Origin of the sequence: Streptomyces sp. NPDC048506 (genome assembly GCF_040651315.1) — a bacterium.
Taxonomy (GTDB): domain Bacteria; phylum Actinomycetota; class Actinomycetes; order Streptomycetales; family Streptomycetaceae; genus Streptomyces.
Genome location: NZ_JBEZIX010000063.1, coordinates 1 through 48,526, shown reverse-complemented (window position 1 = coordinate 48,526; position 48,526 = coordinate 1). Strand labels below are relative to the sequence as shown.

The following is a 48,526-nucleotide window of genomic DNA, read 5'->3' as shown; positions in this document are numbered from 1 at the left end:
GCTGGGCGCGGCCCGCGGGGTGCGCGGCGGCCTCGCCCGGCTGCCGGCGGCCGGGCGGGACCGGGCCGGCGGGCCTGGGTGACCGGCACGACGTGGTCCGGCCCGCCCCGGTGTACGGGGGCTGCTCCGGTCCGTCCCGGAACTGTTCCGCCTGCAAACGGTAGGCCGCCGCGAAGCTGCCCTGCGCGGCCAACAGGCCGTCGTGGTCGCCCTGTTCGATCACCTTGCCCCGGTCGAGGACGTAGATGGTGTCGGCGCAGCGCACCGACGCGAGGCGGTGGGTGATGAGGACGACCGTGCGGCCGCTGTCGGCCAGGGCTCGTATGCGGTGGAAGACCTCGATCTCGGAGGCGGCGTCGAGGGCCGCGGTGGGTTCGTCGACGATGACGACGGACGCGTCGCGGAAGTGGGCCCGGGCCAGGGCGAAGCGCTGCTGTTGGCCGCCGGAGAGGCCCTGGCCGCCGTGGAAGCCGCGTTCGAGGAGGGTGTTCCAGCCGCGGGGCAGCGTTCGGATCAAGCCGTCCACGTCGGCGAACGCTGCGGAGCGCCGCAGGGCGGCCTCGTCGTGGGCGCGTTCGGGACGCCCCAGGGTCACATTGGCGCGGGCCGTGAAGGGCCACTTGAGGAAGTCCTGGTCGACGAGGGCGACGCGGTCGAAGACGGTGTCGCGGTCCAGCTCTCTGATGTCGGTGCCGTCCCAGGTGAGTCGGCCGGAGTCCGGGAGGTAGAGCCCGGCGATCAGCTTCGCCAGCGTCGACTTGCCCGAACCGTTGTCCCCGACCAGGGCGACGACGCTGCCGCGCGGAATGCGCAGACTCACGCCCGTGACCGCGGGGGCGGCCTGCCCCCGGTAGGTGAACGAGACGTCGTCGAGCTCCAGGATGGTCGGCCGTCCGGTCAGCGGAAGGCCACCGGCCGGAATGGCGCGCTCGCGGGCCAGGGGTCCTACGGCGTGGGCGCGGAGTTCACGGGCCGGGTCGGGGGCCAGCAGCAGGTCGGACAGGCGCCTGCGCACCCGTACGTGGTCGAGCCAGCGCTGGATGCTGCGGTAGACCCGGCGGGCCGTGCGGACTGTGCCGTATCCCTTGGGCATGGCGGTGAGCAGGAGCAGGGGCAACAGGAGCGGGTGCAGCACGGTCAGCGCCCACGCGGCCGCGACCAGTGAGATCAGGCCATTGATCACGGCTACGGCGTGCCCGATCAGCCGGCGCGCGGCGTCGGTGCCGAATTCGGCCGTCTCCAGGAGCCGGCGTACCTGGGTGTCCTCCAGGTCGGCGAGCTCCACCCGGATCGCGTGGGAGAGCAACCGGAGCGAGGCGGCCCGCTCCACCTGGGGTTCCAGCCGGCCCACCGCCAGCGCGGACATGGCCGTAAGCAGCGCGACGAGTACTGCCGTACCGGCCACGACCAGCAGGGACGGCAGCGCGGCGCGTACCCGGTCCGGCGTTGGGCCGCCCGCGAACAGGTCGACCAGCACCTCGTTGGTGGCCAGCAGCCCGAAGGCCGTGGCCGCGCCGCGGCCCACCTGCGCGACGGCCACGGTGACGAGGGAGAGGCGGTCCACCGCCCAGGCCATCGCGGCGGACCGCGCCAGCAACGCAGGGACCCGGCCGGCCATCCTGTGGAAGGGGATCTCCAGCGGCACCTGCTCGTGCCGGGCCGATGCCTCATCCATCCGGAGACGGCGCCCGAAGAGTTCCCGTTCCGCGTCGTTCGTCTGCTCCTGATCGGACGTCACTGGCCCAGCGCCTCCCCGTTCCGGTGTCGTTCGTGAGCGTCTGAAAGCCGCTGTCTCAAAGTGAGTGTCCTGTCGTGTGTAGTTCAATGAGACTTATGACTCGGCTGACCACCATGTCCCGGTCCGGACGGCATGTGCTCGGCAAGCGGCTGGGCATTGCCGCGTTCGCCGGGTGGCTGATTTTCGTCACCTTCTCCATCGCCACGGAGGACGACGGCAGCGAATCGAGCCCGCAACGGCTCGCGGAGGCGGTGCAGCGGGAGCTGCGGAAAGGCGACACGGACACCTTGCAGAAACGCTTCACGGACGACACGGCGGGCGAGAAATACGCCGAGAGCCTCCTCGACAAGTTCAAGGACGTCCCCGAGGACCGGATCGCGGTGCGGGTGGTCCGGGACGCGCTGCGCGTCGACGTCGCCGGTACCCCCTCCTGCACGGCGTGGACGCTCGTGGAGGCGGACAAGGGGCACGGGAAGCTGGACGCGGCTCCGCCCGCCCCCGGGTCGGGTTGCTGACCGGCGCCGTCACGCCTGCCGCACCCGGACGTTCCGGGCCCCCGTCTCTCGACCGCCGGCCGGGCCATTCGCGTCCGGCGCCCCCGCTCCGTCGGTCCGGGTGTCCCAGGCCCGGAGCAGGGCGTCCTCCTGCGCCGGGGCGAGCGCGTAGGCACCGGCCGCGTAGTCCCGGCCCGCCGTACCGCCGGCCGTCATCCAGGCCCAGGTGTCCCGCACGGTCTCGGCAACGGGTCGGGTGCGCAGGCCGGTGGCTTGCGCGCGGGAGGTGTCCACGGACCAGGCCCCGCGTCGTCGGCGGCCCACAGCGGTAGGCCGAGCCACGGACGGATGTCGCGGGCCCGTAGGAAGGCCCCGTCGGCCCAGACGGTCTCCGACGCAACACTCGATCTCGACCGCGCACCCGGACTGCACCACCGACGACACCTGGACTGACCAACTCCCAACCACAACGGAATTCGGCCTACGAGCAGCCGCACGTTCGCCCACGATCACGCCTGTGCCTTCCGCACTCCCTCACCCGGCAACCCGTGACCCCGTAGCAGGACACGGTGCCGCGTGGTAGCCGGACTTCGGGGCTCAACCTGACCGTCCCGTGGTTTCGGCGTGCAGTTACTACACAGTTTCCAAGTGAAAGAAATGGGTCACATGAGCCACCAGAACAGCTCCCGCCCTGCGGATGCCTCCGGCGCTTTCGCCCTCGGCGGCGACCTGACCGTCAACCGCCTCGGCTACGGCGCCATGCAACTCACCGGCCCCGGAGTGTGGGGCGAGCCCAAGGATCCGGCCGAAGCGATACGGGTGCTGCGCCGTGCCGTCGAGCTGGGCATCAACTTCATCGACACGGCCGACTCCTATGGCCCCTTCGTCAGCGAGCGGCTCATCCGCGAGGCCCTGCACCCCTACGCCGACGACCTCCTCATCGCTACCAAGGGCGGGGTGACCCGCTCCGGCCCCGACGACTGGCGCCCCGTAGGCCGACCTGAGTACCTGCGCCAGCAGGCCGAACTGAGCCTGCGCCACCTCGGCGTCGAACGTATCGGCCTCTACCAGCTGCACCGTATCGACGAGAAGGTGCCGCTCGCCGACCAGCTGGGCGAGCTCGTCCTGCTCCAGCAGGAAGGCAAGATCCACCACATCGGCGTCTCCGAAGTGACCGTCCAGCAACTCAAGGAGGCCCGCGCGATCACGGAGATCGCCTCCGTGCAGAACCTCTTCAACCTCGCCAACCGCAGCGCCGAAGACGTTCTTGAGTACGCCGAGCGCGAGAACATCGCCTTCATCCCGTGGTTCCCCATGGCTACCGGCGAGCTCGCCCGCCCCGGCGGCCCGCTCGACGCCGCAGCCAAACAACACGGCGTCAGCCCCTCCCAACTCGCCCTCGCCTGGCTACTGCACCGCTCCCCGGTCATGCTCCCCATCCCCGGCACCTCCCGGACAGCCCACCTGGAGGAAAACGCTGAGGCCGCCCGCATCACCCTCACCGACGACGAGTTCGACGCGCTGGCCGCCGCAGCCTGACCCACGCGCCACACCACGGGTCGGCAACGGCGTGCCAAGGTGCACCGTTCGTCGTCGGCACATGCGGCGCCGCCGGGCACCCTCGTCGACGGGTGTCCGGCCGGCGAGGGATACAGCGACGCAGCAGCAGCGGACCTCAAGGGATACGGCCCGTGGTCACTATCCGCACGGCAGCGTCGCAGTACGCCGGGGGCCGCGTCGCGGGGCACGCCGAGGTGGCGGACGTCACGGCCCTCGGCGAGACGGAGGTGTGCCGGCTCGCCGAGGGCTTGGACCCTGTGGGGGTCGTCACGTTCAGCGAGCACCGGCTGCGACTCACCGGGGCGGTGGCTGCACACTGCGGGCTGCGCTTCCACTCCCGCGAGACCGCAGCCGCCTTGACTGACAAGTACCGCCAGCGGCCGGACCTTTGGGAGCGCGGTGTCCAGCGCACCGGGTGCGCCCTGGCCCGGCATCCGGACGAAGCCGCCTCCGCGCTCGCTCTGGTGGGGAAGCCAGCGGCGCTCAAGCCACGGGCAGGGCGCCGGAAGCGCGGACACGTGCCTGGTCGCCTCGGCCGACACCGGAAGGCCACCGCTGGTCCCGCCGTTCCGGGAGGCCGGGCACGTCCCGCTCGCACCCGTCCCGACCGTCCTGGCGGCGGACGTCGTACGGCTGGAGCAAGCGGCGGTACGTGCCCTGGACGCCATCGACGACACCCCCGTCCTCGACATCAAGCCCTACATGACCGAGTTCGGCCCCCAAGGAACCGTCACCCAACCCCCCTGGACCACCGAGATCATGCACCACTACTACTGACCTGCCACGCAGCCACGGGCCATCGCCCATACGTGGGGCGGAAAGCCGTCCCCGGAACCCGTGGCGTCGTGCCGCGACCGCCTGACCTGCCGCCGTCGCCCACCGTTCAGAAGCACCCAAGCGCACTGCTGCACAGGAGCGGCGCGATGCCCCCACCGGCCTCCGCCCGATCCGCGTCGCCAGCCTCGCCTCCACCGAACCGCGCCCGATGCCGCGGAGTTGGACGCGGCGGCGCCGCAGGGACTTTCTTGCGGCTTCGGGTCTTACGGGCTGCCTTAAAACCATCACGAAACGTACCGAAGGAGTGAGGATGCCCATCGCACTGGCCGAGGAAATCATGCTGCTGTCCCTGGACGACGAGTCCGGGGTGCCGGAGCGGCGGCAGGCGGCGGGCTGGGCCGTCGCGGGCGGGATCGTGCTGGAACTGGTTCTCGCCGGGAGGGCGTCCGTCGAAGGCAAGTACCTCACGCTGACGGACCCGACACCGACCGGTGAGCCCTTGCTCGATGGCCGGCTGGCGCTGCTCGACGCCTGGCTGCACGGCCGCGACAAGCGGCGCGTGACGCATTGGCTGACCAGGGACCACGCCAAGGCCACCAGAGCTGCCATGGAAAGCCTGTGTGCCCGGGGCGTGGTCGTCGAGCAGCAGCACATGACCCGCGCAAGGCGGTGGCCGACCGGATGGCGGAAGTCGCGGCCGGCCAGTGGGCGGCCGAGAGCGTACGTGCCGCGATCCGCCATATGCAGACGGCCATAGCGGCTTCCGCTGTTGCTGGTGCCGGAAGCTCATGTGATGCGCCAGAAATCGCGGGCTTGACCAGCTCATGCGAGGGCTGATCGTGCGGTTGCGTGGAACTGCACGTACTCGATGGTCGCGCCTCCGGGGTGCTTCACGGTCAGATTTCGGCCGGTGGGCACCTCGTTGGGACCGTCGAGGATTTCTCCGCCGTGTTGCTCGGTGATGCGCAGGACTTGGTCGAGGGACTCGACGATCGCGGTGGCGTGGGTGCCGCGGTAAGGGGCGAGGGCTTCGTCTGAACCTGCCAGAAGCAGATAGCCGCCGACGCTCGCGAGGTTCAGGTCGCGGTAGGTGAACCGCAGTCGTGGCTGCTCTCCCGTCAGCTCGACGAAGGTCGGCAATGCCACGTCCAGGTCGTCGACGTAGACGCGGGCAAGGGTGGCGAGCACTGTCACGGTCATCTCCTAGATCATTTCGACATTCCCGAAACATCGAAGCGATCTGCATACTACGGGTGTCACACGGGTGAAGACGAGGAGGGTCAGTGGAACAGCGCGGGCACGAGGACCTGGACCTGGCTGTGGTGCTCCATGCCCTGGGCGATCCGGTTCGGCTGGCACTGGTCCGCCGGATGGCCGAGGACGGCGAGAGTGCGTGTAGCCCGGACGGCGTGGACGTGCCCAGATCGACGCTGTCCAACCATTGGCGAATCCTGCGCGAAGCCGGAATCACCCAGACCCGGCGGATCGGAAAGGCCCGTCTGATGGCTCTGCGTCGCGCCGAGCTCGACGCCCGCTTCCCGGGCCTTCTCGTCGCCGTGTTGGCGGAAGGCAGGCGGTGAGCTGAGATTCCGTGCCAGGAGACGTGACGTCTCGCTGTCGGTGCCGTCGAATACGTTCTGTCCGTTCGGCCCGACAGGCGGGCCGCCGAACTGAAGGACTTGTCGCCGTGAGCATCCACCTACACCTTCGCGCCGTCGCGGAGTCCGAGATCCGGGACGACCACACCTGGCTTGCGGTGTTCATGCGGGCGGCTTGGGAGAACCACCCCGACGAGTACGCAGCGGGTATCGCCGACTCGATCGACAAGGTCTGGGACGCCGTCAATGACTTCTACGCCGCTGCCGCTGTCCTCGAAGCAGATGCCGACGAGCTGTGGACGCTGCCGATTTACGGCGGCCGCCCCGTGGCACACAGCGCCGAAGCCGACCCCTCCAACCCGCCCCTGATGATTCTGGAGCCGCCGGGGGTGTCACAGGCCGCAGACTTCCTCGCGCGTGTCTCTTTCGACGAGCTGTGGAACGTCGCCGGTGCCAAGCTTTGCTGCTACGGCCAAGACGAGGCGCAGGCCAGACAGGAGTTCCTCGACCATCACGGGGACCTCCTGGGGTTCTACGGGCGGGCGGCCGAATCAGGCCACGCCGTAGTCAAGGCGGTGTGGGCTTGAGACGTGGTCACGTGCCGGTTACCGGCATGCGTTGACGACTGCGACCTGCACGGTTGCTTCGTAGCGGACGGCGCGTTCGTCGGACCGGGTGGCGACGGCATGGTGGCGTTCGAGCCGGATGATCCCGCACTCGACCGCGTGCCGCTGCTTGTGTTCGCCCTCGTCGAACTTCGGCGGCCGGCCGCCGCGCGATCCGTGCGTGAGCCGGCTGCGGACCCGGACCGCAGGCACCGGAATCGTGGCCGTGATCATCAATGAGCGGACATCCACTTTCGCAACAGGCCCCAGGGCGTCGACGCTCGCCCATGTGATGTCGTCCGATCCGTCTAGTTCCAGTGGCCAAGTCGCTTGCAAACAAGGAGAGTTCACGTTCTAGGAGGTTCACGCGGGGTGCCGTATCTTCTCCAAGCACCGGGATCAACGGAAGCCACTTGGGGGAGTCGCTGTGGGGGACCAACACAGGCAGTCGGGATCCGACGCACAGGAAGGAAGCGACGCACAGACCCGATCCGGCAACCCGGAACCTCCGCCAGGGCAGCAGCCCCCGGGCAACGTCCCGCCGGCACCACAGGCGCCACCCGCTCCGCCGGGCCCGCCCCCGGCGGCCCCGCCCGCCTCCGGTGAATCGGCCCGACCCACCCCCGGGCCACCCGAGCCCCCTGCGGTGCCTCCGCTGCCGGCCCAACCACCCGCCGTGCCCCCCGCCGTGCCTCCGCCGCCTGCTCAGCCGCCTGCGGTGCCTGCGCCGCTCCGGTCGTCGTGGCTGGCCACCGCATGGCGCCGACCAGGGCGTGCCATGCCCCTCATCGCCATGGGCGTCGCCTTGGCGGTGCTCGCGAGCCTCGTGTACGTCCTGTGGCCAGGCGGGTCCGGCGGGTCTCACCGGGATGCCTCGGGCTCTGAAGTGTCACCGGCCCAGCGGGGGGCATCGGCCGCGCGGGCGTTGAGCGCCCTTCGGGGCGTGAACCTGTCGACCGCCTACGCTCCTGCCGAGCACCGGCCCGTGACCCACGCGAACCTGACGGTCACCGCGTCGGGACAGGCGTCGGGAACCCTGAGCGAACCCGTGGCCGGCAAGTCCGCGATCGCGTGGTCCGGTGACCGGCTCTACCTGAAGGGCGACTCGGACTTCTGGGCGCAGCAGGACCCGTTGTACGGCACGGACCTGACCAGCAGCGGCCGCTGGATCGCCCCGAAGAAACGTTCCGGCTACTACCTGCTCGACAGCTTCGCCGTGAACGCGGGCTCCCTGTCCCCGAAGTCACTGGCCGCGCTGGTCACGCAGGTCACCTCCGATCCCGAAGCGGTGCAGGAGGACGCGGGGACGATCGAGGGGCACAAGGCGATCTCGTACACGGCACAGGGCTGGACCGTCGTCCTCGCCAGCGCATCTCCCTACACCGTCCTGGCCATCGGAGGGGAACCCCATCAGGAAGGGCCGGTCAAGTCCGCTGCCTGGCACTCGTCCCGGCGCGCCACGGGCGGGGCGGGGCCGGCGGACCACCGTGGGGTGGCCGCCCCGGCCGACTACTCGGACAGTGACTACAGCTCGTACCTCTTGATGGTTCCGAAGCCTGCCACCAACGAGCAGACGACTGCCGCCCGTTCGACCGCCGCTGCGGCCGCGTCCGCCGCTGTCCCTCCTGCCACCTCGTCCGAGGCCGTCTCCACGTCCATGGGGCCGGACTTCACCATCACCAACAACAGCGCGTACCTCTGCACGAGCAACCCGTGCTCGTACTCCTTCACGGTCACGAACAGCGGGGACGAGGCGGGAGAGGCCACCCTCTATCTCAGCCTCCCGCAAGTGCCGGACCAGCCCCACCCCCTCGGCACCCTGCAACCCAAGCAGTCCAAGAACGTCAGCGGCACCCGCCCCAACATCGCCATCGGCACCGGGCGAACCGTGAAGCACACCGACTACGCCTGGGTGTACTCGTCCGCCGAGTACGGATCGGACCCCAAGGTGGGCAGCCGTCTGCACGCACGGAACCTGCGGCCGGACGACGTCTCCGTCGGGACTCCCCTGAAACCCGACGCGGCGAAGCTGCTCGACCTGATGACGAAGGACACTCCGGCCAGCGACACGGGAACCGGTGAAAAGGCGGTCGATGCGCTCAACGGGGCCAACAACGAGGGCGAGTTGCCCGATCTGGCGGCGATCGCCAACTCCGGCCGCCTGGAGAACCCCGAAGACCTGCGCGAAATCCTCCCCACCACCGACCAAGCCGACAACCGGCGTGTGCTCCAGCAGGTTGCGCAGCTGTTGCAGACCGATCGGCAAGCGAAAGTCACCTGGGCCGGGCCGTACAAGGTCAACGGAAAGACCTATCGGGCCGACTACATCTACACGACCACCCGTCAGGGTCAGCAGATCAAGCGCGCCGTGCGGGCGAAGACCGTGGGGAGCCCGGAGAAACTCGGGTCGCAGATGAGCCTCGGCGCCGAGCAACTCAACGGCGAGAGGCCGGGTTCCGGAAACGCCAAGAGCGAGAAGGCACCGCCCGGCTTCGAACGGGTCCTGCGGATCAACCTCGAGCCGGCTGTCGGCCCGCTCCTCGCGCTGGCCTCCACGGCCGACCTGGAGAAGTTCCTGTCGACGGGAGAGAAGTTCCGGCAGGCGCGGGAGAGCCTGTGCCAGCCGAACGGCCGCGGCCCACGCGTCGACCGCCTCGTCATCGTCAACGACTCGGGCACCCACCAGTGGACGGACCTGCGCAGACTCGGCGTGCGCTGCGCCGGCCCCGGCGGGGCTCCGGCTTCTCCCAGCGCGCCGAGCAGCGACAAGCCCGACCACAAGCCGACCTGCCTGGACCGGCGCCCCCTCGGTGCGGAGGACAACGGCGCTGACGGCTGGACCTATTACTCCCCCATCGGACGGGGTGAACGCGCCCTTGGGGCGGTTGCGTGCCTGGCCGGGGACACCAGCGGCGGCAGCGAAGCGAACCCCAACAGCCCGGGTATGAGCGAGGCGAAGGCGCGCGCCGCACGGCTGTTCCCGCATTCGACCGAGCGCTTCCTGGTAAACAGTTGCCACCTCATCCCGAATGCGCTGGGCGGCAAGGGCATCACCGCCAACCTCTCGCCCTGCTGGGCGAAGCCGGTCAACGTGGGGATCATGACCGGCATCCAGGCATGCGTCACCGGCCTGATGAAGTCGCACGTCGTGCAAATGACGGTCGTACCCGAGTACATGAAGGATGTGGATCTCATACCCTTCGAATTCCGCTTCCAGATCCAGGCATGGGACCACCAGGGCAACGCGATCGACGAGAGCTGTTCCAGGGACGTCCAAAACCTCAAAGAGGGGGAGTACCTCAACGAAGACTAGGGGTGGTGCATGCGCGTGCAGGCCGACATCGAGGAGTTCGCACGGCTCGCCGATATCACGCCCTGCGAAGGGGAGGCGTTGCCCTGGGCAGGGTCCGGCACGGCAGTGGGGGTCGAACTCCCCGCGGACTACCGGGCGTTCGTCGACGCCTTCGGGGGAGGGGACCTGTACGGGCGCCTCGGTGTCAACACGCCGTGGCCGCTGCACGATCCGTCGGCGGGAGTCACCGCACTGCGGGCCATGCTGGACGACGCTGCCGCAACGAGCTCGCTCCTGCGCGAGCTCAGGGGCAGCTATCCCGCGGCGTTCCCCTTCGCGTTCTACCCCGAGCCCGGTGGTCTGCTCGCGTGGGGCGGCGGGATCGGCGGAGAGCTCTGCTTCTGGCTGACCGAAGCCCCGGACCCGGACGCCTGGCCGGTGGTGGTGTGGGACAAGGCTGACTGGCGCCGCTACGACATGGGCATGGTCGCCCTGTTGATCCGCGCCCTCACGAAGGCAGACCCGTTCCTCAGCGCCCTGGTCGCCCCTGAGCACGGGCGCCCCGTGTGGAACCCGAGAGGCTAATGCCGTATCAGGCAACGTTCGCCCTGTCGTGGGCCGGCGGTGTCAGGGCCTTCCGGAGGTGCCTACCGGGGGAGCGTCCGAACTGCCCGTCGAGCACCACAGTGCGAAGGTTCTCGGATGCGCCGACAGCGGCCCAGTGACACTCCCTCAACGTGCTGTCAGCGGTGCGTCAGTTCGGCGTCAGTTGCCCTCGGGAGAATCCGGGACGTCCCGGCGAATGCATTCATCTGGAGGCGATATGACCAACGCGGTCACCATCACCGGCTGACAGCGTGCCCAGATCAAGGAATCGGTCTGCGAGATCATCGAGGCGGCCATACGGCCCCCAGGGCAGTCTGAAGCACTCCCGTCCGGTTCTTGAGCATGTGGCCCCCACCGTCCTGTCCGGGCGCTTGCCCATCCGTGTCGAAGCCCCTCGGCCCGGTACGTCGCAGAGATCGGCCGACAGCCCGGACATCCTGCCTTAGACGAGAGGGAATGACCGTGTCCCAGCAGGCCCTCCAGCATGGCGCAGCACCCGTCGCCATCCGCAGCGCCGCCTGGTATCTGCCCGAGCACACCTTGCCGATCACCGATGTACGGACGCTCGACGAGACCGAGCGCGCCACACGCGACGGTCTGGGCATCGACACGGTCCGGGCGGACGACCGGCTGGACTCCGTCACTCTCGCGGAACGCGCCGCGCGCCGGGCGCTCGAACAGGCGGGACTTGACGCCCGGGACCTGGGCGCCCTGGTGATGGTGGAGTCGCGGGTCCAGGAGACGTTCCTCAGCTCCGAGGTGACCAGGCTCCAGCACCGACTCGGCGCCGACAACGCCACCACCTTCTCGGTGGGCGGGCTCGGCTGTGTCTCGATCACCCCGGCCCTGCTGACGGCCCGCGGACTGCTGGCCGCAGACCCTGCCCTGGACCATGTCCTGGTCGCGCACGGCAGCAAGCCGGCCGCCGCCCTGCGCTACCGCCACCCCGTCACAGTGAACGGCGACGGCGGGCAGGCACTGCTGCTCTCCCGCAGCGGGAGGATACGGGTACTCGACATCGCGCAGCTGACCAACGGGCGCTACTGGGACCTCTTCCACGTCGACTACCGGGACCGCCCCACCGCTCAGTGGCGCGAACAGTGCACGGAGCCCAACACCTACTCCTTCCGCCTGGCCATGGAGACGCGCAACCGCCTCTCCGCGATGTTGGGCGACCTGCTGCGGCGCAACGGAATCGGCCGGGGGGACGTCGCCGGCTTCGTCAGCCAGAATCTGTCCGTCGGGAGCTTCGCCTTCCTCGAGGACTCCCTGGACATCGAACTGCTGCCGGCGTGCCGGGAGAACCTCCGGCAGTACGGACACCTCGGTCCCAATGACGTCTTCCTCAATCTCCGCACAGCACTCGACCGCAAGGAGCTGGCCCCCGGCGACCTTGCGGTCCTGATCAACGTGAGCCCGGTGGCTGCCTGGAGTCTGCTGCTGGTCGAGACAGGTTCACAGGAGGACACGGCATGAACGACATCACCTCGCAGATCACCGGCTTTCTGAGCGCGGCTCTTCGTCGGCAGGTGGAGCCGGACGACGACTACTTCGAACAGGGCCTCGCCGACTCACTGTTCGCCCTGGAGCTGGTGACCTTCGTCGAGAGCCACTTCGGCCTCGCCGTCGAGGTCGAGGACCTGGATCTGGACAGCTTCAGGACCGCCAACCGCATCACGGAGTTCGTCCGGCGCAAGACCGGAGCGCCCGAATTGGGAGAGGCACATGCCGAGGGTTCCTGAAAGCGGCCCCGACGCTGCGACGACGGATCTGCCGCCCGTGGAGCCCGTGGACCTGTCCCGGGTCGCAGCCGATCTGGCGGCCGACGCCCATGACTGCGCCTCTCGTTGGGACCAGGACGGCGGACTGCCCGATTCGGTGCGTAAGGAGGTCGCCGCGTCGGGACTGCTCGCCGCGGACCTGCCCGAGCGGTACGGGGGCGCCGGCCTCCATCCGCTCACGCTCGGGGAGATCACCGCACGGATCGGTGGTGAGTGCAGCGCCCTGCGCGGGCTGCTGACCGTACAAGGCATGATCGCGGCGGCGCTGCTGCGCTGGGGCACCGAGGCACAGCGGGCCGACTGGCTGCCCAGGCTGGCCGGCGGCCAGCTGACCGCCGGCTTCGCGGCGACCGAGCAGGGCGCCGGCAGCGCGCTGGGGTCGGTGGAAACCCGTATCGAGGCGTCGGGCCGGTCGGACCACCAGGAACTGGTCGTGAGCGGCCGCAAGAGGTGGGTCACCTTCGGTGCGGTCGCCGACGTGTTCCTGGTCCTCGGCACGTACGAGGGAAAGCCGGCCGCCGTGCTCGTGGACGCGGACCGCGCCGGTGTCGAGCGGGAGCCGGTGAACGGCCAGCTCGGCATGCGGGGCGCCCGGATCGCCCATCTGTCCTTCGACGGCGTGCGGGTGCCCCGGCATCAGCTCGTCGCCCCTCCCGGCCTGGGACTCTCCCATGTCGCCGGCACCGCGCTCGACCACGGCCGGTTCACGGTCGCCTGGGGATGCGTGGGCATGGCGGAGGCGTGCGTCGAGGACGCCGCCACCCACGCCGCGGCCCGTCGGCAGGGCGACGTCCCCCTGGGGGACCACCAGTTGGTCCGGTCACTGCTGGCCAGGGCCGCGGTGGACGCCGCCGGGGCCCGGCAACTCGCCCGCAGGGCTGCGGAGGCACGGGCCTCGGGCCCGGGTCACGGCGTGTCGGAGACGCTCATGGCCAAGTACGCGGCGGCTTCCGCGGCGGCGGAGGGCAGCCGCGCCGCCGTACAGGTGCTCGGCTCGGCCGGCTGCGCGCCCGACAGCAGGGCGGGCCGTCACTTCCGGGACGCCAAGGTCATGGAGATCATCGAAGGAGCCCAGCAAGTGTCCGAACTTCACATAGCCGAGCGCTTGTTGCGGCGCTTCGGCAATGCGGCGCGCGGCGCGGACCGCCCCGACGGGCCCCGACTTCCCGGAGAGGCGCCGTGACAGCGGCAGCGGGCGCGCCCACCGTCAAGTGCCTGGTGTGGGACTTGGACGACACCCTGTGGGACGGGGTGGTGCTGGAGGGCGACGATCCCGCCCCCTTCCCCTCGGCGCTGGAGACCCTGGCCGAGCTGGACCGTCGCGGCATCCTGCACGCCGCCGCCAGCCGTGGCGAACGCAGCGTCACTCAACGCCATCTGACGGAACGTCGACTGGCCGACTGGTACTGCGCGATAGAGGTGGGCTGGGGTACCAAGTCCGCTGCGGTGCGCCGGATCGCGAAGGCCCTCAACATCGGTCTGGACACCATCGCGTTCGTCGACAACGACCCGGTGGAGCGGGCGGAGGTCGCGAGCGAACTCCCCATGGTCCGCTGCTATGCGGCGACGGAGGTCGAACGGTTGCCGGAATACCAGGAGTTCCGGCCCGACCACATCACCGCGGAGGCCACCGGGCGACGCCGGCTCTACCAGGCCGAGTGGCAACGCCGAGAGGCCGAGGAGGAGTTCACCGAAGGACGCCAGGCGTTCCTCGACTCGCTCGACCTGGTCATGGAGGTGCGCCCGGCCACCGAGGAAGACCTGTCCCGGGCCAGCGAGCTGACCGTCCGTACGCACCAGCTCAACAGCACAGGACTGACCTACGACATCGACGAACTGCGCCGGTTGAGCTCCTCACCGGACCATCAGGTGCTGCTGGCCACGCTCCGCGACCGCTTCGGTGACTACGGGATCATCGGCCTGGCCGTCACCGAACTCATCGGGCCGGACTCGGTCCTGCGGCTGATGCTGATGTCCTGCCGGGTCGCCTCGCGCGGTGCGGGGAGCGTGCTGCTGCACCATCTGATCCAACAGGCCCTGGCGGCCGGCCAGCGCCCCGTCGCGCACTTCATCCCGACCGAGGCCAACCGGAACATGCTGGTCATGATGCGTTTCGCCGGCTACGAGGCGACGGTCACCGACGAGGACCGCCTCGTGCTCACCGTGGACCCGGAGCGCCCACTGCCCAAGGCCCCGGGCCACACGCGCGTGATCGCCGGTGCGGCATGAACGGCAGAGGAAACGAGGCTGCGATGACCCGACACCCCGGTGGCACCGATGAGTTCGCCCCCACACACGCCCCGGCGGAGGTACGGCCGGTGTGGGCCGCCTTCCGAGGCCAGGTGGCAAGGGTGCCCGAGGCGACCGCGCTCATCATCGGCGGGGTCTCGCTGACGTACCGCGAGCTCGACCATGCCTCGGCCGGACTTGCGCGGCTGCTGTGGCAGCACGGGCTGCGGCCGGGGCGGGTCGTCTGCGTCCGGACGCAGCAGAGCGCCCTGTCCGTGGTCGCCATGCTCGCCGCACTGCGCACGGGTGCCACCTGGGCGGTCCTGGAACCTGACCTGCCCGTCGGGAGGTTCGAGGCGCTGTGCCGGGACGTCGACTGCGCGGTGGTGCTGAGCGAGGGCGGCGACGCCGTGCCGGCCTCCGTGCTCTCGGCGATGCCCGCCCCGCCGACGGTCCTGGACGCGGCGGACCTCGACCTGACGCGGCTCGTCGAGGCGGGGCAGGAGCTGCCCACCGACCCGTACCCACCGGTCCCTGAGCAAAGCCCCGCCTACGTCGCCTACACCTCGGGATCCACCGGTGTGCCCAAAGGCGTGATGGTCAGCCGCGGCCAGCTCGCGACGTCCATCGGCTGCCGGGGGCCGGTGTACGGCACCGAGCACTCCGTCTTCCTGATCGCGTTGCGGCTGTCCTTCGACGGGATTCTCGGCGGAATGTTCTGGTCGCTCACCGACGGTCACACGCTGGTGCTCCCCGACGCCCGACAGCTCGTGCAAGTGGCGGAGTTCACCCGGCTGGCCAGGGAACACCGTGTGACACACCTGTTCAATATTCCCTCCTACTACCGGGCGGTGCTCCAGGATCCCGGCGGCCTGCCCGACACACTGCGGGTGGTGGTCGTGGGGGGTGAGGCGTGCACCCCTCCGCTGGTGGGCGCGCACAACGAGCGACTGCCAGGGACCCGGTTCGTCAACGAGTACGGACCCACCGAGACGACCATCGCCTGCACGGTGGAGATCGATCCGGACCCGACCCGGGACCGTGTCCCCATCGGGCGGCCCTGGCCGGGAGCGCGGACCCTGGTACTGGACGAGCGGCTGCGTGAAGTCCCGGCCGGGGAACGGGGCGAGCTCTACGTCGGCGGCTCCCTCGTGGCGCTCGGCTACGCGAACCAGCCGGCCCGTACGGCCGAGCGTTTCGTCGCGGACCCGTACGGGCGGCCGGGCGGGCGCCTCTACCGCACCGGGGACATCGCCAGCGTCGACGAGCGGGGCGCGCTGCACTACCACGGCAGAACGGACGACCAGGCCAAGATCCGCGGTACCAGGATCGAACTCGGCGAGATCGAAAGCGTGCTGGAGCGCCATGCGGGCGTGGAGCAGGCGGTGGTGCTCTGCGAACACGCGGGGCAGGACGAGCCGCAGGTGATCGCCTTTGTCCTACCGACACCCGGCAGCGGGCCGCCGGACGCCTCGAAGCTGCGCGAACACTGTCGAGGCCGACTGATGGAGCAGGCCATACCGACCCTGTTCGTACCGGTCGACCACATGCCGCTGGACCGCAGCACCAAGGTGGACCGGGCCACGCTCCGCACGCTGATCCCGACAGACCGGCAGGCATCCGGGGGCATCCCGGGCGGGGACTGGAGCGGGCACCGGCTCGCCGTCGGCCGGATTTGGGCGGAGGTCCTCGGGCACTCCGGCTCGGGACCGGACGACAACTTCTTCGCCGTCGGCGGGAGTTCGATCAAGGTCATCGACCTGCACGACAGGCTGGACAAGCGATGGCCCGAGGCGCTGCGGGTGGGCGAGCTGTTCGACTACATCACCATCGCCACCCAGGCGCAGCTCATCGCCGACCGCCTGGGCGAGCACGCGCAAGGCGAGGAACACACCCCACCGGCCACATACGAGCTCTGACACGCGTGAACGGAGAGGTGACATGAGCGGTACGGGCGTGACACACGGCAGACCGGCCGTCGCGGTGATCGGCATCGCCACGCGATTCCCGCAGGCGGACTCCCTCGCCGCCTTCCGGGCGAACCTGCGGGCGGGGAGGGACTCGGTGCGCCCGATCCCAGCGGAACGGATCCGGAGCACAGGGCTCGATCCCCAGCGCGACTATCCGGAGCAGGGCTACCTCGACCGGATCGACCTCTTCGACCACAAGCGCTTCGGGATGTCCCGTCGCGAGGCGGAGGTGACCGACCCGCAGCACCGGCTGGCACTCCAGCTCACCCAGGAAGCGCTGGAGAACGCCGGATACGCCCCGGCCGGGCTCCGGGACAGCCGGACAGCGGTGATCTTCAGCTCGCCGAACAACGGCTACGCACCTCTGGTGCGCGAGCACGGCACGCTCAGCCTGAACGGAAACATCCCCTGCGCCCTGCCGGCCAGGATCTCCCACGTCTTCGGTTTCACCGGCCCCTGCTACGGCGTGGACACCGGCTGCAACGGCTCGCTCGTCGCCGTCCACCAGGCATGCCGTGAACTCGGTGACGGCGACGCGGACCACGCCGTCGTGGGCGGTGTGAGCCTGCGCCACATCGTGCCGCCGGCGGCCACGATGGCCGACTTCCCCGCCATCGCCTCGCCCACCGCCCGGTCCCGCGCGTTCGACCGTGCCGCGGACGGCGCGGGCTGGGGCGAGGGCGGCGCGGTGGTGTTCCTCACCACGCTGGAACGGGCGTTGGCGGAGGGCTCGTTCATCCATGCCGTGATCCGCGGCAGCGCCGTGGTGCACAACGGTCGGCACTCCGCGACCGTCAGCACACCGAGTGCCCGCTCGCAGGCCCACGTCATCACCAAGGCGTGGCGCAATGCCTCGCTGGACCCGGCGACCGCCGGATACATCGAGACGCACGGTTCGGGCACCCGGCTCGGCGACGCGGTCGAGGCCGAGGGCCTGGCCCTCGCCCGTCCCGATGTCGACCGTACGGTGAAAGTGGGCTCGGTCAAGACCAACATCGGGCACCTGGACCACGCCGCGGGAATCGCCGGGCTGGTCAAGGCGGTACTCAGCGTGCACCACGGTGAGCTGTATCCCTCGCTGCACTTCGAGGAGCCCGCCGACGAGGTCGATCTCGAAGGCGCCCGCCTTGAGGTCGTCACCTCGCTCGAGCAGTGGGACGACGAGACACGCCGGGCGGGCGTGAGCTCGTTCAGCCTCGGCGGCGTCAACGCGCACTGCGTGCTGGAGCAGCCCCCGGTGACCGCCCCGGTACGCCCCGCCGTCAGCAGACCGCAGCTGGTCGCGGTGTCCGCCCGCAGCCGGGCGGACCTGCTCTCCCATTGCGAGCGGCTGTCGCTCGAACTGCGTCACACCGCCCACCCGTTGGCCGACGTCGCGCGCACGCTGAACGAGGGCAGGGACCACGACGCCCACCGTGCGTCCGTGGTCGCCCGGGACACCTCCGAGCTCGCGGCACGCCTGGCCGCCGAGGTCACCTGGCGTCGGCCCGAGGCGCCCGAGACGCCCGAGGCGCCCGAGACGGTTGCCACCGACGCCATGGCCGCACCTCGGGTGGTCTTCCTGCTCTCCGCGGACGCCACACCCGACGAGCCATGCGATCAGCTGCCGGACGAGTTGCCCGTACCGGCCGACTGTGCCGCGATGGTCGCCGGACAGCTCGCGACGTACCAGCGGCTGGTCCGGGCCGGCGTCTCGCCGGACGGGCTGGTGAGTTCGGGGATCTCCCGCTACACCGCCCGGTACCTGCGGGGCGATCTCAGCGCCGAGGACACCGCCACCCTGCGGCGAGCACGCAGCGGGCAGGACCCCGCGGTGGCGGGCAACCCGCTACGGGTGGAGCAGCTCCACGCGGCGGCGGACGAGCAACTCTCCGACGGCCCCGTGGTGTTCGTGGAGCTGGCGCCCCATGGCGAGATCAGCGATCGGTTGACAGCCCACCTCCACGACCGCGCGGGCGCCCGCGTGTTCCGTCTGCGGCCCGGTGCCGCCGACGCCGACGCCGCCGTCCTGGAGCTGCTGGGCAGGTTGTACGAGGAGGGCGTCGGCCTGGACTGGTCGATGCTGCGGGCCGACCCGTCGGCGGGCCGGGTTCCGCTGCCGGGACATCCGTTCACCGGCGTTCGCTGCTGGGCCAGGCCACTGGGTGAGGTGCTGTCCTTCGACGAAGCGCTCCATCGGCCCACTGCTCCGGCTCCGGCTGCGGTATCGGCTGCGGCTCCGGTACCAGCTCCAGCTCCGGTACCAGCTCCGGTATCGGCTCCGGCTCCGGTGCCGTCTCCGTCTCCGGCCCCCTCTCCGGCAGCCGAGGAGCCGGTCCGCGCACCCGGCCGGCAACGGACCGCGGAATCCGGGACCGTACTGGCCTGGCTGCGGGAGACCCTCGTCGATCTGCTGCACGCGGATGAGATCCCGGCCGACGCGGACTACTTCTCCATCGGCGGCAACTCCGTCATCGCCGTCCAGCTCCTGGCGCTGGTACGGGAGCGGCACGGGGTCCGGCTCAAGATGGCGGACGTCTACGACCATCCCGTCGTCAGCGCGCTCGCGGACGCCATTCACGACAGGGCGCGGCACGCTCCCGCGCCGGAATCGCCCGGTGCCGCGGCCGCGCCGACGGCCCCGGTCGTCCCCGAGGTGCCCGACGCCGAGTTGCCGCCGATCGTCCCGGGCGGGGAGCCGGTGCTGTCGTACGGGCAGGAGCGCATGTGGTTCCACCACCAGCTCGACCCGACGTCCACGCTCTACAACCTTCCCGGCGCCTCCCGGTACCGCGGCCCCCTGGACGTCGAGAAGTTCAGACTGGCCTGGGAGGACCTGGCGCGGCGCCACGAGACGCTGCGATCCAATCTCGTCGAGGACGACGGCAGATCCGGGCTCAGGATCCGGCCCGAACTGGGCGACTTCTTCACGTATCTGGATGTCTCGGGCGAGGATGCCCCGGAGGCCGCGGCGGGTGCGGCCATCACCTCCGCCATGCGCTGGGTCTTCGACATCGCCCACGATCCGCTCGTACGGGTGACCGTCGTGCGGATCGGCGACGACGACCACATCGTCTGCTGGTGCATGCACCATGCGGTGAACGACGGCTGGGCTCCGCAGATCCAAAAGCAGGAGCTGCTGGAGTTCTACACGGCCCGCCTGGAGAACCGTGCCCCCGACATCGAGCCGCTGCCGGTGCAGTACGCGGACTACGCGCGTTGGCAACGCGAGCTGGTGGCCGACTCCCGCCTTGACGGTGAACTGAGCTACTGGCGCGAACGGTTGAGCGACCCGCCCGCGCTGGAGCTGCCCACCGACCGGCCGCGCCCCGACCGGATGGACTTCGCGGGTGCGACCCACGGGTTCACCATCCCGGGCGCACTGGTGCAGCGGCTGCGCGAGGTGGGCGCCCAGGAGACGGCCACTCTGTTCATGGTGCTGCTCACTGCGCTCAAAGTGCTGCTCGCACGCTGGTCGGGCCAGCGGGACATCGTCGTCGGCACCTCGACCATCGGCCGTAGCCGGCCCGAACTGTGGGGTCTGCTCGGCTTCTTCAACAACACCATCGCGCTGCGCTCGGACCTGTCGGGTGACCCGAGCTTCCGCGAGCTGCTGCGCCAGGTGCGCGGGGTGGTGCTCGGCGCCCTGGACCACCAGGAGATCCCGTTCGACAAGGTCGTGCGCGAGGTCGCGGTCGCCCGTGATCCGAGCCGTAACCCGCTCTTCGACGTGATGTACGTGCACCAGACGCTGCCACCGGCCGCCGCCTTCGGCGAGATCGCCACTGGACCGGCGCACGACCCGGAGATCATCCCGCACTTCCCCGGGCTGCCCCCCGGCACCGCCAAGTTCGACCTCTCGATGGTCGTCGGCGAGCTGGCGGACGAGGACGAGATCGTGGTCATGATGGAGTACGCGACGCAGCTCTTCGACGCCGACACGATCTCCGCCATGTCCGAGGCGTTCTTGGAGCTGCTGCACGCCGTCGCGGACAACGAGAACACGTGCTACAGCGACCTCCCCGGCGGTCCTCCCTCGGCGACCGGACCGGTCGCGGACCGACCGGACACGCCGCCCGCCCCGGTGGTCCCGGTCGCCGCCCCCGTCGTCAGCTGCCTTGAGCTGCGCGGCGAGGTGCGGCTCCCCGCGCTGCGCGCCGCGCTGGAGGAACTGGCCGAGCGGCATGAGGTGTTGCGTGCCAGGACCGTCGGAGCCGTGGGGCACGGCTCGTTGCTCGGCGACGGCTTCTTCACCACCGCGGACGTCTCCGGCGAGAGCGAGCCCCTGTTCACAGCCAGGGAGATCGCGCAGGCCGAGGCCGCACTCGTACTCGACCCGGCATCGGGGCGCCGGCTCCACGCGCTCCTCGCGACGACGGGCCCGGCGCAGCACGTCCTGCTGGTGACCACCCACCGGCAGGCCTACGACGGTGGTCAGCCGGAGGTGTTCTTCCGGGACCTGCTCGCTCTGTACGGCGCCCGCCTTGACGGACGCCGGGCCGAGCCGCCCGAGCTTCCCACGCTGTCCGGCGAGCACACCGAGCCCTGGACCGGCCCCCAGAGGGACGACCAACTCGCCTACTGGAGACGGACACTGACGGGACTGGCCGATGGCGCGCCGCCGCTGGACCGGGCCCGGCCTGCCCACGGCACCCGCGCCACCGCCACCCTCGGATCCCGGATTCCCGACGACCTCGCCCACGCGGTGGGTCGTTCCGGGACCAGGGAGAGCGTGCTGGCGGCCCTCACCGCCCTGCTCGCCCTGCACACGGAGGCGGACGAGGCGCTCATCGGGCTGACCGGCACGGCGCTTCCCCTCTCGGCGGCCCGCACTCGGGTGGGTCCCTTCGCGCCGAGCCTGCCGCTGCGGCTGGACCTGGCCGACGACCCGTCCTTCGAGGAGCTCACCGACCGGGTGCGGCGCGCCGTCACCGGCGCGGAACAGCACCGGGATGTGCCGCTCACCGACATCGTGCACGCGGCCGGACTGCCCGACGAGCCCGGCAGGGCACCGCTGTTCGATGTGGCGTACTCCTACCACGCGCTGCCGGCGACACTCGGTTCGGCGGCCGGGGTGGAGGCGGCCCCCGTGCGGTGGCCCGACACGGACGCGGGACGGCTCACGCTGCCGCCCGACCGCAGCGAGTTGGACCTCTCCTGGTCCGTCGTCGAAGGGCCGGGGCGGGACGAGCTGTCCATCTCGTTGGACTACCGCACCGAGCTCTTCGACCGGTCGAGTGCCCGGGCCCTCGTCGAAGGACTGCTCGCGATGCTGCGTGCGGCCACCCGCGACCCCGGTGCACCGCTGTCCAGCCTGTGGCCCATCCGCACGACGACCAGCGCAAGCACACCTGCGACGCCGGCCACGGCACGGCCCGCGCACACCGACTGACGCGGCTCGGCCGACGAAGGAGACCTGCAACAGTGGGCGATCAGACAGACGTTCAACAGACCGCGCAGACCGCGCAGACCGCGCAAGCCGCGCAGACCGTTCCGGCCGGGTCACTGGTGGGCATCGTCGGCGCGGGCACGATGGGGATCGGTGTGGCGCAGTGCTTCGCCGAAGCCGGCCACCCCGTGGTCGTCGTCGACAACGACCCCGGGGCGCTGGCCTCGGGGCCGGCTCGGCTCCGCGCCGGGATCAGGACGGCCACGCTGCTGCGCCGGAGGTCCCGGCAGGCGCAGACGGGCGCGTCCGCATCCCGCGCCGAGTCCCTGGTGACCTGGTCCGCCGAGCTCGCCGACATGGCGGCCGCCCTCCTGGTGGTGGAGTGCGCCCGGGAGGACGAGGACCTCAAGGAGGGGATCCTCCGCGAGCTGGACCGGATCTGCGGGGCCGAGGCGATCTTCGCGTCCAACACCTCGTGCATCCCGGTCAGTCGCCTCGGGTCCTTCACCGCCCGCCCCGACCGGGTCATCGGCACCCACTTCATGAACCCGGCGCCGCTCAAGGACGCGGTGGAGGTGATCTGCGCACCGGAGACCAGCGGTCTCACCCTGGAGCGCACGGAAGGCTTCCTCGCCCGCGTCGGAAAGCACGCCCTCGTGGTGCGTGACGCCCCCGGCTTCGTCACGAACCGGGTGCTGATGCTGACGCTCAACGAGGCGGCCGCCGTGCTGGGCGAGGGAACCGCCGACGCCGAGACCGTGGACCGCATTTTCCAGGACTGCTTCGGTCACCCCATGGGGCCGTTGCGCACGGCCGACCTCATCGGTCTCGACACCATCGCCGACTCGCTGGAGGTGCTGCGCCGGCATACCGGCGAGGACCGCTTCCGCCCCTGCTCCCTGCTGGCCCGTCTCGTCGCCGAGGGCAACGTGGGACGCAAGTCGGGCAGTGGCTTCTACCAGTACTCGCCACAGCACCTCGTCGCGCGGGGAGGAACCGACCATGGCTGACCGCCAGGGCGCGCCCACCGACATGTCCGCCGCCGGACGGGACGCCTGGCGTGCCGTACGACACTCCGGTTCGGGACCCACCACCCCCAGCAGCCAGACCGCCCAGCTCGTGGAGATCCACGGCGACCTGGACCTCACCACGCTGGGCAAGGCGGTCGCCCAGGTGGTGGCGGAGACCACCGCACGACGGGTGCGCTTCGCCGGCGAGGGACCGGACGGACCGCCCGCCCCGGAGATCTCGGACAGCCTGCCGCTGCCCGTGGTGGACCTGAGCACGGAGGCGGACCCGCGGGGCGCGGCCGATGCGTGGACACGCGCGGCGCTCGAGCGGGGAGCGGAGCCCGCACGGGGCGGCGAGGAGACCGGACGGCCCTGGTCCACCCAGGTGTTGCTGCGGCTCGGCCCGGACCACCACCACTGGTTCCACCAACACCACCGGGCCGATGTCGACCGCTTCGGCTGTGCGCTGATCACCCGTCGGGTCTCCGAGGTGTACACGGCGCTCGCAGAGGGCCGCTCGGCCGCTGACGGCGCCCTGGCCACCCGGGCCCAGCTGGCCTCGACAGTGGCCGGGTACGCCGGCTCTCCCGCGCAGGAAGCCGACCGCGCCCACTGGCGCCGGCGGTTGGCCGCTCTCCCCGAGCCGGTGACCTTCGCGTCCGTTCCCGCCCGGGACGCCGACTGGTCGCGGGCACCGGTGAACTCCCGCCCGGTGACGCTCGGCACCACCGACACCGAACGCGTACGTGCCGTCGCCCGCCACGGCGGTGTGCCGGCACGGGCGGTGCTGAGCGCCGCCGTGGCGGCCTACACCCACCGGCTCAGCGGCGCCACGGACGTGGTGATCGGCATGCCGATGGACGGCCGGCCGAGCCGGGTGAGCAGGCGTGTCCCGGACGCGAGCGATTACATCGTGCCGCTCCGGCTGACGGTACGGTCCGCCGCCACCTTCGCCGAGCTCGTCCAGGACGTAGCCCGGGAGTCGCGCGAGGCGGTCAGGCACCAGCGGCTGGGCCAACGGGAGTTGTGTCGCGAGGCCGGGGCGCCGGACGATCGACCCCGGCCGTTCGGGCCGATCGCCGACATCCGCACCCCCGGGACCCTCGTGCGGTTCGGTGAACTGTCCGTGGTGGTCCACGACCTGGTGCCCGACCCGGTCCACGACATACGCGTCGTCCTCGACGACGACCCCGTGGACCAGCGGCTGCGGGTCGTCTTCAGCGGTGCGGCGGATCGCTATTCCGCCGCCGAACTCGACGCGCACGCCGGGCGTTTCGGGCGTCTGCTGTCCCTGGCCGTGGCCGGTCCGGGGCACCCGCTGGGCACCTTCGACCTGCTGGCGGCGGACGAGTGGGCGACCCTTCGCTCCCGGACGAGCGGCACGGCCTCCGGAGCACCCCGCCGAACGCTCACCGACCTGCTGGAGAGCGCGGCCCGGAGCCACCCCGACGCGGTCGCCGTCATCGGCGCCGACGACAAGCTCACCCACGCGGAACTCCACGCGCGTGCCAACCGGCTGGCCCGGCTCCTGCTCGACCGGGGTGCCGGGCCGGAGTCGGTCGTCGGGCTGCTGCTCCCTCGGTGCGCCGGGACACTCGTGGCGATGCTCGCGGTGCTCAAGACCGGCGCCGCGTACCTGCCGCTCGACCCCGGTTACCCGGCCGAGCGGCTCCGCTTCATGGTCGAGGACACGGAACCCGTCTGTGTGCTGACCGAAACTGCCACCGACGCGTGCGTCGCGGACGTCATGAGCCGGTCGACCACGACCATCCGGCTCGACGACCCCGCGATCGCGGGGGAGTTGGAGCACTTCTCACCCACGGCACCGTCCGACGCCGACCGCCCCGAGCCGCTGCGGCCCTCGCATCCCGCGTACGTCATCTACACCTCGGGCTCCACCGGTACGCCCAAGGGGGTCGTGGTGCCGCACCGCGGTGTGGTCGCGCTGGTGGACTGGGCGGCCGCCGAGTTCGGCGCCGAGTCGTTGGCACACGTGCTGGCGGCGAGCTCCTTCAGCTTCGACGTGTCGGTGGCCGAGATCTTCCCGGCGCTGGCGGGCGGCGGCAGCGTCGAGGTGGTCGACAATCTCCTGTCGCTGCTCGACGGCGACCCGCCGCGCTGGTCGGGCGGTCTGCTGTGCGCCATCCCTTCGGTGTTCTCCAAACTGATGGAGACCGGTGATCTGGAGGTGTCGGCCACGACGCTCTCGATGACCGGTGAGGCACTCCCCGCAACCCTCGCCGCGCGGATCCGGGAGGTCATGCCCGGCACCCGGGTGCTCAACGTGTACGGGCCCACCGAAGCCACCGTCTATGCCACCGCGGCCACCGTCCACGCCACCGCCTCGGCCGGCGACGGACCTGTGCCGGAGGGCGCACCGCCCATCGGACGGCCGCTGGACCACGTACGCGCCTACGTGCTCGACAGCTCACTCCGCCAGGTGGAGGCCGACCGCCAGGGCGAGTTGTACCTGGCGGGAGACGGCCTTGCCCGGGGATATCTGCGTCGGCCCGGGCTGACCGCAGAGCGTTTCGTCGCCGACCCCTTCGGCCCGCCCGGCGAGCGGCTGTACCGGACCGGTGACCTGGCCCGTTGGCGCCCCGACGGGCAGCTCGACTTCCTCGGCCGCGCGGACGCCCAGGTCAAGGTCAACGGCTTCCGCATCGAACTCGGCGAGGTGGAGGCGGTGATCGCCCGGCACCCCGCCGTCACCGAGGTCATGGCCTGTGTCCGGAAGGGGACGAGTGGCGACGCGCGACTCGTGGCCTACCTGGTGCCCGCTGAGGGAGCCCGTATCCCCAGCCGCCACGCGCTGCGGGACTGGGCGGCCGAGCGGCTGCCGGCACATCTGGTCCCGGCCGAGCTGAAGGCCGCCTCAGTGCTGCCGCGTATGGGCAGCGGCAAGCTCGACCGCGAGAAGCCGCCGACGGGCGTACGGCCGCTGGAGGCCGATCCTCTCCCAGGCTCTGGGGGCCTGGGAGGTGCCCCCATGACCGCCGACGGAGCGCGGGAGGAGCACGTGGCGCGGGTGTTCCGCGAGGTGCTCCGGCTGCCCGAAGTCGCAACGGACGTCAGCTTCTTCGACCTCGGGGGCGACAGCATCATGTCGATCCAGCTGCTGAGCCGACTGCGTCGGGTGGGTCTCGTCCTCACAGCGCAGGACATCTTCGAGCACAAGACGGTCGGAGCGCTGGCCCGGGTCGTGCGCGAGACGAACCGTACGAAGAGCCCGGAGGCGGTGGACCGTACGAAGAGCCTGGAGGCGGTGGACCGTACGAAGAGCCTGGAGGCGGTGGACCGTACGAAGGCTGAGGACGTGCGGCGAGCGGCCCTGACCGAAGCGGCCGCCGAGCCCGCCGGAAAGGTCGGCTCCCTCCCCTCGCCCGAGGCGGGCGACGGCACCGCGAGCAGCAGGTGGCGGGGCATCCAGGAGACGTCCGACAGCGACATCGGAGTCCTGTTGCCGCTGCGGGAGTCGGGCGACAAGGCGCCTCTGTTCTGCGTGCACGCGGCGGCGGGCTTCTCCTGGGGCTACGCGGGACTCACTTCGCCGCTCGGCGCCGACCGGCCGGTGTACGGCCTTCAGGCCAGGGGCCTGGACGGCACCGAAGATCTGCCGGCGTCCATGCGGGAGATGGCGGCGGACTACCTGGACCATGTCAGGTCCGTCCAGCCCACGGGCCCCTACCACCTCCTCGGCTGGTCCTTCGGAGGTGCGGTCGCCCACGAGATGGCGGTGCAGCTGGAGCAGAGCGGCGAGTCGGTGGAGACGCTGGCGATCCTGGATGCCTACCCCACGGGCGCGGGCGTCGCCGAGGCCGAGGCCGAGGTCGAGGCCGCGGCCTCGGTCGAGGCCGCGCCGGGTTCGGTCGCCGGCCGGGACGTCCTCGGGTTGCTCCTGGAATTCTTCGGCTACGACCCCTCCCTGTGGGCGGGCGAGTCGCTGACGTATCCGCGGTTCCTGGAGATCGCCCGTGCGCAGGAGGGACTGCTGGCCTCGTTCGACGAGCAGCGGGTCGCCGCGCTGGCCCGGATCATCACCAACAACGCGCGGCTCACCGGCCCGCACAGGCCTCGCCCGTTCGGCGGGAACACCGTGATGTTCACCTCGCACGACCACTCGCCCGAGACCACACTCGGCCTGTGGCGCCCGCTGATCAAGGGGGCGCTCGAGGTCCTGCCGGTCGACTGCACGCACATGGAGATGGGACAACCCGCCGCGCTCCGCGACATCGGCCGCGTCCTCGTCGAACGGTGGGCCGTCAAGGCACCACAGAAGGGGTCGGTGAACACTCCGTGAGGAACGAGCCGGAGCTTGTGCACTCGGCGGATCACCCGTCGATGCCGCTCACCACGATGCAGCACGGGATCTGGATGGCGCAGCAGCTGGCGTCTCCGGTCCGGTACCAACTGGCGAGTGTGTTCGAGATCGCCGGAGATCTCGATCCGGAGCTGTACGAGGCGGCTTTCCGGTTCGCCGTGGCGGAGACCGAGCCGTTCAGGTCCCGGTTCGCCGTCACGGACTCCGGGGAGCCGAGGCAATGGGCGGGCCCCCTCCCCGCCTGGCACGTACCGGTCGTCGACCTCCAGCGGGAACCCGCACCGATGGCCGCCGCGCTGGACTGGATGCGGGCGGACATGCCCCGCCCGCTCGACCTGGAGAACGGTCCGGCCTTCAGGACCGCGTTCCTGCGCCTCTCCGAGGACCGGGTCTGCTGGTATCTGCTCGTCCACCACCTGGTGGTGGACGGCTTCGGCCTGGCGCTGTTCGCCCGCCGGCTCGGGGAGGTCTACGCGGCGTTGGAGCGCGGCGAGTCCCCGAAGCCCGGCCACCACGTGCCGTTGGACACCCTGCTCGACGCCGAGCGGGCCTACCGCTCCACGCCCGACTTCGAGGCCGACCGTGAGTTCTGGACGGCGAAGATGGCCGGTTGGCGGGGAGCCGTCCGGCCGGGTATGTCCCGGCCCGCCGCACCCGGCCGGGACATACCCGGCCGGACAGGCATCGGCCGGACGGGCGGGGCACCGGTGCGCGGTGCGTCCCGGATGCCCGAGGACCGGGTGGCCGCCCTCCGCGCACGCGCACGCGAACTCGGCGTCCCCTGGACGGTGGTGGCGACCGCCTCCGCCGTGCTGCTGGACCATGCCCGCACCGGCGGCGGCGATGAGGTCGTCGTGGGGTTCCCGGTCGCCGGCCGCACCACCAAGACGGTGGCCGCCGTGACCGGTGCAGCGTCGAACGTGCTCCCGCTGCGGGTACCGGTCGACCCGCGCCGGCCAACCGCCGAACTGATCCGGACCGTCGGCGAGGCGACCACCCTCGCCCTCGACCACCAGCGCTATCGGTACGAGGACCTCCGCCGTGACCTCGGCTTCACCGGGTCCGCGCACGCGCCGTTCCAACTGACCGCGAACATCGTCCCCTTCAGCTTCGGCCGCAGTTTCGCCGGGCGGCCGATGACCTTCAGACAGCTCAACACCGGCGCGGTGGAGGACCTCTCCGTCGTGATCAGGCCGGAACGCGGCCGGGCCGGCCTGATGGTGGAGGTGCACGCCGAGGCCGGGCGGTACGAGCCCGAGGAGGTCGCCGCCGAGGCCGACCGCTGCGTACGCCTGCTCGACCAGCTGATCGACGAACCCCGACGCCCCGTCGGAGAGCTGGATCTGCTGGCACCGGAAGAGCGCAGGTTGCTCGTACCGGGCATCGGCACACCCGAACCCCCCTCGCCCCGTACACTCCCCGAGCTGTTCGAACACTGGGCCGCACTTACTCCGCACGCCCCGGCGGTCGGCCACGGCGACCGGCAGCTCACCTATGCCGAGCTCAACGCGCGCGCCAATCGGCTGGCCAGGACGCTGATCCGGCGCGGCGCAGGACCCGAACGCACCGTCGCCGTCCTGCTTCCCCGCTCCGAGGACGTGGTCACCGCGATCCTGGCGGTGTCCAAGACCGGCGCGGCCTACCTCCCGCTCGACACGGCATGGCCGCCGGAGCACACGGAGCGGATCGTCGCCGACGCCCAGCCGGTATGCGTTCTCTCCGGGACGGACCTGTCGGGAGCTGCCGCGGCCGCGGCAGTGGCAGCTCCCGCGGCAGCGGCGAGCGACGCCAACTCGACGGACAGCGACGCCAACCTGACCGACGCGGACCGCACGGGGCCGCTGACGCCCGACCATCCCGCATACGTCATCTACACCTCCGGATCCACCGGCCGCCCCAAGGGCGTGGTGGTCCCGCACCGCGGTCCGGTGGCACTGTTGCAGGCGGGGGCCGCCGAGTTCGGGTTCGGCCCCGACGACACCTGGGCGATGTTCCACTCCTGTGCCTTCGACTTCTCCGTGTGGGAGATGTGGGGCGCCCTCGCGCACGGTGGCCGACTGGTGGTCGTCCCCCGCGAGGTGAGCCGCTCCCCCCACGCCCTTCTCGACCTGCTGGTGCGGGAGCGCGTGACGGTGCTCAACCAGACGCCCTCCGCCTTCCGGTCGCTGGACCAGGCCGACGCCGAAGAGCCGGAGCAGGGACGGGAGTTGGCCCTGCGCTGGGTCGTCTTCTGCGGTGAGGCGCTGTCCCCTGGCGTCGTGCGTTCCTGGTACGGGCGGCACCAGGACTCCGCGCCCGTCCTGGTCAACATGTACGGCATCACCGAGACCGCGGTCCTCTCGACCCGGCTCGACCTGGACCGCGACCACGGTGCGGCGCAGGTCGTCCCGATCGGCAAGGCCATCGCCGGCACCCGGCTGTATGTGCTGGACAACCAGCTGCGCCCGGTGCCCCCGGGGGTGGCCGGTGAGCTGTATGTCGCGGGTTCCGGTGTGGCCAGGGGCTATCTCCACCGCCCCGCACTGACGGCGCAGCGCTTCGTGGCCAACCCCTTCGGCCCCGCCGGGTCCCGGCTGTACCGCTCGGGCGACCTCGTACGCGCCCGTCAGGACGGCTCACTGGAGTATCTCGGCAGGGCGGACGACCAGGTCAAGATCCGTGGCTTCCGGATCGAACCGGCCGAGGCCGAGGCGGCGCTGCTGGCTGCCCCCGGCGTGGCAGGCGGCGCCGTGCTGGCGAGCTCCGGCGTTCCGCAGGATCCGGCCCGCACCAAGGCGGCCGGCGGCCAGGGAGCCGACGAGGCCGTGCAGTTGGTGGCCTACGTGGTCCTCACCCGCGAGACGGCGGCGGACGATCCCGGGCCGGCTCTCGCCCGGCTGCGGGAATGGCTGCGCGCGCGGCTTCCGGCGCATCTGGTCCCGTCCCTGTTCGTCCCGCTCGACAGGCTGCCGCTCACCCCCAACGGGAAGCTGGACCGGGCGGCGCTCCCTTCTCCGCACGCCCGCGCGCACACGCCGTCACGTGCCCCGGACACGCCGCTGGAAACCGAACTGGCCGGGCTGTACGCCGACCTGCTCGCCGTGGAGAAGGTGGGCGCCGACGACGACTTCTTCGACCTCGGGGGCGACAGCCTGCGGGCGACACGGCTGGTCACCATGGTGCGCCGAGCCGGTCTCGGCGCCCGGGCGGAGCTGGATGTCAGGGACGTCTTCGCCCATCCGACCGTCGCGGGGCTCGCCGCTCATCTGGGCGACACGACTCATCCGGGCGGCACCTCCGTGGCGCCGGGGCCCCGGCCCGTCCCTCGGCTTCCGCTGGCCGAGGACCGGGGCGCCGAGCCGGTCCCGCTCTCCTTCGGCCAACGCCGCTTCTGGTTCCTGCACAGGCTCGCCGGCCCCGACAGCACCTACAACGTTCCCCTGGTGCTGCGCTGGGACGGCGAGCTGGACCAGGAGGCGCTCCGTGCCGCCCTGGGCGACCTCACGGCCCGGCACGAAACCCTGCGCACCCTCGTCCAGCAGCGGGACGGCCAGGCGGTCCAGCACATCCTGCCGGTCACGGCCGCGCGCCCGGCACTCACGGTCGAACCCGTCGCCCCGGACCAGCTGCCGGACGCGTTGAACGCCGCGGCCGGCCGCCCCTTCCGCCTGGAGAGCGAACTGCCGTTGCGCGCGGTCCTGTTCACCACCGAGACCTCGCGCAGGCAGACGTTGCTCCTGCTGCTCCACCACATCGCCTGCGACCGCGCCTCGCTGCGGCGGCTGCTGGACGACCTCGGCACCGCGTACCGGGCCCGCCTCGGCGGTGACGCCCCGGGCTGGTCGCCGTTGCCCATCCAGTACGCCGACTTCACTCTGTGGCAGCGTGAACTGCTCGGCACCGACGACGAGCCCAGCGCCCTGCGGTCCGGTCAACTCGCCTACTGGGACAAGACCTTGACCAGCCTGCCGGAACGCATCCCGCTACCCGCCGACCGCACGGAGCAGGCGCCGTCCGGGCGCCCGGCGCACAGCGCCGGCGACACGGTGGCTTTCACCGTCCCCGCAGACGTACACGAGCAGCTCCTGGAGGTGGCCGCGGACGAGCAGGCCAGCCTCTTCCTGGTGGCGCACGCCGGACTGGCCGCGCTGCTCACCCGCCTCGGCGCGGGTACGGACATCCCCATCGGCACGGCGGTGTCCGACCGCGCGGACGCGGAGCTCGACGGGCTCGTCGGCTTCTTCGTGAACACGCTCGTACTGCGCACCGACACCTCGGGAGAGCCGACCTTCCGTGAGCTGCTCGGCCGGGTCACGGAAGCCGATCTGGGGGCCTTCGCCCACCAGGATGTGCCCTTCGACCTGGTCGTGGAGGCGCAGGGGCCACGGCGGGCGGCGAGCGGGCGGGCCGTGTTCGGCCGGGCCCTGTTCCAGGTGATGCTGGTTCTCACACCCTCCCTCCCGGAAAGGCTGGAGCTACCGGGCGTGTCCGCCACGGTGGACCTGGTCGGCAGGGGTTCCGCCGGGTTCGACCTGACCTTCGGCCTGTTCGAGCGGCGGGACGCCGACGGCACCTGCCACGGCGTCGACGGTGTCGTCGAATACCGGACCGAGCTGTTCGACCGGTCGACCGTCGAGACCCTCTGCACCCGCTTCACACGGCTGCTGCGTATGGTCGCCGCCACCCCGGACATCCCGGTCGACGACATCGACCTGTCAGGGCCGAAGGAACGCTGACGGCGTCCATGCCCGGGGGGGTGTCACCGGGCACCGGAGGCACCGACAGACCGCTGATGGGGGCAGGACCGCCGCCCCATGACGGGCGGCAAGAGGCGAGAACCCCCGTCGGCGGGCTCCGGCGGGGGTTTCTGCGTTCGGGGACGGCCCTGGTTCGTGGTGCTCGGCGCGGTCTTGCTGTGCTCCGGCCCGCCGCAGCTCCTCGACGATCTCCTCGTGTCGTGCCGCCACACCCCCCTCGCGCAGAGTGGTGCGCTGCATGCGCAGCGCGACCAGCGTGGGCGCGGCGCCGTGACACACCCTTGCGTGCCACAGATGTGCAGGAATGGTAGCCAAGAGTTTCGAAGATGTTACGGATCAGACATCGACCACGTGCCTACTATGGCCAGCTTGTTCGGACGAGTTATTCGCACAAGTTCTCACCCCCCACGCGAATCCCCGTATGTCCCCTGTGCCCCCTTGTGTACCCCTCTGGAGAGACCGTGACCGAGAACCTGCCGAGATCCGTCGTCCTTACCGGCGGCCTCGTCGCCGCCACACTCGTCCTCAGCGCCTGTGGCGCGGGCCCCGACGCGTCGGCCAACGCCGACGGACAGAGCGCGGCCACCACGATGACGGCCAAGGACTTCGGGGGCATGGACGCGCTTGTCAAGGCAGCCAAGGAGGAAGGCACGCTGCACGCCATCGCGCTCCCCCGTGACTGGGCCAATTACGGCGCGCTGATCGACGGCTTCGAGAAGAAGTACGGCATCAAGGTCAAGGTGGAGAACCCGGACGGCACCAGCCAGGACGAGATCAACGCCGTCACCTCCCGCAAGGGCAAGGACCGGGCGCCCGACGTCCTCGACCTCGGCAGCTCCTTCGCGTACAGCGCCGCCCAGCAGGATCTGCTGGCGCGGTACATGGTCGCCCATTACGCTGACATCCCCGACGGCCAGAAAGACTCGCTGAGCCGCTGGTACAACGGCTACGGCGGCTATGTCTCCATCGGCTGCGATGCCAATCGCGTGAAGACCTGTCCGACCACCTTCAAGGATCTGCTCAAGCCGGAGTACAAGGGGCAGGTCGCACTCAACGGCAACCCCACCAAGTCGGCTTCGGCCTTCAGCGCTGTCTACGCGGCCGCCCTCGCCAACGGCGGCTCCTTCGACTACATCCAGCCCGGCATCGACTTCTTCGGCAAGCTCAAGAGGAACGGCAACTTCACGCCCGTCCAGTCCACCTCGGCCAGCATCGTGAAGGGCCGGACGCCGATCGTCCTCGACTGGGACTACCTCAACGCCAGTTACGCCGACGAGTTCAAGAGCAAGGGACTCAACTGGCAGGTCGCGGTCCCAGAGGACGGCAAGTACTCGCAGTACTACTCGCAGGCCATCAACAAGGACGCCCCGCACCCGGCGGCCGCCCGACTGTGGGAGGAGTACCTCTACAGCACCGAGGGCCAGAACCTCTGGCTCAAGGGCTACGCCCGCCCGGCCCTGATGACCGCCATGGAGGAGAAGGGCACGCTCGACAAGACCGCGGCCGCCAAGCTGCCGAAGGTCTCCGGCACGCCGAGTATCCCGACCGAGGCGCAGCTGGGCTATGCCAAGGATGATCTTGCCCAGGGCTGGGCCAAGGCCGTCTCCCGATAGCCGCGACTCTCAGCAGGGCCGACGCGGCGCCCGCCGTCTCTTCGGAGCGGTGGCGCCGCGCGGCCGGCTGGTGCTCGCGAATCTCGGCGGCGTCCCGCGCCGCATTGGTCACCTTCGGGCTGCGGTGTCGGAGGGGAGTTCGGCGAAGCGGTCGCGATACGCGCTCGCGAAGCGGCCAAGGTGGGAGACGCCCCACCGGTAGGCGATCGTGCCGATGGGGTCGGCCGAGGCGAGGATGTCCTCACGGATCCGGTCGAGCCGCAGGTGGCGGACGTAGGACAGGGGCGAGAGGCCGAGCCGGTTGCGGAACGCCGAGCCGATGGTGCGAGGGCTGCACGGGGCGGCCTGAGCGATGTCACCGAGGCTGATGTGCTCGGTGAGGTTCGGCTCGATGAACGCGAGGGCTGCGCGCACAGCACGCGGGTGGTCGGGTGGAGGACCGTCGCGCAACTCGGCCGTGTGCGAGTGCGGTTGGGCCAGGAGCAGGGCGGTGACGATGGACCGCGGCTGGCTGCGCTGCACGTCCGAGCGCTGGAAGAGGGGGTCTCCCGAGTCCAGCTGTTCGAGGAGGGAACGGACCAGTAGCCGCACCGCCTGGCCCTTGGACGTGGCCAGGTCCAGGGCGAAGTCAAAGCGTATGGGGGACAGCGGCGGGTGCCCGGTCAACGCACTGAACTCCTCGTCGACCTACGAGTTCGGCGGTTCCGATGCCGCAACACCATGTGCGCCCGTCGGACCTTCGTGGAACAGATCCCCGGCCTCACCCGCAGGTACGGCCAGCGCACCGAGCGGCTGCACTCCACTCTGCGATTCGGGCCTCTCGCTGGTCTTGTGACGCGGTCCGTTCAGGCGGGCATCCCTGTTGCCTGGGCCTGTGGCGGCACACGGCTCGGGGTTCAGTAGCGTTACCCGGGCCAGTGTGGGTCCTCCCAGCGGTCGGGGCCGGTGAGGCCGAGCAGCCGTATCTGGTGGAGCAGCTCTTCAGAAGCGTCGTGGGCCCGCAGTCGAGCGGGGGCGTGGAGCAGCAGCCAGGCTGTCAGCCCGGCGCGCATGTCGTCCTCGTCGTGCCAGGTGTCCCAGGGGAGGTGATCCCAAAGAAGTTTGCCCTCCCAATGGGTCACTGCTTCCGCCAGGTGCTGGTCAGCCGTGGGGTGAGACTGGGTTTGCCAGGCGTGGAGCCACGGACTGAGCGTGGCGGAGGCTTCGGCGTTCAGCGCGAGGACTTCGTACGGCGGCACGGCAGGGTCGGGATCGGTGAGGACGTGGGCCCACCAGGCATGCAGGAATTCTTCCACTGCTGCGGCCTGCTCGGTGGGCCACTGCTGCCACTTGGCACGGTGGAAGGTGAGTCCGACTTCCTCCATACCGAAAAGAGGCGCGACGAGGCCGCGGGTGAGAGCCGTGGCGAACTGGGGCAGGATCCGACGCAGCACGGAAGCCTTGTAGGTCCAGTCGGTTGCCTGCCAGGTGCGACGCAGAAGGTCGGGGTCGAGCTCCGTATCCGGCGTCTTCAGCAGCGCGAGGTCTTCCGCGCTTCCCCAGTGACATTCACAGTTGTCTTCATCGGGGTGGGCGGTCATTCCGCGAAAGACAGCGCTCAGGCCGTCCAGCGCGCTGTCGAGGCGAAGTCGTGCGGGTGTCCGGTCGCGGTTCGTCATGGCGTTTACCTTTGGGACTCCAGGAGACTGCGGCCACCCGAAGATCGCCAATCTACCGGGTCCGCCCCCACAGCCAACACCGATACCGCCTCCTTGAACGCCATCGATCACCGAGAACCGCCTCACAAGATCAGCGTCAGACCCGAATCGCATGACCACCGACAGTGACGGGCAGTGACGGCATGAGATGCGGTCCGATGTCGTGATGACCACCACCCGTTCCGCCCGGAAGGGCACTTCGCGAAGTGGAGGCCGGCAGCCCTCAGGGGTTCGGGAGGAGGTCGTGGGCGACGAGGCTGTTGTAGATCTCTTCGAGGTGGGAGGGCACGGCCCGGGCGGCGTTCTCCCCCTTGGGGACGGGGACGATGACACCGTCCAGAGGGTTGTCGTCGCGGGGTCTGTCCAACGTCAGGACTCCTCCGATGCCGGGGGCGGCGGCGTCCCGGGCGGTGAGTGGGGGCACATCCCAGCGCTGTTCGATGGTCTTGAGCACTGAGGTGTGGTCCAGCGGCACGCTGTCATCGGGAACGCGGAAGACGGTCCCGGGCTCGATACGCGGGGAGATCAGCAGGGTGGGTACCCGTACCCCGAACCGGGTGAAGTCGAAATCGGCCTCTCCGGCCTCTTGGGTGGGCGGTGTCGCGCCGGCGGGCGGCGGCACGTGGTCGTAGCAGCCGCCGTGCTCGTCATAAGTGACGACCAGCAGGGTCTTGGCCCAGTCCGGCCCGGTGCGCAGCGCGTTGTACACGTCGAGGATGAGCTGCTCACCCGCCGCGACATCATCGTTGGGGTGTTGGCTGTTTCCATCGTGCTTCCAGGCGGGCTCCAAGAAGGCGAACGCGGGCAGGGAGCCATCGGCGGAGGCGTTCTTGAAGTCGATGAAGTGGCCGAAGTGCTGTGCATCGGCCTGCTGGGTGTCGGGGAAGTCGGCCATGGTCAGCGGTAGGAGGTTGTAGCCGTAGACCATCCAGTCGAGGGCGTCCATGGCCGCACAGAGCGGGCTGTCGAAGTCCACCGTGGGGCGGATCTGGCGGGCGTTCGGCCTCAAGCCGCACCAGGTGGACACCTTCAAGCTGTCCAGCGACCCACAGTTCATCGACAAGGTCCGCGATGTCGTTGGCCTGTACCTCAACCCACCAGAGAAGGCGCTGGTGCTCTGCGTCGACGAAAAGAGCCAGATCCAGGCACTGGACCGCTCTGCACCAGTGCTGCCGATGATGCCGGGCATGCCCGAACGCCGCACCCACGACTACCTCCGCCACGGCATCACCACCCTCTTCGCCGCACTCGACGTGACCACCGGCGAGGTCATCAGCTCAATCCACCGCCGCCACCGTGCCGTTGAGTTCAAGAAGTTCCTCGCCAACCTCGACCGCGAGGTCCCCCAGGGCCTGGCTGTGCACCTGATCTGCGACAACTACAGCACCCACAAGTCCCCGACGATCAAGAAGTGGCTGGAGGCGCATCCGCGTTTCCAACTGCACTTCACCCCCACCTACTCGTCCTGGCTCAACCAAGTCGAGCGGTGGTTCCGACTCCTGACGGACAAGCAGATCCGCCGCGGCGTCCACAAGAACCTCCTGGCTCTGGAGAAGGACATCCGCACCTGGATCAAAAAATGGAACGAGGACCCCAAACCCTTCGTCTGGACGAAGACCGCTGACGAGATCCTCGACCGCCTCGCCTCATATCTTGATCGAATTCCTGGCGCAGGACACTAGCGCAAGGCTGCCGCTGCGTTGACAACCGGCTAACGTGCGTGTGACTAGGCCCCCAGGGCCGGGAAAGGCGCCCTGAAGCGTCCTGCACCCCTGACCACCGAGCACTGAGCATGACCACTGAGCAGGTGCGGCCTTGTCGCCGCCGTCACGTACGTGGGCGGGTACGCGGGCAGGTGCGCCTCAGGCGACGCCGCGGCCTTATCCGGCAACTACAAGCGGCTCCCAGGCGACCAACCACCCCTCGTTCCGGAGCGCTACGGCCAGGCCAGGCAGCCCGGTCGACGGCCCCCGTTCACCGGTCTTCCCCCGGAACCCAGCTCCCGTGCAGACCCAACGGCACCCGCACCGGCAGGTGGATCCGGGCGACCGGTTCGCCGCTGAAGTCCTGTGCAGGGAGGATCACCAGGTCGGATGCGGACCGCTCCGGGTTGAAGACGTACGCCATGACGTACCCGTCATCCTCCGCCGCCGGCGACTCCGCCGCGACGAACACCCCCTCCCCTACGGCGGCGTCCCGCCCGAACTCGTGCGCTTCCGTCGTTCCCCGGCTCAGATCGTGTTTGAGCAGCGCATTGCTGAACCCCTCGTCCGGCCGGTCGTCTTCCGGGCCGGCGGGCGGGGCGTAGAGCTCGACCGCTGCGGCGTAGCCGTACCGGTAAGGGCGTCCCGTATAGCGGGAGTTGAGGCGGGGGAATTCCTGTACCCGGTCATCGAGGCGTTCTTCCCGGACCGTCCCCGCCGTCAGGTCGATCGTCCACCGGTCCAGTGTGGGCCGACTGGACCCGACGTCCCTGATGTCGAACCCTTCGGGATGCCGGATCACATCGACGACGATGTCACAACCGCCCGTGCCCGACCCGCGCAGGTCCTCGTGCGGCCTCTCGTACGCGTTGAGGGTGTGCCCCACCAGGCTCGGTGTGAGCCCGAACCAGCGCACCTCGCCACCCTCGCGCGGCAGTACCCCCACGCGCGCGCCCCGGCGGTCATCCCAGGTGAACGGCACCCCGGTGGACAGATGCGCGGGGCTGAACACCACGGGTGAGTCGAAGAGCAGCACGTAGTGGTCGGTCAGCGCGAAGTCGTGCATGTACGGGTTACCGGGGACCGGGATGGTGGTGGTCCGCCGCACCGTGCCGGAGTCGTTCATCACGATGTGCTGGACGTTGTCGGAACCGTAGCGGAAGGCGAGCGAGTGCAGTTCGCGGGTGCGCGGGTCGAAGAGGGAGTGGGCGTTGGCGCTGTACCCCTCCGGGGTCGCCCCTAAGGCGCAGGGCCCCACCGTCTCCAGCTCGTAGGTGAGTTCGTAGGGGCGGATGCCGCCCTCGATGAGCGCGAAGGTACTGCCTGCGAAGCCCACGACCTGCACGTTCGGCGAGATGTCCAACTGTTCGTCGAGCGGGGTGCCGCGGCGCGGCTCGCCGAGGTGGTCGGCGACCGTACCGGAACGGACCCAGCGGTTGCGGTACCACTCGGCGCGCCCGTCCCGTATGCGGACCCCGTGGACCATACCCGCGCCGAGGGTCCAGATGTGCGTGGCGACGTCCTCGATGCCCAGTGGGTTGGGGCCGTTGCGGAGATAGCGGCCGTTGAGATGGGTCGGAATCCGCCCGGTCACGGGCAGGTCGTAGGCGGTGACTTCCTCGGTGACCGGGGCGAAGTTCCCCGACAGGTAGCGGTTGCGCGTGGTGGTCATGTTCCTTGCCCTTCGTTCTTCGACTCGTGCTGGGTGCTGAGCGCCCGTGCCACGGCCGCCATCAGCGCGTCATAGCGCCGACCACCGTCCTCCGGCGTGAAATGTCCGGCGATCTCCAAACTCACCGCGCCGTGCGATGCCGCCCAGAAGATCTTTGACACCTCACGGGCATCGCCCGGCTGGAAGATCCCGGCCTCCATGCAGGCGGCCACGGCGGCGGCAGAGGTGTCGAAGGCGGTCTCGGCGACGGCGAGGGCCTCCGCGCTCGGCCGGAAGCTCGGTACGGTCTGCTCGAACATGACCCGGTAGTAGGCCGGTTCGGCGAGCGCGTGCTCCCGATAGGCCGCCCCGAGATGGGTGAGGTGCGTCAACGGGTCTTCCGTACGCGGTACTTGTTCCTGAACCCGGCGCAGCCGCGCGAAGCCCTCCCGGTACAGCGCATCGATCAGCCCTTCCTTGCCACCGAACATGGTGTAGAGGACCTTGGTCGAGGAGCCGATGTCGGTGGCGATCCGCCGCATGGTCAACGCGGCGGGCCCGTCCGTGACCAGCAGGTTGATGGCGCAATCGAGGATCGTGGTGCGCACGGCGTCCTGGCCGGCCCGTAGCGCGTCTTGATAGAGCGTGCTCATGAGCAACACTGTAGCCCAATAGAAACAGTGTTACCGACTCCGGGGTCTACTCGGTCAAGTCCGCGCTGAGCGCGGCGCGCGGGACGCTCACCACCTCGTCATAGGCGTCCGAGACAGGCACCGGCAGGAAGCCGTCGTCCATGCGGATGCGGATGCGGGTCGGCTCCGGCAGACCGTGTCGTCGGGCGTGCGTGCGCAGTGCGCGGGTCACGACCATCGCCTGCGCTTCCGGCACGCCCACGAACAGGGCCTCCACGCTGTCAGGCGGTGCCTGAGGAGCACCTGCAGCGGACTGGCGCATCCCCGCCGGGTGCGCCGGGTCCGGTACGTTCATCACGGTCCGGCCACCGCCGCTGGTCAACGCCACCGACACGTACTCCGCTCCCAACGCCTTGGCGAGCGGGTGCCCCATGGACACACGAGCAAGGGGACCACCCTCAGGGTTGACGGGGCGCTGGACAGGGGCGTTGTGAGCAGTGACCACGATCCGGGTGTCGGGCGCAGACCGGTCGAGCAGTTGCAGCACGCTGTCGGCCAGGTGGCGGTCACGGCGCCGAGGTCGGCGGCGTCCGGTGTGCCGCCGAGCAATTCCGCCATCGCACATTGCATCTGATCGTTGCGCCAGGCCCCCCCGAACGTCGGCAAGCGCATCCTCGTAGGCCGTGCGGCCGCCGCGCTCGATGTAGGTGTCCCGCATCACCGTTACACGGTTGAGCAACCGTCCCAGTCGGCACGTCCGCCGGCCTTTTCCAGCGTGGCCTTCTTTGCTGCGACGCCGGCCGGGCGGACCTCCATTGCCATGAATCGGCTGGTCATCGCACCCCGGCTGCCCTGCCGCCAGGTGCAACGACGCAACTGACGCCGTCCGGCGGCCATGACCATGCCCTTCAGTGACTGGGCTGGATCGCGGTAACGCGGCAGTGGTGGGGCGCCCGTCCGCCCGGCTCGGTCCGGCACTGTCGGCACCGCTTTGCCGGGACGGGCACTGGTGTCCGAGCGAACGGCGACCACGTAGTCCAAGCCCCGCTCGACCAGGCCGGCGCGGAAGGCATGCATGTGGTCATATCCCGCGTCGGCCACGACGATCCGGCCGGCCAGGCCCCACCGAAGTGCCTCGTCGATCGCATCCAGGGCCAGCCGCCGCTTCTCCCGGTGCCCCACTTCCTTGGGAACTCCCGCCCGACTTCTTGCCCCCGCCCCGCACCATTGCCGGGCCGCCCCGACCGACTGGTCTCCCGCTTTGGGGAAGGAGGTGTCGTCGATCACCCACGCCTCCGGGACGATCGCCCCGGCCGTCTTCACGGCGACGGCCCGAAGAACCGGAGTGTGGTCCCATGGCGACTGACTCACGAACTGCTGCAATGCCTGCATATTGCCGTCCGGCAGCCGCTCGGCCATCGGCTGGACGGACTTGCGTCGCCCGTCCAGCATCAGCCCGCGCAGGTAGCAGTCCCCCCCACCTCCGCTGATCCTTGCGCTTCAGCGAGGAGAACACCTCGGCGACGAACTCACCGAGATCCTCCCGCAGTTGCCAGCGCGCTCACCCCGCACGACTGGGTTCGCTGTCATAGAAGCCGAAACGGCTGGGTTCGCTGTCAAACGCCTTGATTGGATGACAGCGGACACCTGGCTTTGTACGCGAGAACGTACGGGCAGCGCTTGTTCACCGGTTTGGGCGGCAGCCAGCGTCCGCCAGCAAGTCGAACGGTTCACGAGTTCCGACAGTGCTGGTACTCGGCGACATCTGATCGTCTTCAGGCAGACCCGAACGCGCGCTCGTGGCGGCTGCGGTCAGTTGGTGCGGCGTGAGCGGGCCCGAGCCAGCCAGCCGAGGGCAGTGGCGATCAGCCCCAACACCAGGGCCGCGGCACCACCAATCACTCCGTTCCCGGTGCCGGGACCACCGTCGGCGACGGCCAGATTCAGCGTGCCGCCGACGGGAGCCATCCCGCTCCCCGAGCCCACCCGAGACCATGCGAAACCTACCGACACAAAGCGCTGGCCTGCGCAAATGACGCCTACGCAAGTGTCGATCCTGCCCGGACCTCATTCGGGACCCCGTGATTCCCAAGCTCAGAGCGCTGGTTCGATTCCCGTCACCCACTCCAGGAAAGACCGCACGCCAGCGACTCGGCGCCTGGTTGTTGCTACGTGCCACGGCGGGTCAAAGCCAGCGGTGCCGAGGCGAGGATGGCCGCAAGGGCTGCGTAGCCCGAGGTCAGGGAGGCGGCCACGGCGACGCCTCCCACCAGCAACGGGCCCCCGGCGTCGCCGAGTTCGCGGCCGAGTTCGGCGGCGCCCATGGTCTGCCCAAGACGCTCGGGCGGTGTGGACGAGGCGAGCGCGGCGAAGCCCAGTGGGGTGATCAGCCCGGTGCCGACGCCGATCAGTACCGCTCCCAGAAGCACTCCCACCAGCCCGGGAAGCATCGCGGAGAACAGGCCCGCGGCGGTGATCAGCAGTCCTGTGCCGATGCCTGCGCCAGTGGTGATCCGCCCGGTGTCCAGAGCCCGGCCGGCGCGCGGCTGCACCGCCGCAGCGCAGGCGGCCAGGAGCGAGATCGCGGCGCCTGTGGCCACCGGCCCCAACCCTGCCGCCGCCCCCGATACCGGAAGGAAACCCACTCCGGCAGACAGAGCCGCGGCGGCGCCTGCCAGCGCGGCGGTCGGTCGCAGGAAGCTGCCTTGGCCCAGTCGCCTGGCCAGGTCGACCACAGTCTGCCGCGTACGTGGCAGCGGCGGCACGACAGGCACCGCGACTGCCGCCCACGCCGCTACGGCCGCGGCGAGGACAGCCATGACCGCGAACAGCAGCGCCAGGCCGCCTGCGTACACCACCACGCCACCCAGCACCGGCCCCGCTGTATAGCCCAGGCCCTTGTAGAAGCCGTACGAGCCGAATGCCCGTCCGTGTCTGGCCTGCGGGTTCAGCCGTGCCACCAGGGCGCTTGCCGAGGGTGAGAAGGCGGAGGCGGCCGCGCCCTGGCCCAGTCGGGCCAGCCACAGCAGCCCGGTGTTGTCGGCCACGACGAACGCGGCAGATGCCAGGGCGAAGCCGATCAGTCCGCCGAGCAGCACCGGGCGTGCGCCGATCCGGTCCGCCAGCGTGCCGAAGACCGGTTTGAGCAGCACCTCGGCTCCGTCGTACAGAGCGAGCAGACCGCCCAGCACCAGCAGGGACTCCAGGCGGTGGGAGGTGTAGGTGCCCAGATTGGCGGCGATGCCGTGCGCGCCGAAGGCGGTGGTGAACCCGGCTGCGTACAGCGGCCACATCCGCCAACGCGCGGCCCCGGCGGTGCCTTGGGATGCGGGGGAGGGCATGTGAGGGAGTTCCTCTCGGCCAGGGCAGGAACGCAGGAATGTAGGAACGGCAGCAGGCTCGGAGTCCAAAGCTCCGCACCCTCTCGGGATCATCTCGGATTCGGGATGCCGGATGCCTCGCTCACCGTGGCGACACGTAGACGTGGTACCCGGTGTGGACGCGTAGGCCCGGGAGGCCATACGACGGCCAGTCGCGTGCGTAGTGGGGTGGTCGGTGGCCGGGGCGTACGAGGACGGCGACCGGTTCGTGTTCGGCGGTTTTGAGGATCTGGGCGAGGGTGGTGTTGCGGTTGTGGCCGGAGGGCTGCGCGGAGGCGCAGCGGGCGTGGTAGCCGACCGGGGTGGCCAGTCGCCCGGTGATCAGGCAGGGCGGGCGTATGCCGAGGTCGCGCAGGTCGGCGGCGATGCGTTCGTAGTCGCTGTTTCCGGCGGAGGCGATGTGGACGGCGCGGGTGAGGACGAGGTGCTGGGTGGCCAGTTGGGTCGCGACCAATGCGATGACGAGGGCGGTGGTGGCGGGGCGTAGTGCGGGCCGTACGCCCGTGGCCAGGTGGGTGAAGCAGTCTGCGGCCGGGATGGCCAGGAGGGCGTAGGCGGGGAGCAGGAAGCGGGGTGCGGCGTAGTCGATGAGGAACAGGTAGGGCACCGCGATCGCTATCGCGCACAGTGCGGGCAGCAGCGATGTGGCGAGGCGGCGGGCGCGTGCGGCGGCGACAAATCCGGCCGTGATGACCACGGGCAGGGCGAACCACCACAGGGAGTCGGCACGGTCGCGCCACGGTCCGTGGCAGGGGCGGCACAGCTCCCGGCGACCGTTGAGGGTTCGCAGCTCGTCACCGAGGGCGAAGTGCCATCCGATGCCGCCTTCTATCTGGCCGGAGCGGTGCAGACGGCCGAGTACGCCGCCGTAGTGCAGGTAGGACTCGACGATCCACTCGGCGCCGCCCACGGCGAGACCAGCGGCGATGACGGCGAGCAGGACGAGCCCGGGCCAACCACCCACCCGGCCGCCCACCCGACCGCGCATCACTACTGCCGCGGCAGCCAACGGCACTGCGAGCCACACCGCGTCGGGCGGACGCAGCAGTGCCACCACCGCGAGGCCCGCCCCCAGGATGATCAGCGCGGCGCGGTCGCCCGGGTCGGACGCCGCCCGGAGGAATCCGCCCACTGCGGCGAGTCCCACCAGGGCGACCCACAGGTTGGGCATCGCCTGCGAGCCGTAGAGCTGTGTCACCCACAGTCCGGCGAACAGCAGCCCGGCCAGGGCGAGCACCCCGGCCGGGCGCAGCCTGCGCCACACCCGCAGCGCGGTGAACAGCCCGGCGCCTGACAGGACGGCGAGGTAGACGCGCAGAGCGGTCGTGGAGGAGGTCACCGCGGTCACCGGGGCGACCAGCAGCGATGTGCCGCGCGCCCGTGGGGCGCTGAAGTACGCGGCCGGGATGTGCGGGCTGACCTGGCTGATGTACACCGTCTCGTCCCAGCCGAGCCCCATGTGAGGTGGGACGAATACCAGCTGGGAGAGGGTGAAGGCGAGGGCGATAACCACGAGCCAACCGGAATGGCAGGCGGAGACCCGCCCCAGGCGGCCCCGGGGCAGCCGTATGCGTATCCGCTGGGTGGCATCCACGGCCGAACAGCTGGAACTACTTGGCCGCGGCCGATGTGGTGTGGCCGTTGGCGAGGAGTGCGTAGTCGCCGACGAGGTCGCCGAGCAGCGCGCCGGCGGTGATGTCGCTGGTGACGTGCCCGGCCATGTAGAGGCGGGAGTAGAGGACCTGCGACTGCATGGAGCGGTATTCGTCGGCGCGGTGCGGGTCGAGGGCGGTGAGGAAGGTGACGGCGGTGGCCGAGGCGGCGCCGTGGTGGGAGGGGTAGGAGCAGGGGCACTTCTGGCCGGTGGTGAGGTGCTTGTCGGTGCGCAGGGAGGGGTCGAGGACGTAGGGTGCCGACTGGTGATAGCGGGCTGCCAGCTTCTCGCTGAGGGCCTTGGCGAGCTTGAGCGCGGCCTTCAGCTGGGCCTTGTCCGCGTCCCCTTCGGTCTTCGGGAGCAGTTCGCGCTGGTCGTGGAGGTAGAGCTTCCAGATGTCCTTCTTGCCGTGGATCTCCAGCCAGGTGGCGGCCTTCTTCCCGGCGGTGGTACGGGTCTTGGCGAGCTGCTGGACCTGGTGCAGTTCGGCGGTACGGTCCTTGGCCGAGGGCGGCGCGGGCACCTTCGCGACGGCCCACGCGGTGAACGCGCTGTCGTCGCGGGTGGCGCCGTGCTCCTTCTTCCACTCGGCGAAGAGCGCGTCGGCGGTCTTCTGTTGCGCGGCCACTTCCTTGGCGAGGGGCGCCACCTGCGCATCGGTGAAGAGCTGCGGCGGCGGGCTGGCCTTGATACGCGCGGTCGCGCCGGGCTTGGACTTCTTGCCCGACACAGCGAGCGGAGACGCGGGCGTGGCGAGCAGCCCGAAAGCGGCGGCGGCCGCGGCGACGACGGCGATGAGGGCGTACTGCCACTTGATGCGGCGGAGGGCGGTCATGCGGCTGCGTTCCTTTCGGCCGCACCCGGCACCGTGTGGAAGCGGGTACGCGCCAGGCGGCGGACGGAGTTGTCGGGAAGGCCGGGCACGAGGAGCGAGAGCCCGACGATGTACTTGCTGAGGGAGACCGGGCGGGCGCCGAGGCCGACCAGCACCCGGTCGGCGGGGGCCGGGCGAGCGGCGCCCTTGGTCTCGACGAGGACGTACGAGGCGTCGAGCAGTGCGCTGCGCCCACCGCGATGGCAGGCGAGCCGGCCGTCGAGCGTGACGCGTGTCCCGGCGTCCAGATCGGCCAAGGCCGCCCGCACGTAGGTGACTTCGGCGGCCGGGACCAGGTCCGCGGCGGTGACACCGACCGGCCCTGCGGCGGCGAGCACGGCATCGACGAAGCCGGCGGCCTCACTGTCCAGGCGGCCGTAGTCCTCGGCCGTGGCCTTGAGGACGTGCTTGACCGTCGCGCCGCGTCCGTCCTTGGTCTTGACCTCGACCTGGCACAGGCCGTCCTCGGCGTAGAGCCGGGTGCGGACCTTCCAGCGGCGTCGGCGGCCCTGGACGTGCGCCCGCCAGGCGTCGAGCCCGGGGGTGTCGAAGTACGTGCTGAGGTAGCCGGTTGTGCGGCGGCCGCCGAGGTCCAGGACGTGGTGACTGCCGGCGAGGGCCGCAACCAGGCGGCGCGCGGTTTCGGCAGGGACGAGGTACTTGCGGTCCACGCGGTGCTGAAGGGCGGCGGCCCCGTCGACCTGGGCGAGGGTCGCGCCGGGCAGGTCGTGCAGGCCGAGCTGTCCGGCGAGGTCGGCGGACGTGGCCGTTGTCGCAGTCGCGGTGGCCGTGGCGGTCATGCGGGCTGTCCCTCGGTCCGGGCCACCGGGGACTCCGGCTGCTCCGGCGTCCAGGCATCCTCGTCGACCGGGTAACGGACGGCGACGCGCGTGGTCTCCCGTACGTAGTCGATCTCGTCGATCACGACCGCCAGCGGCTCCTGCCCGAGCCGGATCGTCACGTCGTCGCGGACCTCGGCGGGGCTCTCGTAGATCCGGTCGAGGGTCAGCTTCAGCACGCGGGTGGGGCGGTGCGCACGGGGATCGTCCACCACCAGGACCGCGAGCAGCACCACCGCGTTCAGCGCGACGACGAGCCAGGTCTCGCGCTGCGGCAGCCCGCTGCACAGCGCGATGACCAGCGCCGCGAAGGTGTAGGCGACGTCCTTGAGCGTGAAGGCGGCACTGCGCAGCCGTACGAGCGAGAGCAGGCCGAAGAGCCCGAAGCCGACTCCGGACGGGAACTTCCCCGCACTGATCGCGGCCATGGCGGCGAAGAGCCCGATGTTCAGCGCGGTCAGGACGAGGGGCATCTCCGGCGAGGGGCGGCGGCGCCGGTAGAGCCAGCCGACCAATATCATCAGCGCGATCACATCGAGGCCGCCGCGAGTGACCAGGCCCGTCGGGGTGACGGAGGCGGCGGAGAATCCTTTCGCCGCGAGCACGCCGAGATCACCGACATGGACGATATCGCCGATATGGCCGTTCATGAACCCTTCCCTCCCTCCGCGCCATGCAGGCGCAGTGGGAAGGACGCTAGGGATTTCACATGAAGAGACCATGAAGAGTTCCTGGCCTTCCGGTGCCGCAAAGGGTCGGTCTTACCCAGAGATACGCTGCCGGGTGTGCACATCCTGGTCGTCGACGACGAGATACGCCTGGTCGAACTGATCGTCCGCTATCTGCGGGAGTCCGGTCACACTGCCGAGGGCCGCCACGACGGTCCCACCGGGCTGGACGCTGCCCGCGACCCGCAGTTGGACGCGATCGTCTTGGACGTGATGCTGCCCGGCATGGACGGCGTCGAGGTGTGCCGCACGCTGCGCCGCGAAGGCAATGACGTGCCGGTGATCCTGCTGACCGCCCGCGGCGCGGTCAGCGAACGCGTCGCGGGCCTGGACGCCGGGGCGGACGACTACGTCGTCAAGCCGTTCGCGATGGAGGAGCTGGACGCCCGGCTGCGGGCGATCTCCCGCCGCAGGCCGGCCGAGCCCGGCGGAAGGCTGGAGGTCGGCGACCTCGTCCTGGACCCCGAGCAGCAGCGCGCCTGGCGGGCCGGCACCGAACTCGACTTGTCCCGGCGGGAGTTCGCGGTGCTCCGCGTCCTCATGGAGAACGCCGGCCGCGTCGTGAGCCGCCTCCGGCTGCTCGACGAGGTGTGGGACGGCGAGACCGACCTGCGGAGCAACGCCATCGACGTACACGTCTCCAAGGTACGCGCCAAGGTCGACCGGGCCTTCGGGCGTAGCAGCATCTCCACCCTGCGCGGGGTCGGCTACCGGCTGGAGGCCGGTGCATGAAACCTCGGGCGAGCGGCCTCCTCGGGGACGCGCGGGCGAGAGTCCGCCACGGAGTACGGGCCCGCATGCGCCGCATGCCGATCGTGCTACGGCTCGTGCTCGCCGTGGCCCTGGCCATGTCCGTCGTCCTCAGCGGCACCGCCGCACTCGTGTACTGGCGGGTTCAGTACGCCCTCGACCAGCAGCTGGACGGCGATCTCGCCAAATACCAGCACAGCCTGGACCGGGCCCTGCGCGCGGGCCAAATGCCTCCACCGGGGCCCGCGGGCAGCCTCTATCAGGTGCTCGACGTACATGGCCGGGTGATCCGGGCCAGCGGCTCCGTACGCCACGAGCAGCTGCTCACCCCCGCGGAACTCACTTCCGCTTCCGGGGGCCACACCGTACGCCGCGACATCGGCGCCCTGCTCCCCATCACCCCCCACCCAATGCGGCTCCAGGCCAAGGACGTCCGCGTCGCCGAAGGCAAGCACACGGTGGCCGCCGTCGTCGCCCTCCAGCGTGGCCACCGCGACGAGGCCCTGCGCGAGCTGCTCGGCCAGCTCGGCATCGCCTCCGGGCTGACCCTGCTCGCCGCCTCCTACGTCGGCTACCGCACCGCCCGTGCAGCCCTCGGCCCCGTAGAGCGCTACCGACGCGGTGCCGCAACCCTCGCCGACGGCGCCCAAGGGCTGCGCCTGCCCGTCCCCACCGACCGCGACGACGAACTCACCCGCCTCGGCCACACCCTCAACCGCATGCTCGACCGCCTGGAAGCCTCCGCCGCACGCGAGCACCAGTTCATCGCCGACGCCAGCCATGAACTGCGCACCCCGCTCACCCTGCTCCGCGCCGAACTCGACGTCGCCCTGCACCGGCCCCGTAGCGCCGCCGAACTGACCGACACCGTACGGTCGGTGGACACCGAGGTCCAACGTCTGATCGCACTGTCCAACACC

37 protein-coding genes and 1 pseudogene are annotated in these 48,526 nt (G+C 70.5%); 21 read left to right on the top strand and 17 right to left on the bottom strand.

What is annotated here, in order from left to right; translation table 11 throughout:
• Positions 1 to 1,738, bottom strand: a 1,738-nt coding sequence (locus AB0C96_RS36755; RefSeq protein ID WP_362923796.1) for an ATP-binding cassette domain-containing protein, incomplete at its 3' end; no start/stop codon positions are given.
• Between the two features lie 95 nt (positions 1,739 to 1,833).
• On the opposite strand from AB0C96_RS36755, the gene AB0C96_RS36750 reads away from it, so the two are divergent.
• Positions 1,834 to 2,253 carry a hypothetical protein gene (locus tag AB0C96_RS36750; protein WP_362923794.1) on the top strand — a complete coding sequence of 140 codons (420 nt, stop codon included), beginning with the start codon at positions 1,834 to 1,836 and terminating at the stop codon, positions 2,251 to 2,253.
• Positions 2,254 to 2,262: 9 nt separating this feature from the next.
• Here AB0C96_RS36750 and AB0C96_RS36745 read toward each other — a convergent pair whose 3' ends face one another.
• Positions 2,263 to 2,526: a hypothetical protein gene (locus AB0C96_RS36745; RefSeq protein WP_362923792.1), complete on the bottom strand. Its 264-nt coding sequence runs from the start codon at positions 2,524 to 2,526 to the stop codon at positions 2,263 to 2,265.
• Between the two features lie 372 nt (positions 2,527 to 2,898).
• On the opposite strand from AB0C96_RS36745, the gene AB0C96_RS36740 reads away from it, so the two are divergent.
• The 3 genes from AB0C96_RS36740 (at position 2,899) to AB0C96_RS36730 (ending at position 5,326) form a co-directional block, all read left to right on the top strand.
• Positions 2,899 to 3,771: an aldo/keto reductase gene (locus tag AB0C96_RS36740; RefSeq protein ID WP_362923790.1), complete on the top strand. Its 873-nt coding sequence runs from the start codon at positions 2,899 to 2,901 to the stop codon at positions 3,769 to 3,771.
• A gap of 420 nt (positions 3,772 to 4,191) precedes the next feature.
• A complete protein-coding gene (locus AB0C96_RS36735) occupies positions 4,192 to 4,569 on the top strand; it encodes a hypothetical protein (protein ID WP_362923788.1) in 378 nt (125 codons plus the stop codon).
• Between the two features lie 310 nt (positions 4,570 to 4,879).
• Positions 4,880 to 5,326 carry a GPP34 family phosphoprotein gene (locus AB0C96_RS36730; protein ID WP_362923786.1) on the top strand — a complete coding sequence of 149 codons (447 nt, stop codon included), beginning with the start codon at positions 4,880 to 4,882 and terminating at the stop codon, positions 5,324 to 5,326.
• A 65-nt stretch (positions 5,327 to 5,391) separates the two neighbouring features.
• Here AB0C96_RS36730 and AB0C96_RS36725 read toward each other — a convergent pair whose 3' ends face one another.
• Entirely contained in the window at positions 5,392 to 5,769 is a 378-nt protein-coding gene (locus AB0C96_RS36725) for a hypothetical protein (protein WP_362923784.1), read from the bottom strand.
• 83 nt (positions 5,770 to 5,852) lie between these two features.
• Here AB0C96_RS36725 and AB0C96_RS36720 point away from each other — a divergent pair, with 83 nt between their 5' ends.
• Together AB0C96_RS36720 and AB0C96_RS36715 are read left to right on the top strand one after the other, a co-directional pair.
• Complete coding sequence (locus tag AB0C96_RS36720; protein WP_362923783.1) at positions 5,853 to 6,149, top strand: helix-turn-helix domain-containing protein; 297 nt, start codon at positions 5,853 to 5,855, stop codon at positions 6,147 to 6,149.
• A 107-nt stretch (positions 6,150 to 6,256) separates the two neighbouring features.
• Positions 6,257 to 6,754, top strand: a complete 498-nt coding sequence (locus AB0C96_RS36715) for a DUF1877 family protein (RefSeq protein ID WP_362923781.1) — start codon at positions 6,257 to 6,259, stop codon at positions 6,752 to 6,754.
• An 18-nt stretch (positions 6,755 to 6,772) separates the two neighbouring features.
• On the opposite strand, the gene AB0C96_RS36710 is transcribed toward AB0C96_RS36715, so the two are convergent.
• Positions 6,773 to 7,006, bottom strand: a complete 234-nt coding sequence (locus tag AB0C96_RS36710) for a hypothetical protein (RefSeq protein WP_362923779.1) — start codon at positions 7,004 to 7,006, stop codon at positions 6,773 to 6,775.
• Between the two features lie 751 nt (positions 7,007 to 7,757).
• Between AB0C96_RS36710 and AB0C96_RS36705 the strand changes: the two genes are divergently transcribed.
• The 12 genes from AB0C96_RS36705 (at position 7,758) to AB0C96_RS36650 (ending at position 33,698) form a co-directional block, all read left to right on the top strand.
• On the top strand, positions 7,758 to 10,085 hold the full coding sequence (locus AB0C96_RS36705; protein WP_362923777.1) for a hypothetical protein: 2,328 nt from the start codon (positions 7,758 to 7,760) through the stop codon (positions 10,083 to 10,085).
• A gap of 9 nt (positions 10,086 to 10,094) precedes the next feature.
• Positions 10,095 to 10,649, top strand: coding sequence for an SMI1/KNR4 family protein (locus tag AB0C96_RS36700; protein WP_362923775.1), 555 nt, complete (start codon positions 10,095 to 10,097; stop codon positions 10,647 to 10,649).
• Positions 10,650 to 11,126: 477 nt separating this feature from the next.
• Positions 11,127 to 12,146 carry a 3-oxoacyl-ACP synthase gene (locus AB0C96_RS36695; protein ID WP_362923773.1) on the top strand — a complete coding sequence of 340 codons (1,020 nt, stop codon included), beginning with the start codon at positions 11,127 to 11,129 and terminating at the stop codon, positions 12,144 to 12,146.
• Positions 12,143 to 12,412 carry a phosphopantetheine-binding protein gene (locus AB0C96_RS36690; protein ID WP_362923771.1) on the top strand — a complete coding sequence of 90 codons (270 nt, stop codon included), beginning with the start codon at positions 12,143 to 12,145 and terminating at the stop codon, positions 12,410 to 12,412. Before AB0C96_RS36695 ends, AB0C96_RS36690 begins: the two co-directional genes overlap by 4 nt.
• Entirely contained in the window at positions 12,396 to 13,634 is a 1,239-nt protein-coding gene (locus AB0C96_RS36685) for an acyl-CoA dehydrogenase family protein (protein ID WP_362923770.1), read from the top strand. Before AB0C96_RS36690 ends, AB0C96_RS36685 begins: the two co-directional genes overlap by 17 nt.
• On the top strand, positions 13,631 to 14,680 hold the full coding sequence (locus AB0C96_RS36680) for an HAD-IIIC family phosphatase (protein WP_362923768.1): 1,050 nt from the start codon (positions 13,631 to 13,633) through the stop codon (positions 14,678 to 14,680). Before AB0C96_RS36685 ends, AB0C96_RS36680 begins: the two co-directional genes overlap by 4 nt.
• A 23-nt stretch (positions 14,681 to 14,703) precedes the next feature.
• Positions 14,704 to 16,599, top strand: coding sequence for an amino acid adenylation domain-containing protein (locus tag AB0C96_RS36675; RefSeq protein ID WP_362923766.1), 1,896 nt, complete (start codon positions 14,704 to 14,706; stop codon positions 16,597 to 16,599).
• 22 nt (positions 16,600 to 16,621) lie between these two features.
• Positions 16,622 to 22,021: a condensation domain-containing protein gene (locus AB0C96_RS36670; RefSeq protein WP_362923764.1), complete on the top strand. Its 5,400-nt coding sequence runs from the start codon at positions 16,622 to 16,624 to the stop codon at positions 22,019 to 22,021.
• A gap of 32 nt (positions 22,022 to 22,053) precedes the next feature.
• On the top strand, positions 22,054 to 23,028 hold the full coding sequence (locus AB0C96_RS36665) for a 3-hydroxyacyl-CoA dehydrogenase family protein (protein WP_362923763.1): 975 nt from the start codon (positions 22,054 to 22,056) through the stop codon (positions 23,026 to 23,028).
• Entirely contained in the window at positions 23,021 to 27,328 is a 4,308-nt protein-coding gene (locus AB0C96_RS36660) for an amino acid adenylation domain-containing protein (RefSeq protein WP_362923761.1), read from the top strand. Before AB0C96_RS36665 ends, AB0C96_RS36660 begins: the two co-directional genes overlap by 8 nt.
• Before the next feature lie 41 nt (positions 27,329 to 27,369).
• Positions 27,370 to 32,064: an amino acid adenylation domain-containing protein gene (locus AB0C96_RS36655; RefSeq protein WP_362923759.1), complete on the top strand. Its 4,695-nt coding sequence runs from the start codon at positions 27,370 to 27,372 to the stop codon at positions 32,062 to 32,064.
• Positions 32,065 to 32,546: 482 nt separating this feature from the next.
• Entirely contained in the window at positions 32,547 to 33,698 is a 1,152-nt protein-coding gene (locus tag AB0C96_RS36650; RefSeq protein WP_362923757.1) for an extracellular solute-binding protein, read from the top strand.
• A 108-nt stretch (positions 33,699 to 33,806) separates the two neighbouring features.
• On the opposite strand, the gene AB0C96_RS36645 is transcribed toward AB0C96_RS36650, so the two are convergent.
• The 3 genes from AB0C96_RS36645 to AB0C96_RS36635 form a co-directional block, all read right to left on the bottom strand.
• Positions 33,807 to 34,364, bottom strand: a complete 558-nt coding sequence (locus AB0C96_RS36645; protein WP_362923755.1) for a helix-turn-helix transcriptional regulator — start codon at positions 34,362 to 34,364, stop codon at positions 33,807 to 33,809.
• A 239-nt stretch (positions 34,365 to 34,603) separates the two neighbouring features.
• On the bottom strand, positions 34,604 to 35,356 hold the full coding sequence (locus AB0C96_RS36640) for a hypothetical protein (RefSeq protein ID WP_362923753.1): 753 nt from the start codon (positions 35,354 to 35,356) through the stop codon (positions 34,604 to 34,606).
• 262 nt (positions 35,357 to 35,618) lie between these two features.
• Positions 35,619 to 36,290 (bottom strand): alkaline phosphatase family protein, encoded by a 672-nt coding sequence (locus AB0C96_RS36635; RefSeq protein ID WP_362923800.1) that lies wholly within the window; start codon positions 36,288 to 36,290, stop codon positions 35,619 to 35,621.
• 46 nt (positions 36,291 to 36,336) lie between these two features.
• On the opposite strand from AB0C96_RS36635, the pseudogene AB0C96_RS36630 reads away from it, so the two are divergent.
• Positions 36,337 to 37,077 (top strand): annotated as a pseudogene (locus AB0C96_RS36630) (IS630 family transposase); the annotation flags it as partial.
• 292 nt (positions 37,078 to 37,369) lie between these two features.
• Here the strand turns inward: AB0C96_RS36630 and AB0C96_RS36625 are convergent.
• The 10 genes from AB0C96_RS36625 to AB0C96_RS36580 all read right to left on the bottom strand — a co-directional run bounded on the left by AB0C96_RS36625 (position 37,370) and on the right by AB0C96_RS36580 (position 46,778).
• Entirely contained in the window at positions 37,370 to 38,770 is a 1,401-nt protein-coding gene (locus AB0C96_RS36625) for a carotenoid oxygenase family protein (protein ID WP_362923751.1), read from the bottom strand.
• Positions 38,767 to 39,402 (bottom strand): TetR/AcrR family transcriptional regulator, encoded by a 636-nt coding sequence (locus tag AB0C96_RS36620; protein WP_362923749.1) that lies wholly within the window; start codon positions 39,400 to 39,402, stop codon positions 38,767 to 38,769. The genes AB0C96_RS36625 and AB0C96_RS36620 overlap by 4 nt, the downstream gene beginning before the upstream one ends.
• A gap of 46 nt (positions 39,403 to 39,448) precedes the next feature.
• Positions 39,449 to 40,099: an erythromycin esterase family protein gene (locus AB0C96_RS36615; RefSeq protein WP_362923747.1), complete on the bottom strand. Its 651-nt coding sequence runs from the start codon at positions 40,097 to 40,099 to the stop codon at positions 39,449 to 39,451.
• A 5-nt stretch (positions 40,100 to 40,104) separates the two neighbouring features.
• Positions 40,105 to 40,800, bottom strand: a complete 696-nt coding sequence (locus tag AB0C96_RS36610) for a transposase (protein WP_362923745.1) — start codon at positions 40,798 to 40,800, stop codon at positions 40,105 to 40,107.
• Between the two features lie 393 nt (positions 40,801 to 41,193).
• On the bottom strand, positions 41,194 to 41,349 hold the full coding sequence (locus AB0C96_RS36605; protein ID WP_362923743.1) for a DUF6223 family protein: 156 nt from the start codon (positions 41,347 to 41,349) through the stop codon (positions 41,194 to 41,196).
• 200 nt (positions 41,350 to 41,549) lie between these two features.
• Positions 41,550 to 42,674: an MFS transporter gene (locus tag AB0C96_RS36600; RefSeq protein ID WP_362923798.1), complete on the bottom strand. Its 1,125-nt coding sequence runs from the start codon at positions 42,672 to 42,674 to the stop codon at positions 41,550 to 41,552.
• Positions 42,675 to 42,843: 169 nt separating this feature from the next.
• Complete coding sequence (locus tag AB0C96_RS36595) at positions 42,844 to 44,274, bottom strand: hypothetical protein (RefSeq protein WP_362923741.1); 1,431 nt, start codon at positions 44,272 to 44,274, stop codon at positions 42,844 to 42,846.
• Between the two features lie 97 nt (positions 44,275 to 44,371).
• The gene (locus AB0C96_RS36590) at positions 44,372 to 45,250 is read right to left on the bottom strand and encodes a phosphatase PAP2 family protein (RefSeq protein ID WP_362923739.1); all 879 of its coding nucleotides are present in this window, start codon (positions 45,248 to 45,250) and stop codon (positions 44,372 to 44,374) included.
• Positions 45,247 to 46,089 (bottom strand): polyphosphate polymerase domain-containing protein, encoded by an 843-nt coding sequence (locus AB0C96_RS36585; RefSeq protein WP_362923737.1) that lies wholly within the window; start codon positions 46,087 to 46,089, stop codon positions 45,247 to 45,249. The genes AB0C96_RS36590 and AB0C96_RS36585 overlap by 4 nt, the downstream gene beginning before the upstream one ends.
• Positions 46,086 to 46,778: a DUF4956 domain-containing protein gene (locus AB0C96_RS36580; RefSeq protein WP_362923735.1), complete on the bottom strand. Its 693-nt coding sequence runs from the start codon at positions 46,776 to 46,778 to the stop codon at positions 46,086 to 46,088. The genes AB0C96_RS36585 and AB0C96_RS36580 overlap by 4 nt, the downstream gene beginning before the upstream one ends.
• Before the next feature lie 135 nt (positions 46,779 to 46,913).
• Here AB0C96_RS36580 and AB0C96_RS36575 point away from each other — a divergent pair, with 135 nt between their 5' ends.
• Complete coding sequence (locus AB0C96_RS36575) at positions 46,914 to 47,588, top strand: response regulator transcription factor (RefSeq protein WP_362923733.1); 675 nt, start codon at positions 46,914 to 46,916, stop codon at positions 47,586 to 47,588.
• Positions 47,589 to 47,653: 65 nt separating this feature from the next.
• Positions 47,654 to 48,526, top strand: an 873-nt coding sequence (locus AB0C96_RS36570) for a HAMP domain-containing protein (protein ID WP_362923731.1), incomplete at its 3' end; no start/stop codon positions are given.

Excerpts from the sequence above, each read along its gene's own strand:
- AB0C96_RS36750 (WP_362923794.1), top strand. The coding sequence starts at position 1,834 with ATGACTCGGCTGACCACCATGTCCCGGTCCGGACGGCATGTGCTCGGC.
- AB0C96_RS36740 (WP_362923790.1), top strand. The coding sequence starts at position 2,899 with ATGAGCCACCAGAACAGCTCCCGCCCTGCGGATGCCTCCGGCGCTTTC.
- AB0C96_RS36730 (WP_362923786.1), top strand. The coding sequence starts at position 4,880 with ATGCCCATCGCACTGGCCGAGGAAATCATGCTGCTGTCCCTGGACGAC.
- AB0C96_RS36725 (WP_362923784.1), bottom strand. The coding sequence starts at position 5,769 with ATGACCGTGACAGTGCTCGCCACCCTTGCCCGCGTCTACGTCGACGAC.
- AB0C96_RS36710 (WP_362923779.1), bottom strand. The coding sequence starts at position 7,006 with ATGATCACGGCCACGATTCCGGTGCCTGCGGTCCGGGTCCGCAGCCGG.
- AB0C96_RS36700 (WP_362923775.1), top strand. The coding sequence starts at position 10,095 with ATGCGCGTGCAGGCCGACATCGAGGAGTTCGCACGGCTCGCCGATATC.
- AB0C96_RS36695 (WP_362923773.1), top strand. The coding sequence starts at position 11,127 with ATGACCGTGTCCCAGCAGGCCCTCCAGCATGGCGCAGCACCCGTCGCC.
- AB0C96_RS36690 (WP_362923771.1), top strand. The coding sequence starts at position 12,143 with ATGAACGACATCACCTCGCAGATCACCGGCTTTCTGAGCGCGGCTCTT.
- AB0C96_RS36685 (WP_362923770.1), top strand. The coding sequence starts at position 12,396 with ATGCCGAGGGTTCCTGAAAGCGGCCCCGACGCTGCGACGACGGATCTG.
- AB0C96_RS36675 (WP_362923766.1), top strand. The coding sequence starts at position 14,704 with ATGACCCGACACCCCGGTGGCACCGATGAGTTCGCCCCCACACACGCC.
- AB0C96_RS36670 (WP_362923764.1), top strand. The coding sequence starts at position 16,622 with ATGAGCGGTACGGGCGTGACACACGGCAGACCGGCCGTCGCGGTGATC.
- AB0C96_RS36660 (WP_362923761.1), top strand. The coding sequence starts at position 23,021 with ATGGCTGACCGCCAGGGCGCGCCCACCGACATGTCCGCCGCCGGACGG.
- AB0C96_RS36655 (WP_362923759.1), top strand. The coding sequence starts at position 27,370 with ATGCCGCTCACCACGATGCAGCACGGGATCTGGATGGCGCAGCAGCTG.
- AB0C96_RS36640 (WP_362923753.1), bottom strand. The coding sequence starts at position 35,356 with ATGACGAACCGCGACCGGACACCCGCACGACTTCGCCTCGACAGCGCG.
- AB0C96_RS36635 (WP_362923800.1), bottom strand. The coding sequence starts at position 36,290 with ATGGCCGACTTCCCCGACACCCAGCAGGCCGATGCACAGCACTTCGGC.
- AB0C96_RS36625 (WP_362923751.1), bottom strand. The coding sequence starts at position 38,770 with ATGACCACCACGCGCAACCGCTACCTGTCGGGGAACTTCGCCCCGGTC.
- AB0C96_RS36620 (WP_362923749.1), bottom strand. The coding sequence starts at position 39,402 with ATGAGCACGCTCTATCAAGACGCGCTACGGGCCGGCCAGGACGCCGTG.
- AB0C96_RS36615 (WP_362923747.1), bottom strand. The coding sequence starts at position 40,099 with ATGCGGGACACCTACATCGAGCGCGGCGGCCGCACGGCCTACGAGGAT.
- AB0C96_RS36610 (WP_362923745.1), bottom strand. The coding sequence starts at position 40,800 with ATGGCCGAGCGGCTGCCGGACGGCAATATGCAGGCATTGCAGCAGTTC.
- AB0C96_RS36605 (WP_362923743.1), bottom strand. The coding sequence starts at position 41,349 with ATGGCTCCCGTCGGCGGCACGCTGAATCTGGCCGTCGCCGACGGTGGT.
- AB0C96_RS36600 (WP_362923798.1), bottom strand. The coding sequence starts at position 42,674 with ATGTGGCCGCTGTACGCAGCCGGGTTCACCACCGCCTTCGGCGCGCAC.
- AB0C96_RS36590 (WP_362923739.1), bottom strand. The coding sequence starts at position 45,250 with ATGACCGCCCTCCGCCGCATCAAGTGGCAGTACGCCCTCATCGCCGTC.
- AB0C96_RS36585 (WP_362923737.1), bottom strand. The coding sequence starts at position 46,089 with ATGACCGCCACGGCCACCGCGACTGCGACAACGGCCACGTCCGCCGAC.
- AB0C96_RS36580 (WP_362923735.1), bottom strand. The coding sequence starts at position 46,778 with ATGAACGGCCATATCGGCGATATCGTCCATGTCGGTGATCTCGGCGTG.